This is a genomic window from Agromyces sp. NPDC052230 (assembly GCF_040679595.1).
Classification (GTDB): domain Bacteria; phylum Actinomycetota; class Actinomycetes; order Actinomycetales; family Microbacteriaceae; genus Agromyces.
The window spans coordinates 219,919-274,481 of the sequence record NZ_JBFAVC010000008.1; the positions used below are offsets into that span (position 1 = coordinate 219,919).

A 54,563-nucleotide genomic window follows, 5' to 3' on the forward strand; every position below is an offset into this window, starting at 1 on the left:
CGCGGTGCTCGGGCTGGGAAGCGGCTGGTTCGCCCAGTCGCGATCACGACGCTGACCCGGCTCTGCCGAGACTCCACAAGGGGGCGCTGTCGGCGGCGCGTGGCAGGGTGGTCGCATGGCGATCGAGGTACGAGCGGCGAGCGTGTTCGAGGATGTCGCAGCCATGGTCGGCCCCAAGCGACCCGACGCGAACGTGTGCTGGTGCCTCAGCTACCGGCTGCTCTCCTCCAAGGAGAACACCTCACTCGTCGGTCCGGCGCGCGGCGATCGTGTGCGCGAGCTCGTGCAGGAGGACCCGCCGCCCGGGGTCCTCGCGTACGACGGCGACGAGGTCGTGGGCTGGGCCGGCGTGCACCCCCGCGCCGACACGAGCTTCGCGAAGAACCGGAAGATCCCCCACGTCGACGACCTCGAGGTGTGGTCGGTGTGGTGCATCCGCGTGCGTCCGGGGCACCGCGGCACGGGCATCTCGCACCACCTGCTCGCGGGCGCCGTGGCGTTCGCGCGCGAGCACGGCGCGCCCGCGATCGAGGGCTACCCGCTCGACAACCGCGGCGCCAAGATCGACCTCACCATGGCCTACGTCGGCACGCGAAGCCTGTTCGAACAGGCGGGGTTCACGAAGGCGGCCGACACCGACTCGGTCCTGAACGGGTTCCCGAGGGTGCTGATGCGGCTCGACCTTCGGTGAGCGGACCACCTCTCCTGGTTATCACTCGCCGCTATGGGTGAGGCCCCAATAATCGGCGAACTGGATAGACTCGACCCCGATCCCAATCCCGTTCGAAGGACGACGACGACGTGTCCGACCAGCCATCCCTTTCGCGCCTCGACCTCAACCTCCTCGTCTCGCTCGACGCGCTGCTCACCGAGCGCAGCGTCACACGCGCGGCCGAACGCCTGCGCCTCAGCCAGCCCGCGCTGAGCGCTTCACTCGCCCGGCTCCGCACTCACTTCAACGACCCGATCCTGGCCCGGCGGGGCAACACGTATGAACTGACGCCGCTCGCCTCCCGGCTCTCGGAGCAGGCCCCGGCCGCCCTCGACGCGGTGCGGCGCGTGTTCGAGAGCCAGGCCGAGTGGAACGCAGCGGAATCGTCGCGGGAGTTCGCCGTGTATGGATCCGACTACGCCTTCGCCACGCTCGGCCGCCGGGTCGCGATGCTGGCCGCCGAGCGCGCGCCCGGCATCCGCTTCCGGTTCATGTATCACTCCCCGCAGGTCATCGAGGACGCCATGAACCGGCTCCGCTCGGCGGACGCCCTCATGATCCCGCACGGTTTCCTCAGCGACCTGCCCTACACCGACCTCTGGAAGGACCGGTGGGTGGTCATCGCCTCGGCCGACAACGACCGCATCCAGGGCGAGGTCACGATGGCGGATGTCGCGGAGTCGGGGTGGGTCTTCACGTACCAGTCGCAGACCGCCTTCACCTCGGCGAGCCGGCAGATCCAGCAACTCGGCATCGAGCCGACCATCGCCACGGTCGTCGAGAGCTTCCTCGCGCTGCCGCTGTACGTCGCCGGAACCCAGCAGCTCGGCCTCCTGCAGGCCGGACTCGCCGAGTACGCGAAAGCCGTGGCCGACGTGCGCGTGTACGAGCCCCCGTTCGACGCGACCCCCATCTCGAACGCGCTGTGGTGGCATCCGATGCACCGCCGCGACCCCGAACACGAGTGGATGCGCACCCTGTTCGAGGAGGCGGCGGCAGGTCTCGGCAATGGGGCGAGACGCACCGGCGCCCCGCCCCGTCGCCGGGGCATCATGCCGTCGCGGTGACCTCCTCGGCCGGCGCCATGTTGGACTTCCGGAGCCCGAAACCGAGCAGGATCGCCGCCACCGCGCACGCGATGCCGACGACGCCCACGGCGACCGGCAGGCTGCCCACGGCGACCGTGATCCCACCCATGATGATCGGCGTGAGGAACTGGCCGAAGAAGAAGGCCGCCGTCCACAGCCCGGTGACACGCCCGCGCTCCTCGAACCGAGTGGATGCGACTGCCCACGTGACCATCGACGGCAGCAGTAGGCCCGAGCCGGCCCCGCCGATGATGGCTCCCACCGTGACGCCGGGAACACCGCCGACGAACCAGATGATGAGCATGCCGACCGCCTGCAGGCCGAACGCCACGGGGAGGATCCGGTTCACTCCGACCTTGGCGATCCGCGTGAAGGTGAAGCCGCCGGCCGCGGTCGCCAGCGAGGCGAGCGCCGCGATCCCGCCGATCGTCGGGGTGTCCGTGGGCGCGACACCCGCATCGACGAGGAGGTAGCTGGCCTCGATGATGAGCACGTAGAACGTGAACCCACCGAACAGGCCGACGATGAGCGGCAGCGCGATCCGGCGCCACGGGATGGGCACCTTCGGGGCGCGAGCGTGCGCATCGGTGGGGTCGGCCTTGCTCGGCTCCCACAGCAGGAAGATCATCGGCACGGCGATGATCGCCGCGGCCAGGTAGATCCAGAACGGCGTGCGCCAACCCGCCGCGCCTGCCGCGCCGCCGATCGCGATGAACGCGGTCGCGGCCAGCGTGGTCACGATGGTCTGGTACCCGAGGTACTTCGCCCGCCGCTCGCGCTCGTGCCAGTAGTCGACGATGAGCGTCGTGCAGACCGTCATGATCGCCGCTTCGGTGATGCCGACGCCGACGCGCGTGGCGAGGATCGCCGGGAGCGTGTCGAGGAACGCCGGCGCGATGCCCACGAGGGAGTACGCGAACATCGCGACGATGAGCAGCTTCTTGCGCCCGAGTCGGTCGACGATCTGCCCGGCGAACGGCGCGAAGAGCGCGATCATCAGCGCCGGGATCGCGACGACCATGGGCACGAGGATCTCACCCCCCGGCACGTCGCCGAACTCGGCCGAGAGCTGCGGCAGGATCGGCGTCAGGAGCACCGACCCCAGCACGGGCATGCAGCTGCCCGCGAGCAGCAGGATGGCCTGGAGGACACCGGGCCGGCGGGTGCCGGGCTCGGTCTGGACTGAGGTGTTCGCCATTGAGACTCCTCGGGTGGTGGGTGTGCGGATGGGTGGGGTCACCCTCTGCTGCGGGCGCGCGAGCGCGACCGTGCCGGAGGGATCGGGGGGACGTGAACCGCACGTCCGACGGTGTTGCGGAGCTCGCCGATGCCCTCGACGCGCAGGACGACCTCGTCGCCTTCCGCGAGCGGTGGCGGCGTGAGTGAGCCTCTGCGTCCCCAGAGCTCGGCGAGGCATCCGCCGTTCCCGGCAGTGCCCGAGCCGAGCACGTCACCGGGCACGACGCGCGTATCGCGGGACGCGTAGGCCACGAGGTCGCGGAACGGCCAGCCCATGTTCGAGAGCAGGTCGTAGCCGATGCGCTCGCCGTTGACGAAGGACTCGATCACGACGGGAAGGAACCCGTCGTCGTCGACCAGGCCTTCGAACTCGTCGGCGGTGACGATCCAGGGACCGAGGGTCGTCGCGAAGTCCTTCCCCTTCACCGGACCGAGGCGCACCTTCATCTCGCGGGCCTGGATGTCACGTGCCGACCAGTCGTTGAAGATCGTGTAGCCGAAGATGTGCGCGTCGGCGTCGGCCGGGGCGAGGTCGCGGCCATCCGAACCCGCGACGCCGCCGATGACGACGCCGACCTCGAGCTCGAAGTCGAGGCGCTCGGTCGTGGGCGGCCGTACCACGGCACCGGTCGCGACGATCGAGTGCGGGTTGGTGAAGTAGAAGATCGGCAGCTCGTACCACTCGGGGGCGACGTGGCTGACGCCGTCGACCGAGGCGGTGACGCCCTCGACGTGCTCCTCGAACGCCGCGAAGTCCCGCACGCTCGCGGGCACGAGCGGCGCCAGCAGTTCGACCTCGGCGAGTGGCACGAGCCGAGCGGATGCCGCGGCGTCGCCCTCGAGCTCGGCGGCGAGCGCGGGCACCTCTGCGAGTCCGGCGGCGAGCACGTCGGCGACGGTGAGCCCGCGCGGGAAGGAGACGACGTCGTCACCGATGACGAAGCCCTCGCCGACCGAGCCCTGATGCGTCCACCTGGCGATCCTCATGCCGCGCCTCCTTCGGTGGCGGTGACGCCGACGCGCGCGGTGGCACGTGCGGGCAGCCGCGACCCGAGCAACTCGGCCGCGTTCCCCGAGAGGATGGCGCGCGCCTCGGCCTCGGGAAGCGACGCCTCGAGCACTCGCGCCACGGGATCGTCGACGCCCATGTCGAACGGGAAGTCCGAGCCGAGGAGCACGCGGTCGGCGCCTGCGGCGTCCACGAGCGCTCGCAGCGCGCCCGGCGTGTGCACGAGCGAGTCGAAACGCAGGCGGCGCAGGTACGACGACGGCAGCTCGCGGCATCCGTGGGCCTCGGGCCGCACCTGCCACGCGTGGTCGGAGCGACCGAGGAACGTCGGCAGGTACCCGCCGCCGTGTGCGGCGACGAGCTTCAGATCAGGGTGCCGGTCGAGTATGCCCGAGAAGATGAGGTGCGACAACGCGACGGCGTTCTCGACGGGCTGGCCGACGGTGTTCGAGAGGTAGAAGCGGTCGAGCCGCTCGTCGAGGCTGCAGCCGAACGGGTGCAGGAACACGACGGCGTCGAGCTCCTCCGCGCGCGTCCAGAACGGTTCGAGCCGCTCGTCGGAGAGCTCGACGTCGCCCGCGAATGACGACAACTCGACGCCCGCGAGCCCGTTCGCGACCAGAGCGTCGTCGAGCGCTTCGACCATGAGGTGCGGATGCTGCAGCGGCACGAGTCCGAGGCCGAGCAGGCGGTCGGGCGCGCCCGCGACGTGCTCGGCGATCGCGCGGTTCGCCTCGCGCGCGGCCCACGCGGCGAGCTCCTCGGCGGCCCACGGGTAGTAGTGCGACGGCGACGGCGACACGACCTGCACGTCGACGCCCTGCCGGTCCATCTCGGCGAGGCGTGCATCGAGTGAGATGAGCAGCGGCATCCGCTCGCCGATCATGCGACCGGATGCCGCCATGCTCTCGGTCCCGTTGCGCCGCGCGTCGAGCGCCTGCGCGGCGGCGAAGCCCTCGGGGTCGCGCGCGGCGACCTCGTCCTGCAGTGCGGTGAGCAGGAGGTGCGCGTGCACGTCGACGACCGGCGCGGCGGCGGCATCCGTCGACGGAGACTGGAACTGGGCGTGGCTCATGCGGGCTGGCTCACGAGCGTGGCGATGCGCCGCATCATGCCCGGCACATCGGCGTCCTGCACGTGGTCGATCTGCCACTGGCCGAGCTGCACGGATGCCTCGACGACCTCGGTCGCGCGCGGCAGGCGTCGCGCGTGGAACTCGTCCCACAGCGCCTGGTCGACCGCATCGCGTTCGAGCAACAGCTCCGAGAGCACGAGGGCGTCCTCGGCGGCCTGCGCGGCGCCCTGTGCGATGGTGGGCGGGCAGCTGTGCGCGGCCTCGCCGATGAGCACGGCCCGACCGCGGTTCCACGCGTCGGGCACGATGTGCGTGGTGAACCACGTGTAATTGACGCGCGAGGCGCCGTCGAGCGACTCGCGGATCTCGTTCCAGGGTCCGCCGTAGGCTCGCGAGAGGTCCTTCATCACCTCGACGCCCTCTTCGGGCGAGAGCAGGTGCCGGTCCTGGGCGGGCTCGACGAGGTAGGCGTACATCATCTCCTCGCTGGTCGGGCAGTATCCGGCGATGTAGATGGGACCGCCGTAGTAGAGGTCGGTGTGCGTGACGTCCTTCGGGCGCGGCACGAAGGCGCGCCAGATGCCCATGCCGGTGCGCTGGGGCTCGGTCTCGATGCCGAGTTGTGTGCGGATCGCGGAGTGCAGGCCGTCGGCGCCGATGAGGAGGTCGTACCGGCCGGTGGTGCCGTCGCTGAGCGTGACGTCGACGCCGTCGGCGTCCTGCTCGAAGCTCGCCACGGTCGTGCCGTAGTGGATGCGCGCCCCGAGCTCGGTGGCTCGGTCGGCGAGGATGCGTGCGAGCTCCGGGCGGTACATGCCCGCGGTCGCCGGGTACTCGGGGCCGCCGGTCGGCGCGTCGGGGATCTGGGCGATCACCTTGGCCTCGGGGCCGGGAGTGCGCAGCCCGACGACGTCGAACGTGTAGCCGGCCTCCTTCACCTGCTCCCACACGCCGAGGCGGTCGAACACGCGCAGTGCATTGCCCTGCAGCGTGATGCCCGAGCCGAGGGTGCTGAGGTCGGGCGTGATCTCGAAGACGTCGACGTCGACGCCCCCTTCGGCGAGCAGGATGGCGGCGGCGGTGCCGGCAACGCCGGAGCCGACGACGGCGACGCGGGAGACTGCGGTCATGGGGATCCCTCCTTCGGGATGCGGGTTCGGGTCTATTTCAGGGCGATGGGGTTCACGGGCGAGCCGACGGCGCCCGTGATGCGCAGCGGCGGTGCGGTGAGCAGGAACTCGTAGACCCCGTCGGCGGCGCAGTCGGCGGCGAGTTCCTCGAGGTTCCACATCTCGCCGATGGTCAGGCCCATGTTGGGGATCACGATCTGGTGCAGCGGCTGGAACGCGTCGTCGAACTCGTTCGGCCGCACCTCGAAGCCCCAGGTGTCGGTCGCGATGGCGGCGATCTCGGTGCGGTGCAGCCAGCCGGCCGTCGTGAACGACAGGCCCGCGCTCGGCCCGCCCGCGTAGCCGTTCCAGCCCTCGCGGAGCGCCCGGGAGTAGCGGCCGGTGCGCACGAGCACGAGGTCACCGCGTCCGACGGCGCTCGTCGCGCCCTGCGCTTCGATACAGGCCTCGAGCTCGGCGGTCGTGATCGCGTAGCCATCGGGCAGTTCGCCGGGTTGCGCGTCCGGAGCCTGTCGAAGGGTGCCCTCCGGGTTGAGGAAGCGCCCAAGGTCGAGCAGCACCCCGCGACCGACGATGGCGGATGCTGCGTGCTCGATGCCCGTGACGAGGTCGCCCTCGCTCGTGACCACCTCAGCCGCGCGCCGGCCGTTCCAGGCGATGCCCCGGTCGAAGATGTGGCCGAGGCCGTCCCACTGCGTCGAGCACTGCAACGGCATGGTGATCATGTCGTCGGCACCGGTGATGCCGTGCGGGAAGCCCTGCACGCCGGATGCGGCATCCGTGCCCGTGCCGAGCATGGTGTGAATGGGGTTGGTGCGACGGCGCCAGCCGAGCTGCGGGCCATCCATGTCGAACGCCTGCGAGAGCGAGAAGCTCGCCCCGCGGCGCACAAGGGTCGCGGCATGCGCGCGCTCGGCGTCGCCGATGAAGTTCAGTGTGCCGAGTCGATCGTCGTCGCCCCAGCGGCCCCAGTTGCGGTACGCCTCGGCGGCCTCGGCGATGTGGCGCTCGGGGTCGGTGCGGTCGAGGGCCGTGGGGTCCTCGGTCGGGGTGGTGCGGGCGGTGGTCATCGGATGCCTGCCTTCGCTTCGGCGACGGCCCGCACGGTCTGCGCGCCGAGCCCCTCGATCGCGCCGACCATCACGTCGCCGTCGCTGAGCATCCGTCCGTGCACGATGCCGTTGCCCGCAGGGCTGCCCGTGAGCAGCAGGTCGCCGGGCAGCAGCGGCATGTTCTCGGAGGCGCCGGCGATGAGCGCGGGCAGGTCGAAGAGCAGGTCGGAGGTCGAGGCATCCTGCATCGTCTCGCCGTTCAGCGCGAGCTCCAGATGCAGGTCGCCCGGGTTCGCGACGAACGGCGCCGGCACGAGGAACGGGCCGGTCGGCAGGAAGCCCGGCGCGTTCTTGCCGCGGTACCAGTCGGTGCCGATCTCCTTCATGTCCTCGCGGAACACGAGGTCGCGCGTCGTGATGTCGTTCACGATCGTGTATCCGGCCACGTGTTCCATGGCGTGCTCACGGTCGACCCGGAACGCCTCCCGGCCGATCACCACCGCGAGCTCGAGCTCCCAGTCGTGCTGCTCGCTGTAGCTCGGCAGCACGAGGTCGACGTCATCGCCGACGACCGCGGTCGGCAGTCCGATGAAGAAGTACGGGGTGCCCTCGCGTGCGCGGCGATCCATCATGTCGGCGGCCCACTGACGCAGCTCCTCGATGGGGCGCGGGTCGTTCTTCGCACGTCCGGCCGCGACGAGGTCGATGACGTGGGTGCGGTAGTTCGCTCCGGTCTGCAGCACCTGGCGAGGCGTGACCGGTGCGGTCAGGGTGACGTCGGCGAGCGGATGCCACGGGGCATCCGTCTGCTCGGCCGCCGCGCGCAGCCGCTGCCACGACGCGGGCGCCTCGGCGAGGAACGCGTTGAGGTCGGGGGCGCCGAGCTCATCCGATCCGATCTCGCGCACCCGGTCACCGGCGACGAGACCGAGCCGCGGCTCGGTGATGTCGCTCGTGCGGAAGCGCACGAGAGCGAAGGGGGCGGTCAGGCCGTCGGACGACGAGGTCACGGGGTCGATCTCCAATCACGCGCGCAGCGGTGCGCGGCGTGGCACCAGTCAACCGCGACCCGAAGTATCAGTGAAGGCCGTATTGATGATGGACGCCATCAATCTCGTCGATGCGCCGCGCCCATGGCGCGTGCCACCGGCAGCCCGCCGCCGTGCCCGGTGAGTCCGCCGTCGACGGCGATCTCGGCACCCGTCACGAATGAGGCATCCGGCGACAGCAGTTGCAGGATGACGGCCGCGACCTCCTCGGCGCGACCGGCGCGACCGAGCGGGGTCGCGTCGAGGTTCACCTCGCGGAACTCGTCGGGCGCGCTGGCCGTCATCGGCGTCTCGATGAAGCCGGGGCTGACGAGGTTGACCCGGATGCCGCGGGGCCCGAGTTCCATTGCCGCGGTCTTCGTGATGCCTCGAAGTGCCCACTTGCTCGCGCCGTATGCGATGCCGTAGTGCGCCATGACCCCGGCAGCCGAACCGACGTTCACGATCGACCTCCCCCCCGCTCTGGCGAGCGCCCCGACCGTCGCCGCGCCGATTCCCGATGCCGCGCCGGTGACGACGTACGTACGGCCCTCATGCGAACCCATCGGCGAACCCCCTTTCCTTGCGAAGCCCGAGCTTCCATCGTGTCGTCTTGGACGGCCGTGTTGCGTCGCATCACTGATGGCGATGGCTCCCGTTGGCATACTGGACGCAACGGCACCAGATCCGAGGGAGGACACCGTGGCCGATCTCAACGCCCTCGCCCGCACCCACCTCGCTGCTGCGCTCGCAGATGAGCATGGCCGGAGCGCGGAGCTGATCCTCCGCGACGGCCCCATGCGCCAGACCATCATCGCCCTGCGGTCGGGCGTCGAGCTCGCCGAGCACAACTCGCCCGCTGCGGCGAGCCTGCAGGTGCTCATGGGCCGGGTGCGCGTGACCGGGCAGGAGCCCACCGACGTCGCCGCGGGGCGGCTCGACGCGCTCACCCATGCTCGTCACGCGGTGCTCGCTCTCGAGGACTCGGTCTTCCTCCTCACGACCGTCACCGGCATCGACAGCACCGGCGGGCCCGAGCGCGCACGCTGACGTGCGGGCACTCCTGCTCGGTTTCCATCAGCTAGAGCGATGCGCGGCATCAACAGATTCGGGTTCCCTGATACCCGAGCAACGCGGACAGTGGAAACGTGCCGCCCCGCGGCATCCGAACCAGCGGTCGTCATCACCGCACCCCGACTGAAGGATCGACGATGATCAAACTCCTCTCCCAACTCTCGTACCTCGAGCTCGCGACGCCCGACGTCGAGGCCTCCGTCCGCTTCTACGAGGAGCAGGTCGGGCTTCGGGTGCAATCGCGCGCGAACGGCAAGGTCTACCTGCGCTCGTGGGGCGACTACTACAACTACTCGCTCGTGATCGCCGAGGGCGACGAGCCGGCACTCAACGTCATGGCCTGGCGCACCACGAGCGCCGAGGCGCTCGACGAAGCGGCCAAGCGCATTGAGGACGCCGGCGTCACCGGCGAGTGGATCGACGAGGGCCACGGTCACGGTCGCTCGTACCGGTTCACCGGCCCCTACGGCCACACCATGGAGCTCTTCTGGGAGGTCGAGAAGTACCGCGCACCCGACGAACTCGCGTCGGTGTTCCCCGACCGCCCCGAGAAGCGCAGCAAGCACGCGGTCGGCCCGCGTCAGCTCGACCACGTCACGGTCGCAGCATCCGACGTGCGCGGCTTCGCGAAGTGGTACAGCGACGTGCTCGGCTTCCGGATCATGGCGTACACGGTGCTCGACGAGGCGCCCGTCACGGTGTTCTCGGTGCTCACCACGAACGAGAAGTCGCACGACCTCGGCGTCGTGCTCGACAGCTCGAGCCGCCCGGGCCGGGTCAACCACTACGCGTTCTGGGTCGACTCGCGCGAGGAGCTGCTGCAGGGCGCCGACGTGCTCATGGAGAACGGCACCCACATCGAGTACGGACCGTCGATCCACGGCATCGGCGAGCAGAGCTTCCTCTACTTCCGCGAGCCGAGCGGCATGCGCGTCGAGGTGAACACCGGGGGCTACCGCAACTACGTGCCCGACTGGGAGCCGTACGACTGGAAGCCGTCACAGGGCTCGAACAACCTCTACCGCAACGGCTCGATGCCGATGTCGATGACCGAGTCGTTCCCGCCCGACCCCGGCAAGCCCACGGCCACCGAGGAGGGCATCGTGCCGGGCACCGAGGAGGCCCTCATCAACCCCTACGCGGTGCACGGACGCGGCTGACCGACCTCTCACCGGAGCGCGGCGAGCATCGTCTCGAGATGCATTGGATCGGGACGGAGCTCGCCGCGCTCGATGCGGTGCGCGAGCTCGGTCACGACCTGGTTGACCGGCGTCGCGATGCCGACCTCGGCGCCGCGAGCGACGACGTGCCCGTTGAGGTCGTCGACCTCGCTGTGACGACCCTTACCCCAGTCCTGCAACACGGTCGTCGTGGCGCCCGGCACCACGAAGCCCGCGAAGAGCTTGTCGGTCATGATGTCGACGACCTCGTCGGGATTCGCGACCTCCTCAGGGGTGAGCCCGAAGATCGGGAGCACCGGATGCCCCAGCGCGACGCCCACGGCGAGCGCCTCGTTCCCCGCGGCGATCATCACGTCGCGGTAGCCCGGCGTGTGCAGCGCGTCGAGCATCGGCAGGCCGAGGATGGCGCTCGTGACGAGCAGCGTGCAGTTGCTCACGAGCTTCATCCACTTCGCCGCTTCGATGTCGTCGACGACCGCGACGGTGCCCGAGTGCCGGAGCAGCGACGCGATCTCCTCCTCGCGGCCCGCGGGCCCGCCGGGCAGCGCGCCGACGGCGTACCACGACCGTGAGACGCCCGTGTGGCGGTGCACGACGCCGGGCTCCTCCATCGTCGCCGAGCACTCGATGACCGAACCCATGGTGCGGTGCTGGCCCACGACCTGCTCCACGATCCCCGCCGTCATGCCGTTCTGGACACCGGCCATGAGCCCGTCGGCGGCGAGGTACGGCTCGATGAGCTGAGCCGCCCACCGGGAGTCGTACGCCTTCATGAGCATGAGGACGACGTCGAACTCATGCTTCAGCTCGGCGACCTCGCACAGGTGCAGCGTGCGCGGGCGCACGTGCAGCTCGCCGTCGGGCGAGAGGATGCGGACGCCGTCGGCGCGCATCTTCTCGACGTGCGCCGGCCACTGCTCGATGAGCACGACATCGAGCCCCGCTGCGGTGAGATCGGCTCCGACGGATGCCCCGTTCGCTCCGGCACCGAGCACCGCGATCCGCTGGTCGGCCATACCCGCCACCTCTCCTCTGTCAGCACCCATGACAGTACAGCACGGATGTACACAAAACGTGGCCAAGCCTGATATTTTGGGCGAAGCGCAACTCGCTGTAAATCAGTACTGGACACGCGTCGACGAAGAGAGCAGGAGCCATGATCCTCCACATCGCAACATTCCGCTGGAAGGACGACGTCACGGAGGCGGATGTCACGGAGCTCACGGCTTCGCTCATGCGCATGGCCGCCGACATCCCCGAACTCCGCTCCTACGCGGCCGGGCCGAACCTGCACCTGCGTCCGGGCGGTGCCGACTACGGGGTCGCCGCCATCGTCGACGACGGTGCAGGACTCGACGCCTACCTCGACCACCCCGCGCACAAGGCGGTGTACGACCAGGCCCTCGGCCGCATGATCGCCGAGCGCTCGGCCGTGCAGTTGCCCCTCTCGGAGGGATCGTTCGAGTGAGCGACATGCGAGCCGCCGTGCTGCACGCGGTGGGCGATCTCCGCACCGACGAGAAGACGGTGCCCGAACCCGGGCCGGGCGAGGTGCTCATCCGCGTCGGCGTCTGCGGGGTCTGCGGAAGCGACGCCACCGAGTTCGGCCGGGGCCTCGTCCTGGCGCAGCCCCCCGTCACGCTCGGCCACGAGTTCGCCGGGGTCGTCGAAGCCGTCGGCCCCGGCGTCAGCTCGCCGCCCGTCGGCGCGACGGTCGTGTGCGGGGCAGGTGTCTCGTGCGGCGAGTGCAAGCCGTGCCGCCAGGGCCGCACGAACCTCTGCCGCAGCTACTCGACGATCGGCTTCCACCACGACGGCGGGCTCGCGGGCTACGTGACCGCCCCCGCGAACATCGTGCTCGACGTGTCGGACTCCGGGCTGCCGATGGACACCCTCGGCCTCACCCAGCCCATGGCGATCGCGGTGCACGCCGTGCGTCGCAGCGGCCTCAAGGCCGGCCAGGACGCGGTCATCGTCGGCGTCGGCGGCATCGGCGCGTTCATCACCTTCGCGGCGGCCGCCACCGGCGCCCGCGTGCTCGTGGTCGACCGCGAGGAGGAACGCCTCGAACTCGGGCAGGGCCTCGGCGCGGCATCCGCTCTGCTCGCCGGCTCCACCCCGCTGCGCGAGAAGCTCGCCGCGCTCGGAATGGACGCCGACGTGTTCTTCGAGGTCAGCGGGTCGGCGCCGGGCCTCGCGTCGGTACTCGAGGCGGCCGAGCAGGGCTCGACGATCGTGCCCGTGGGCATCCAGCGCGGGGAACCTGGGCTGCCCCTCGGCAGGTGGACGCTCAACGAGTACGTGATCGTCGGCACCGTGGCCCACGTCTTCAAGGACGACTTCCCCGAGGCGGTGCGCCTGCTCGGCACGAGGCCCGACTGGTCGGACCTCGCACGTGAGGTGATTCCGCTCGACCGCGTCGCCGATGACGCGCTGCAACCGCTCATCGACGGCACGGCGCCGCAGATCAAGACGCTCGTCGACCCGTGGATCTCCGAGCCGCGACCTGCGGTGCACGCCCGGTAGCGCGCGCCGCGCCGCCAACGCCGCCGCGTCAGGCCGCCGCGCCGCCGCGTCAGGCGCGGAAGTCGTCCATGGCGCGCAGCGCGTCGACGGCCGAGCTGATGGGTGCCCCGCCGGACGACGGCGTGCGCGCGTCCGCCGTGCCCGCGGCGCCCGACGCAGCCGGTGCGGACGCGGCATCCGGTGCCCCTTGGTATGGCTGACGCCGCCCGACGACGAACCACACGCCCTTGGCGGGCGCGGTGCCGCGATTCGTGTAGAGGTGCGGTCGCGTGGAGTCGAACTGCAGCGAGTCGCCGGGTCGAAGCACGTGCTCCTCGAACTCGAGTTGCAGCGTGAGCTCCCCCTCGAGGAGGTACGCGTACTCGAAGCCCGCGTGCCGCATGAGCTTGCCCTCGATCGAGCTGGAGGCGCCGGGATCGTAGGTCACGAGCACGCCGTCGGCCGGACCGCCGGCGCCCACGGCGAGGCGCTCCCAGCGCACGCCGTTCTCCATCTCGATGACGGGATTGTCGGCAGCGCGCTGCACGTCGGGAAGCGGTGGGCCGCTGTGGCCGAACATGGGCGGCGGCGGCATGGCGGGCGTCGCGGCCGGCGTGGTGATGCCGAGCAGTTCGTCGAGCGACACGCCGAGATGGCTCGCCAATGCGTAGAGCGTCGACACCGACGGCTGGGTCTTGCCGATCTCGACCTGCGAGATCAGGCTCGCCGACACGCCGAGCTCCTGCGCGACACTCCGGAGGCTCAGGCCCCGTTTCGTCCTGGCCTGCCGTAGTCGTTCGCCAAGGCTTTCCGGCATGTTGCTCCCTCGTGGATTCCGTCGGGCCTCACCGGTGTCGCCGGCCTGGCCGTTGCTGCCGCAATTGTAGGGGCGAACAGGCGGCCGGGCCGGTCATCTCGACGCGAGCGGCGCTGCCCGATCTGGTGGTGGTGGCGCGGCATCCGCTCAGGTGATCGCCCACCCTCGGTCGACGTAGAGGTCCACCGCCGAGACGCCGCGGTTCCTGAGGAGGAACTGCGTCGCGTCGACGACGTCGGCCATGGTGGCCAGCTTGCCGCCCGGGGTGCGGCTCTCGTACTGCTCGAGCACGCCTTCGGGCTTGCTCGCCCAGAACGGGCTGTCGCCGACGATGCCGGGGTGCAGGGCGTTCACACGGATCGGGGCCAGCTCGAGCGCGAGCGTGTTGACCAGGCCCGTGACGCCGCCGTTGATCGTCGACACCGTCGTGGATCCCGGGTATGGCAGGTCCTTCGCCCGGCCGCCGAAGAGCACGATGCCCGTGTCGACCGTCGGCTCGAGCCGGTCGAGCAGCGCGTGCACGGTCTCGGTGTACCCGACGAGTTTGAGGGTCACCAGCCTGATCGCGCGTTCGACGCTGTAGTCGCGTACCGTGTTCTGGTCGCGTTCGATCGCGCAGAGCACGAGCCCGTGCACCTGGCCGATCGACCTGAGCTGGCCGGCGATGGACTGCGGCTCCGAGATGTCGAGGGCGACACCGGATGCCTCGGGGCCGAGCGATGCCGCGATCTCATCGGTGCGCGCCTGGTCGCGTCCGGTGATCACCACCCGGTCGCCGCGCGCGATGCAGTCCTTCGCCAGCTCCAACCCGATGCCCGAGGTTCCGCCGACGACGACGATCGTCCGTTCGCTCACTGTGTCTCCTTCAGCCCGTTCTTGGTGTGTTCCGGTTCGCCTGGAGCAGGGCGGCGAATGCGCCGTCTGCACCGGTCGACGCACCACCACCGCCACGCGGCGGGGGCCGGGTGTGCGAAGCCGAAGCCAAGTGGTACTGGACAACGGTGTACAGCAGTGCTTAACCTGAGTCAAGTCGACCCCTTCGGCAAAGTCAAGCCGACGAGCTGCGGCGGGTGGTGCGCCCCGTGCCCCCAAGCGATGCATCGCCCGCCGCCCCCCGATCGCGGCGGTCGGTGCGACCGGGCAGAATGCCGGCATGACGAGATTCGCGATCGACGCCCCGACGGTGGTGCGGCTGGCACGCGACGAGATGTCGATCTCCGACGAACACCGACTCGTGGGACCGAGCATGCTGCGTTCGCATGCGATGTCGCTGCTGTACCGGGATGTGCGGCGGGGCGAACTCGAGGAAGCCGATGCGCTCCGCATCCTCGACCGACTCACGACGATGCGCATCCGGCTGCTCGGCGACCGTGTCTCGCGCGCGGTGGCATGGAAGCTCGCGATGCAGCTCGGCTGGGACGACCCCGCCCCGGCCGAGTACCTCGCCGTCGCGAAACTCCAGGCGGACACGTTCGTGACCCTCGACCCCGAACTCGAGCGGGCGGCGCGCGGCGTCGTGCCGGTGTCGCCGATCGACGAGCTGTATCGCCGCTGACCTCAGACCTCGATGAGATGCACGTGCCGCCGGTCGGCGACGGCGAGCGCCGCGATCAACTTCGCATCGAACGTCGCGAGGGTCGCGCCGGCGATCTTCGCCAGTTGGACGAGGTGGAAGTCCGTGACCTGCCGGGGGCCGACGAGTGCAGCCAGATCGATCGACGGGTCGAGAAGGCGCGTCTCATCGCGGAGGAACCGATGTCCGCGCCACTTGCACAGACGCCGCAAGAGCGCGATCACCTCCTGCGGGGTGAGGTCTGCGCCGACGACGACCGGATTCGAGATGAGCCGAATGAATGCCGTTTCGGTGATCGGCGTGGTCGCCCAGTCGGACACCCCGGCGAACCACCGATGTGCGGCCGCGTGATGCACGTGCTGCGGGCTGACGAGCGCGACCAGCACGTTCACGTCGAGCAACTGGACGTCCGGCCGCTCGGTCATGCGTCGTCGCGATACTCGGCGACGAGCTCATCGGTGATGACATGGTCGGCGGGGCCAAGCGGCAACAGCGGGAATCCGTCTGGCGCCGCGCCACGTGACTCATTCCCGCCCATGCCGCCTGCCAGACCGCGCAGCGCGAGCTCGGAGACGGCCGTTCCGAGCGAGATGCCACGTTGCTCGGCCATTGCACGCGCGGCACGCAGCAGCCGGTCGTCGAGTTCGAGAGTGGTGCGCATGCACGAATTCTATCGCATCACCGCATCACTGCATCACTGCGCCGCCCTGCGTGAAGAACTCCACCGCCGCCTGCCGGAACACCTTCGACCCCGGCGCATTGAAGTGGTGGCGATCGGGCAACTCGACGAACGAGCCGTTCGGCGTGGCATCCGCCAACGCCCGCGACTGCGGCAGGATCGCGTCGTCGCTGCCCGTGGCGAACAGGATGGGCTGCAGCGGCGGGTGCGACGGATCGGGGTCGGCGTCGCCCAGCCGCATGCCCTCGGCGAGCGCGACGATGGCGAGGAGGTCGTTGCCCGGCACGCGGCTGGCGAGCGTCACGTAGTTCTGCGTCACCTTGTCCTCGACGGGCGTGCCGTGCTCGGCATAGGCCCGGGCCTGCTCGATCTGCAGTCGGGCGAGCGGGCGCCCGTCGGGGATGCCACCGAGCACCGCACGGTCGACGCGATCGGAGGCCTGCACCGCGACCTGCCAGCCCACGCGGGCACCGAGCGAATAGCCGACGTAGTGCACGGTGTCGATGAGGTAGGTGTCGAGCACGGTGCAGAGGTCGCCGACCAGCGCGTCCATGCCGTATTCGGATGCCTCGTACGGCTTGTCGCTCGCACCGTGTCCGAGCTGGTCGACGCCGAGCACCCGGAACCCCGCGCGCGTGAGGTCGCGCACCCAGCCCGTGTTCACCCAGTTGTCGCGGCAGCTCGACGCGAACCCGTGCACGCACAGCACCGTGGGCGCGTCCACTTCACCCCAGAGATAGGTGGCGATGCGGCGGCCCTCGGCCGACATCACGTACACGGGTGACGGCATCTCGGTCAGGGCTGGCAGCGCGGCATCCATGCCCGCCATTCTGCCGCAGGGCTCAGGCGCCGGGTCCCTCGGGCTCGTCGATCGGCGTGGGTTGCTGCCGATGCTGCCTGGCGTACTCCCGCAGGATCGCATCGGTGCCGGCGCCGCCGCGCGTGAGGAATCGACCGCGCAGCACGTCGGCGTAGTCGTCGATCGCCTCCTCGAGCATCTGGCCGCTGTTGCGCACGGTGCGATCGGGCGAGCTGCGGGCGAGCCGCGCCAGGTGCAGGCCGTACGGCAGCTGGGCCGCGAGCGACGCCTCGGGCACGTCCTCGGTGAAGTAGTGCGACTCGGCGTTCTGCCACAGGTCGACCCGCGCCTGCGCGAGGTCGGCGGTGATCGAGTCGAGCAGCCCGCTCGAGGTGGCGGACTCCATGTTGAGCAGGTGCCCGGCCGTGTCGGCCCGCTGGATGAGCGCGATACGAAGCGCGAGCGCGCGGCGTCGGCCGAGGCCCGGGTAGAGCTCGAGGAACCACGCCACCGCGGCCGTCAGCAGGGCGAAGCCGATGATCCCCTGAAACGGCGCGAACACCCGCAGCCATGGATCGACCGGATACGTGTCACCGAGCCCGAGGGTCGACATGCTGACGACGGAGAAGTAGAACGCCTCGACCGCCGCGGGATACGCATCGGGGCGGATCCCGGTGTTGTAGGCGAACCCGTCGGGAACGTGGGGCAGGTAGACCAGCGTCCATCCGGCGATCTGCAGTGCCGCCCACGTCGCGACCACGGCCACCGCGGCGATCGGGCCGGCCAGGGTGCGCCCGCGTCGGCCGAGGTTCGACGAGAGCTGCCACGTCGCGCCGGCGACGAGGTGCGTCATGCGCCCCCGGCCGGTCGGGTGCAGCACGGTGTGGAAGACCTCGTTGAGCCCGAGCAGGATCAGGGCGATGCCCGCGACCGTCCAGACCCAACTCACGTCACTGGCCCCTCCGGATGTCTCATCCGCGCCTCAGCCCTGGAAGTCCTCGGGGTCCACGTCCTCGAGGAACTTCTTGAACTCGTCGAGCGCCTCCTCGTCTTCGGTGTGCGGCTCGACCATCTCGGCGGGGATCCCGGCCTCGTCGAGCACCTCGTCGGCCACGAACAGCGGCGCCTCGGTGCGCACGGCGAGCGCGACCGAGTCGGACGGCCGCGCGTCGAGCACGAGCGAACCCGTCGGTGTCGTGAGGGAGATCTCGCCGTAGAACGTCCCCTCGTCGATTCGTGTGACCTCGATCTGATCGACGGTGGCACCCACGGTGTCGAGCAGGGTCTTCATGAGGTCGTGGGTCAGCGGCCGCGGAGCATGCTCGCCCTGGATGGCGATGAGGATCGACGTGGCCTCTTGCCCGCCGATCCAGATCGGCAGCACGCGTCCCTCGCTGGGCGCCTCGCCGAGGGGTTTCAGCAGGATGATGTGCTGCCCTGAGGCATCCAGCGCAACGCCGAGCACGCGGACCTGAACCATGCTGACTCCCGTCGAACGATCGGGTGAGACACAGCCATCGTATGTCGAGCACGGCGTCAAGCCATGGTGTCCGGTCGACAGCGCGGGGTAGAACAGGCGCATGAGCACTCCGACCCGGCCGCGCGCCGTGCTGTTCGACATCGACGGCACCCTCGTCGACTCCAACTACCTGCACGTCGAGGCGTGGCAGCACGCCTTCGCCGAACTCGGCGTCGAGACCGACGCGTGGCGCGTGCACCGCGCCATCGGCCAGGACTCCGAACGTCTGGTCACCGCGGTGGCAGGCGTTCGCGATTCCGCGTGGATCGAGCGGGCGAAGCGGCTGCACAGCGGGTACTACCGTGATCTCGCGCCGCGCCTGCGTACGTTCGAGGCGACGCGGGATCTCCTGGCCGCCGTGGCCGGCCGCGGCATCCGCGTCGTGCTCGCGACGTCGGCACCCGACGACGAACTCGCCGTGCTGCTTCGCACGCTCGATGCCGAGGCTTCCATTGATGCGACCACCTCCGCCGACGACGTCGGCCCCGCCAAGCCCGAGCCCGACATCATCGAGGTCGCGTTGCAGCGCGCGGGGGCTGACGCGGCCGACGCCGTGCTCGTCGGCGACTCGACGTGGGACATGATCGCGTCGGGCCGTGCCGGGGTGCGCGCCTACGGGCTGCGTTCGGGCGGCATCTCCGACGCGGAGTTGACGGACGCCGGTGCACTCGCGATCTTCGACGACCCGGGCGATCTCCTCGCTCACCTCGACGCTGTGATCGGCGATTGAGCGGCCTCGGCGGCGGCCTCGGCCTCGCCCCTAGTCCGAGTCCGCCGCGAGCCGCCGCAGCAGCCGCGCGAGCGTCGCCTGCTCCTCGTGCGAGAGGCCGCGGAGCGCCTCGGCCTCGCGCTCCGCGAGCCGCCGCATGGCGTCATCGACGTGGGTCGCTCCGTCGGCCGTGAGCCGCACGAGCACGCTGCGTCCGTCGCGCGGGTTGGGTCGCCGCTCGACGAGTCCGCGACGCGAGAGGTTGTCGAGCCGATTCGTCATCGCCCCACTGCCGATCATCGTGGCCTCGATGAGCTGGGCGGGGCTCAGCTCGTGCGGCGCCTCCTCACGGCGGAGCGCAGCGAGCACGTCGAACTCCCACGCGGCCAAACCGGCTCCGCTGAAGGCACTGGCGCGCAGCCGGCCGAGGCGGTTCGACACGCGCCGGAGGCGCGACATCACGTCGAGCGGGGTCAGGTCGACGTCGGGAAGACGACGAGACCACGCGTCGATGAGCAGGTCGACCTCGTCATCGCGCTCACTCACTCGCGCTCACTCACATTGGGAGGCATATCTCGACGGTACCCCGGCGAAGCGCAGGAATGACGACGACGACGGATGCCACGTGGCATCCGTCGCCGTCGCTGCGTGGTCGCTCAGACCGTGGCGGCTTCCGTGGTGCTGAGGATCGGGCGGAAGAACGCGACAAGCTCCTCGGTCGCGTTCAGCGGCAGGATGTTCGCGACGTACCCGTCGGGGCGCACCACGACGACGGCACCGGCGCGGTCGATGCCGCGCTGGTCGAAGATGTCCTCTCCCCGCGCGGGGTCGGCTGCGTAGACCTTCTCGTAGTCGGTCAGCTGGAACGGGCCGACGAGGGGCTTGAAGACCTCGGGCACGGCACCGAGGTCGACCTCCGAGTGGTTCTGCTGGTAGATCACCTTCACGTCGAACCACGCGTCGCGGTCGAGGCCCTCGGGCGTCGCGGTCACCGGCGATCCGGGCGCGGTGGCGAGCCACTCGGCCAGGTCGGTGGTGGCGGATGCCTCACCCGCGCGGGCCTGGTCGGCGAACACGTAGATGCGCCAACGCCCATCGGCCGTCGCGTGGTGGCCGAGGTGGATCGGGTTCGCGTCGCCGACCCGCACCACCTCGGCGGACTTGAAGCGCTTGCCGATCGGGAACCCCGACGCGAGGTCCTGGTGGGCGTCTTCGCCGACGATCATCGACGGCGCGTACTGGGTCATGAAGCCGGCGGGGAACTCGGCGGTGTTCACGTAGAAGTCCTCGAGTTCCGAGGGGTTCGCGAACTCCTCGGGCTTCTTGGCCATGAGCGTCGACCACTCCTTGTCGAAGTCGATGAGGTTCTTCGCGACCACCTGGCGCTCCGCCGAATACGTCGCGAGCAGGCTCTCGGGGCTGCGACCTTCGAGCACGTGGCCGAGCTTCCAGCCCAGGTTCCAGCCGTCCTGCATGGACACGTTCATGCCCTGCCCGGCCTTCGCGCTGTGCGTGTGGCACGCGTCACCGGCGATGAACACCCGCGGCGTGGCCGAGCCGACGGAGTCGCCGGTCAGATCGTCGAACCGGTCGGTGAGGCGATGCCCCACCTCGTACACGCTGTGCCAGGCGACGTTCTTCACCTCGAGGGTGTACGGGTGGATGATCGCGTTCGCCCGCCGGATGATCTCCTCGATCGGGGTCTCGCGCACCGCGCCGTAGTCGTCCTCGGGCACGACGCCGAGGTCGACGTACATGCGGAACAGGAACCCGCCCTCACGTGGGATCAGCAGGATGTTGCCCGCCTCCGACTGGATCGAGCACTTCGTACGGATGTCGGGGAAGTCGGTCTCGGCGAGCACGTCCATCACGCCCCAGGCGTGGTTGGCCTTGTCGCCCACCATGTGGCATCCGATCGCCTCGCGCACGCGACTGCGCGCACCATCGGCGCCCATCACGTACTTCGCGCGCACGGTACGGTGCTCGCCCTCGTGCTCCCCCGCGGTGCGGTGCAGGGTCACGGCGACCGGGTACTCGCCCTCGTCGGCGATCTCGAGGCCCACGAACTCGTAGCCGTAGTCGGGCGTCATGCGGGTGGGCGAGTTCGCCGCGACCTCGGCGAAGTAGTCGAGCACGCGCGCCTGGTTCACGATGAGGTGGGGGAACTCGCTGACGCCGGCGGGGTCGTCCTGCGTCACAGCGGAACGCACGATCTTCGACGGGTCGGCGGGGTCGGGCTTCCAGAACGCCATCTCGGTGATGCGGTACGCCTCGGCGATGATGCGCTCGGCGAATCCGAACGCCTGGAACGTCTCGACGCTGCGCGCCTGGATGCCGTCGGCCTGGCCGATCACGAGCCGCCCGGGGCGACGCTCGACGATGCGGGTCGTGATGTTCGGGAACTGCGACAACTGCGCCGCGGCGATCATGCCCGCAGGGCCCGTGCCGACGATCAGCACATCGACCTCGTCGGGAAGCTCTTCGGGACGGTTGAGCCCGACACCCGCGGCGGGCTTGAGCCGCGGCTCCTCGGAAACATAACCGTGGTGGTGGAACTGCACGGGGACTCCTCACTTCGCTGTGTGTTGGGCGCTCTGCGCTGTCCTTGCTACGGCAGCTGTTCTATTATCGAACTCGGAATTCACATATCGCGCATTTGATAGTAAACGGATGCCGCGCGCCCGGCAAGTCGGGCCGAATCGCCGTTGCTCAGGGCTCCGTCCCGATCCCTTCTGATCGAGAAGTCGCGAATGCACGGCGCCACCCTGCATCCGCGACCTTTCGATCTCGATACCCGGCGCCCTACGGGGTCCACCACGGCCGCAGCGGGAGGTCGCCGACGCCGCCCCCTTCGTCGGGCTTGAACGCCAGGACCTGATGCAACTGGATGCCGCCGGTCTCGAACGCGAGGCGCGATCCGGCCATGTACAGGCCCCAGACCTTCGCGGTCGGAAGCCCCACCTCGGCGACCGCCTCGTCCCAGTGCTCGACGAGGTTCGCGCACCAGTCCCGCAGGGTCATCGCGTAGTGCGGTCGCAGGTTCTCCTCGTGCAGTACCTCGAGGCCGGCGTTCTGGGCCTCGGTGATGATGCGACCCGACCCTGTCAACTCTCCGTCGGGGAAGACGTACCGGTCGATGAATCCACGGGTCGATGCTCGCGACCGGTTGTCGGGACGGGTGATGCAGTGGTTGAGCAGCAGGCCGCCTGGGCGCAGTCGGGAACCCAGGAAGCGGAAGTACGACGGGTAGTTGCGCACGCCGATGTGCTCGAGCAGCCCGATCGACGACACGGCGTCGAAGCCGGTCTCCCGGATGTCGCGGTAGTCGCCGTGGCGCACCTCGGCCAGCTCGCCGAGGCCCTCCTCGGCGATGGCTCCCTGCGCCCACGACGACTGCTCGCGCGACAGCGTCACGCCGGTGGCGCGGATGCCGCGGCGAGCGGCGTAGCGCACCATGCCGCCCCAGCCGCATCCGACATCGAGCAGCCGGTCGCCGGGCTCCAGCCGCAGCTTCTCGAACACGAGCCGGTACTTGTTCTCCTGCGCCTCGTCGAGCGACGCGTCGGTTCGCGGATAGCACGCACAGGTGTAGGTCATCGACGGCCCGAGCACCCACTCGTAGAAGGTGTTCGACACGTCGTAGTGATGGTGGATCGCCTCGGCGTCTCGGGACTTGCTGTGGCGGAGCCCCTCGGCGACGCGACGCCACCGCGGCGGCGCCTCCTGGGGTGGCGGCGCGATCGGCCGGAGGTGTTCGACCCCGATCGACCGCACGATCCGGGCCATGTCGCGCGGTGGTGGCATCCGGAACACCAGTTCGTCGGCGAGCGCCCTGAGGATCTCGTAGGGGTCGCCGGGGTGCACGCCGTGGATCTCGAGGTCGCCCGCGATGTAGGCGCGCGCCAGCCCGAGATCACCGCTCGCGGTCGCGAGGTAGGTGGTTCCCCGCGCGGTCTTCAACTCGATCCCGAACGGGGCGTCGGGCGGCCCCGACGAACTCCCGTCGTAGGCCGTGAACCGCAGCGGCAGCCGGCTGCCGGCCAGCATCTCGAGGATCTCGGCGAGGGTGAGCTTGCCCTCGTGCTCCGGCGCCTTCGCCGGCGTCGCCGCACCCGTCGGTCGTTCCTTGAACGTCGTCATCGTCGTTGCACCGCCTTCGCATAGAGGTCGAGGAGCCGTGAATCGGGGTCGTACTTCGCCTTGGCCGCACCGTAGGCGTCGCCGCCGTAGAGCCGGTCGAACTCGTCGGGCGAGTAGTAGGAGTCGGAGTAGAGCGACTTGTGTCCGTCGAGCTCGCCGACCTTGCGCTCGATCCGCCGGTTCGTCTCCCCCTCGGTCGAGCCGACCGGCACGGTCGACCAGAAGCCGACGTTGACGTACGTCTGCTTCGGGCGAAGCGGGTACAGCGGCCAGCCGGCGCTGTCGCCGATTCCGTCGCGCAACCGCAGCGGGCACAGCCAGATCGGCTCGATCGGCACGTTCGCCAGGAACCAGTCGAGGAACTCGACGCTTCGCTCGATCGGCACCTCGACGTCCTGGATCACGCGTTCGCGCGGCGGGCGGCGCTTGAGCTTCTCGAGGCGATCGCCGAGGTCGAATCGCCGCTCGAGCTTCATGAGCTTCGAGTAGAAGCTGCTTCGCCGCAGGCGCCGCGGCCAGAGCCGTCGGATGAGCGGATGCTGCGCGCCGAACGCCTCCGAGCACCAGAACCAGTCGGTGTCCCAGCGCCACAGGTAGTCGTGGATGGTGAGCCGGTCGTGCCTCGCGCCGTCATCGTGCTGGATGGAACGATAGAAGATCTGCTGGCGCGTGTAGTCGCTGACGGGTCCGGATGCCGCGGTCTGCCTGCCGACGCACAGGTAGCTCTCGTCGGCGCTGAAGACGACCCCGTCGAGGTAGTCGACGCGCTCGCCGTCGAGGCGGCCGGTCTCGATGATGTCGTCCATGGCCTCGACGAGGTCGGCGAGGGCATGGAACCGCAGGTGCGTGAGCGCGACGAATGGCTCGACGGGTTCCAGCTCGATGCGGAGGCGCACAGCGTAGCCGAGCGTGCCATAGGAGTTCGGGAACGCGCGGAACAGGTCGTCGTGCTCGCTCGGCGAGGCGGTGACGATCTCGCCGGCGCCGGTGAGGATGTCCATCTCCAGCACCGACTCGTGCGGCAGCCCGTTGCGGAACGACGTCGACTCGATGCCGAGTCCGGTCACGGCGCCGCCGAGCGTGATGGTCTTCAGCTGTGGCACCACCAGCGGCGCCAACCCGTGTGGCAGCGTCGCGGCGACGAGGTCTTCGTACGTGCACATGCCGGCGACGTCGGCGGTGCGGGCCGCGGGGTCCACCGCGATGACGTGCGTCAGCCCCGACGTGTCGAGGCCCGCTCCGTCGGCCTTCGTACGCGACCGGAAGAGGTTCGAGGTCGGCTTGGCGAGCCGAACCGTCGCCGCCGGCGGAACCGCCCGGTAGCTCTCGAGAAGGCGCTCCACGCCTGCGGCGTGAGCGGTCCGTGCGTCAGTCGCGGAAACGGACACGTCTCCACGGTAGTCCGCGGGGTGCGATGCGACCACCCGCCTGCGTTCCGGCGGTCGACGGCTTCGTCGGTGGCGGCTGGCAGACTCGTGCCATGACGACGACGATCGGCACGCCCGGCGGCACCCCCGAGCGGCCGGCCATCTTCTTCTCGGGCCCCGAGGAGTTCCGTTCCTGGCTCGAAGCCAATCACGACACCGAGACCGAGCTGTGGATGGGCCTCTACAAGAGGCACGTGCCCGACCGAGCACTGACCTGGGAGCAGGCGGTGCCCGAGGCGCTGTGCTTCGGATGGATCGACTCGGTGTCGCAGCGCATCGACGACGACGCGCGCCGCCAACGTTGGAGCCCGCGCAAGCCCTCGAGCATCTGGTCGAGCGTGAACATCGCCCTCGTCGAACGCCTCACCGCCGAAGGGCGCATGCATCCGGCCGGCATCGCCGCGTTCGAGCGTCGACGCGAAGACCGGTCGCGCGTGTACTCGCACGAGAACCCCGACAGCGAGTTGCCGCCCGAAGCGGTGGCGCGGTTGGCAGCGGATGCCGCGGCGTCCGCCTTCTGGGAGGCCGCCACGCCCACCTACCGCCGGCAGGCCAGCCACTGGGTGGTCTCCGCGAAGCAGGAGGCCACGCGCGAGAAGCGGCTCGTGCAACTCATCGACGACAGCGCGGCCGGCCGCGTGGTGCCGTTCCAGCGCTACGGGGAGACCCCGAAGTGGGTGGAGCGGGCCGCCGAGGCGGCGCGGGCCGCCTCGGCGGTCGAGTAGCGAAGCGTATCGAGACCTCGGTGGTCGAGTAGCGCCCTATTCGACCACCCGCTCCACCCCGAGCGCCTCGAGCCGCGCCGGGTCCGCGAGCACGTCGAGCCCGACGATCCGGTCGTCGCTGATCTCGAATGCCATGATCGACACGACGCGACCGCCCATCACCGCGGCGACGCCCGGTCGGCCGTCGATGAGGATCGGCGTCGAGTGCGCCGCGAGCCGGCCGGAGAGCACTGCCTGCTCGGCGATGGTTCGTGCACCCTCGAGGCGCTGGGTCGACGTGCCGAAGTCGGCGCGCAGTACCGCGCCGTCGTCGAGCAGCGAGAGGAGCGCACCGAGGTCGCCGTCCTTGGCGGCGGCGAGCCAGGCGTCCACGATCCGCCGGCCGCGTTCCCGGTCGGGTTGCACCGGCTCCTCGGCGCCACGCACGCGCGGCGTGCCCGGGACGCGAGCTGCCGAGCAGCTTCGGGTGAGCGGTCGAGCACCGCGGCGATCTCCTCGAACGGCTGGCCGAAGACGTCGTGCAGCACGAGCGCGATCCGCTCGGCTGGGCTGAGCGTCTCGAGCAGCACGAGCAACGCGACGCTCACCCGGTCGCTCCGCGCGACGAGGTCGGCGGGATCGGCGTCCTCGGCGACCGGTTCGTCCCGCCACGGCTCGACCTGCCACGAGTGCTCGCGGGTGCGGCGCGGGGCGCGCAGCAGGTCGAGGCTGACCCGTGACACCACGGTCGTCAGCCACGCCGCGAGGTTGTCGATGCCCGCGGCATCCGCTCGCTCGAGGCGAAGCCAGGTCTCCTGCACGGCGTCATCGGCGTCGGCGGCCGAGCCGAGCAGTTGCGTGGCGATGGCCCGCAGCCGGGGTCGTTCGGTCTCGAATCGCCGAGCCAGGATTCGTCGATCGGTCATGTCACATCTCCTCGCGTTCGTTCGTCGGGATGTCGACGAGGCAAGGGCCTCGAACGTGACACGAGAGGAACTCCATCATGACCGCACCCCTGCTCGTGACCGGCGGAACCGGCAACATCGGCAGTCGCGTCGTGCCCCTGCTGCTCGACGCCGGCCGCGACCTTCGCCTCCTCACCCGGCATCCGCGAGCGGCCGAGCCCGGCATCCAGCATGTCGCAGGCGACACGGTCGCCGGCCACGGACTCGCCGCGGCGCTCGACGGTGTCGAGGTCGTGCTCCACCTGGCGGGCGGGGCGAAGGGTGATGACGTCGCCGCCCGAAACCTGGTGGCCGCGGCACGCAACGCCGGCGTGCGGCATCTCGTGCTGATCTCCGTGATCGGTGCCGACCGTATGCCCATCGGCTACTTCCGGGCGAAGGCCGAGGCCGAACGCCTGATCGCCGGCTCGGGCATCCCGTGGTCCGTGCTCCGGGCGGCGCAGCTCCATGACTTCGTGCTCCCGGTGGCCCGCGGCATGGCGCGGATGCCGCTGCTGCCGGTGCCCGGCGGGCTCCGCTTCGAGCCGGTGCACGGCGACGAGGTCGCAGCGAGACTCGCCGAGCTCGCGCTGGGCGCGCCGGCCGGACTCGTCAGCGACCTGGCCGGGCCCGAGGTGCTCGACGTCACGCAACTCGTGTCGACGTTCCTCGAGGTCTCGGGCGGCAGGCGTCGGCCGCGGCTGCCGGTCCGCCTGCCCGGAGCGGTCGGCCGCGCCTATCGCGCCGGCGAGAACCTCGCGGGTGCCCGGGTGCAGCGCGGCACGCGCACCTGGCGGGAATACCTGCAGCAGCGCGAGATGCCGGCCGACCCCCGGTGACGGGGCCGACGGCTGCGCTGCGAGCGGCATCCGTCGCCTCCCGGTCACATGGGCAGAGCTGCCGGAGGGTAGAGCGCGCCGTTGAAGGTGACCCGCAGGCAATAGACCGATCGGCCGGCGGTGATGAAGAGCAGATTGCGCTTCGGCCCGCCGAACGCGAGGTTGGCCACGGACTCCGGCAGGAGCAACTTGCCGATGAGGTCGCCGTCGGGGGCGAAGCAGTGCACTCCGTCCCATGCGGCCGCCCAGATCCGGCCCTCGGTATCGACCCGCAGCCCGTCGAACCGGCCGTGGTCGCAGGTGGCGTGGATCTCCCCACCCTCGAGCGTTCCATCCGCCAGCACGTCGAATGCCCTGATGTGGCTCGGTTCCTGCCGCGTGTCGGCGATGTAGAGCCGCTGTTCGTCGGGCGAGAAGGCCAGTCCGTTCGGGCGGACGAAGTCGTCGGCGACGACGGTCAGGTCACCCGTCGACGGATCGAGCCGGAAGACGTACTGGCCGTCCTGCTCCTGCTCGGCGGCGTTGCCCTCGTAGTCTCCGGCGATGCCGTAGGGCGGATCCGTGAACCAGATCGTCCCGTCGTGACGGACGACGACGTCGTTGGGACTGTTGAGCGGCCGGCCGTTGAAGGCGTCGGCGAGCACGGTGATGGACCCGTCGTGCTCGGTGCGGGTCACTCGGCGGGTGCCCTGCTCGCACGTGATGAGTCGGCCCTGGCGGTCGATGGTGTTGCCGTTGCCGTAGCCGGAGTCCTCACGGAAGACCCCGACCGCGCCGCTCGTCTCGTCCCAGCGCAGCAGGCGCGAGTTCGGGATGTCGCTCCAGACGAGGTAGCGTCCGGCCGGGAACCACACGGGGCCCTCGCTCTTGCGTGCTCCGGTGTGGATGCGTTCGACGACGAAGTCGCCATCGAGCCCATCAAATCGCTCATCCAGGCGCACGAACTGCGCCTCGATGACGGGCACGTCGCGGTCGATCGGCATGCGGACCTGTCCAATCTCGGGTGGTCCGGCCGAACCACCCGTGGGTTTCGTCGTGGGGTGCGAACCGACGGCCCGCGCCGCCTCACTTTCCCCACCCGGGTCGGGTGTTGCTTCGGCACGATGAGGATACCGCGGGGAGACCGATGGATGCCGCCCGTTTCCTCAGACCCGCGCGCCCTGCGCGATGAGGTCGGCCGCTCGCTCGCCGATCACGATCGCGGCGGCGTTCGTGTGGCCGTGGATGATCGCGGGCATCACCGAGGCATCCGCGATCCGCAGCCCCTCGACACCACGCACGCGGAGCTCCTCGTCGACGACCGAACCGGTGTCGGACCCCATGCGAGCGGTGCCCACCGGGTGGTAGAGGGTGTGCGAGTACTCGTCGATGGCGAGGGCGTCGCGTTCGGCACGCGACATCCGGTCGGAATCCACCGGTCGGATGAATCGGCGGCTCGACACCCGGCCGATCGCCTCGCTGGCGACGAGATCTTCGCATACGCCGAGGCCGAACATCAGTGCTGCGCGGTCCTTGCCGTCGGGGTCGGAGAGGTACCGGGGGTCGATGCGCGGCTTGTCGAACGGATCCGCGCTGGCGAGGCTCACCGTGCCGCTGCTCTCGGGCCGCAGGAGGATCGTGCCGATCGTCAGTCCGTGCGCGGTGTGCGGGGTGAGCCCCTGGTCGATGAACGCGACCGGGGCGAAGATGAGCTCGACATCGGGGAGGTCGAGACCCGGGTCGCTCTTCACGAACCCGTAGGCCTCGGCGACGTTCGAGGTGAGCATCCCCTTCCTCGAGACCAGGTACTTCGCCAGCTGGCCGGCCCGCTCGGCGGCGAACAGGGTGTCGTCGTGTGCCTCGACGATGAGCCCGACGACGAGGTGGTCCTTGAGGTTCTTGCCGACCTCGGGTGACTCGGCGACGACGGGGATTCCGTGCGCCTGCAGCTCGTCACGGTCGCCGATGCCCGACAGCATCAGCAGTTGCGGGGTGTTCACGCTGCCGCCCGAGAGGATCACCTCGCGGTCGGCGCGAGCGGTTGCCGTGACCCCGTCGCGCACGTACTCGACCCCCACCGCGCGTGTGCCCTCGAAGAGCACCCGGGTGACATGCGAGTCCGTCTGGATGATGAGGTTACGGCGTCGGCGGGCCGGCTTCAGGTACCCGTCGGCCGCGCTGAATCGCACGCCGCGGTGCTGGTTGACCATGGTGCGGCTGACCCCGTCGTGCACCGGACCGTTGGCCACCATCTCGTGCAGCCCGATCTCGCGGGCGGCCTCGAGGAAGGCGGCCGTCGACGCCCGCGGCGAGCGCTGCGACTCGATGTGGATGGCACCTGCATGGCCGGTTTCGTCGCCGGATGTCCCCTCCACCCGCTCCACCCGCTCCACCCGCTCCACCCGCTCCACCCGCTCCACCCGCTCCACCTTGCGGAAGTACGGGAGCAGCGCCTTCCACGACCACGATTCGCCGGCGAGCTCGGCCCACTCGTCGTAGTCCTCGGGGAAGCCGCGGATCCACATCATCGCGTTGATCGACGACGACCCACCGAGCACCTTGCCGCGCGGCCAGTAGATGCTCCGGTTGTTCAGCTGGGGCTGGGGCTCGGTGTCGTAGCTCCAGTCCATCGGCGAGCGGAACAGCTTCGAGAACGCGGCCGGGATGCGGATCTCGAGCCGGTCGTCCGCCGGCCCCGCCTCGAGCAGGAGCACGCGGTGCGCGGGGTTCTCCGAGAGACGGCTCGCCACGGCGCATCCGGCCGACCCTGCCCCGACGACGATGAAGTCGACGCTCGCTGCATCCATCGCATGCTCTCTTCGTCGGGGGCTGGGAGACGTCTCAATGTAGCGCTCGACGGACGCAGGTCGCAGCCACGCCGACGGATGCACGGCTCGAGATTGCTCGACACCCACGACCGCGAGGAGCACAGTGAGAATGCGGCATCCGATCATCTCGGCATCCGAGTCCGACGAGGGAGTCCCCATGGCGTACACGATCACGGCATCCGTCGCCGACGACCCAGCCGACTACGCGCGGTTCGGACTGGACCCGACCACGATCGCCCGGTGGGAGGACGGCGCCCGGACCGACAACCGGCGGGGCACCTACGAGTGGTGGTACTTCGACGCTCACCTCGACGACGGGGCGAAGGTCGTCGTGGTGTTCCAGAACAAGGACGTCGTGAATCCCAACCAGCCCCTGTCGCCGCTGCTGCGACTCAGCCTCGATCTGCCCGACGGCCGGTCGTTCGAGAAGATGGTGAACCTACCGGCCGCGTCCTGGTCGTCAGCGACCGACAAGGCCGACCTGCGGATCGCCGGCAACCGATTCGAAGGCGATCTGCACACCTACCGCATCACCGCGACGGCCGATGAGGTGTCGATCGACGTGACGCTCACCGGGCAGATCCGGCCATGGCGGCCGGCAACGGGGCACCTGCTCTTCGGTGCGAACCGCGAACTGGAGTTCGCATGGCTGCCCGCCGTGCCGCAGGGCGCGGTCGCGGGCAGCTACACCGTCGACGGGGTGACGACGACGGTGACCGGAGTCGGGTATCACGACCACAACTGGGGCAACGTGGGCCTGCTGAAGATCATCCACAACTGGTACTGGGCGCGCGGCCAGGCCGGTCCATACAGCGTCATCGCGTCCTACATCACGTCGGTGGAGAAATACGGCCATCAGGCGATTCCGGTCTTCATGCTCGCGCGCGATGGTGAGATCGTGGCGGATGACGCGTCGCTGGTGCGGTTCGAGACCGAGGGCGTGTACACCGACGACGTCACCGGCAAGCCCGTGGCCTCGGTCGTCCGCTACTCCTACGCGCACGGCGACGAGGAGGTCGTGGTCTCGTTCACCCGGGAACGCAACCTCGCCCGCGCGCTCATGGTCGACGGGTTGCCGCGCACGAAACGCCTCCTCGCGAAGCTCGCACGATTCGACGGCGCGTACCTGCGCTTCGCCGGGCAGATGACCATCACACTGTTCCGGTCGGGCGAGCGGGTCGAAGAGTACACCGATGACGCCATCTGGGAGTTGATGTACTTCGGTCACGCTCGGGTGCCTGAGTCATCCTGACCCGGACGTTCGCTGCTGAGCGATCGAAGCTCGTATCGGCGAACGCGCACGAACTTCGTCGCGGCGCAGGTCGAGAGCAACGGCTCGGAACGGGCCTCGTCGAGCTCGACGGTGATGACGCCGTCCGTGGCTTGCAGGCGTACTCGCCAGCCGGCGCCGTCAGCTTCCTCGGCGATCGGGGCGAACGACTCGATGCGGTCATCGCCGAACGCCTCGCGTGCGTAGTGCTGGGCGGCCTGCGCCGGGTGCGACAGGGAGCTGCGCCCGCGGTATCGCTCGGGCACGATGCGCCCGTCTTCGAAGGCGTCCGCGATCCGCACCGGGTCGCCGTCATCGGCGTACCCGTAGTAGAGGCCGTGCGGGAAGACGACCATCGTTCCCGCGAACCGGTCGCCGCCGAGGTGCGAGCATTCCCACGTCTCCTCGGGGCGTGCCTCGGCGAGCGCCGTGACCACGCGGCGTCCGCGCACCGCGCAGCACTGGTCGTGACGGGCATGGGTGCAGACGCAGTAGAGCGGTCGCGACGACCGGATGCCGGTGGACCCATCGAGCGGCACCTTCAGGAGCGCCGCGGCATCCGTCGCCTCACCCCACACCACGGCCTCGCGACTGGGGCGCGAATCGACGATCGCCCATCGCTGCGTCGTCGGGGTGATTCGGCGGCCGGTGCGCCGAATGGCGAGGGCACGCATGCCGACACCCTCGATCCGTCGTACCAGGGCCCGCCCGAGCTCGCGATCGAACGGCTCGTCGAGCAGGGCGTTGTGTCCCCAGCTCGCCGCGACCTCGATGAGGAACCAGCGCAGCCCACGCGGACCGGTGCCCACGAGCGAATCGTTTCGCTCCCGGGCACGGTCGCTGCACGGCGCCCAGTGCTCGACGGGGAGGGTCACCCGGATGCCACCACGAACCCCTCACGCACGAGTCGGCGCACGACGACGATGGCGCTCTCGACGTCGAGCTCGGGCAGCTCCCCCGGCGTGACGACGTCTCCCGTGGCGAGTCGTCGTACGGCGGGCTCGGCCTCGGCCGGCAGCGACAGCGTCTTGGTCCGCGCCACGATGCGGACCCGGTCGTCGACGGTCGTGATGCGGACCGGAAGCGACCGACGCCACCGCACCGGGGTCTCCGGGGCGAGGCCCGCGAGCGCCTCGAGGGTCGCGAGCGGAGCGACCGGCTCGGCGCGGGTGTCGGCGTCGAAACGGGCGCTGAGCCCGGCCGTGGGCATCGAGGCATCCGACCGCTGCAGCATCTCGATGAGGGCCTGCACCGTCTCCTCGACGATCGGCTCGAGCGACTCGGAGTCGCGCAGGTCGATGCCGAGCGGCAGTGACGCCCGGAGCGCGGGGATGTCGCCGACCTGATGGAGCAGTGCGTCGACGACATCGGCACGCGTATACGCAGACATGCCCACGGTCAGGTGCACGGAGGTCGCGCCGAGCGCAGTCGCCGAATGGATCCATCCGCGCGGAAGATACAGCGCATCGCCCGGTCGCAGCACGGCGTCGATCACCGGATCGTGCGTCGCCGCGCGGGCGACAGCGGCCCGATGCTGGTCCCATGGTTGGGTGCGTAGCGGGTCGACGTGCACGGGCGCGTGAATGTGCCAGCGCTTCTCGCCTGAGATCTGGAGCACGAAGACGTCGTGCGTGTCGTAGTGCGGTTCGAACCCCTGCGACGAGGGTGGGGTCACGTACGCGTTCACCTGCGCCGGGTGCCCGAGGTCGTCGATCAGCGCACGAGTGAACTCGATGATCGGTGGCCACAGCCGGTGCAGCCCCTGCAGCACGATGGTCGCGCCACCGGCGAACTCCGTCATCACCTTGTCGGCCGAGACCTGATCCGCGATCTCCGCTCCGAAACCGCCTGAGCCGGTGTAGGCGGATGCCGCCAGCACGGTTCCCTCGTGCGCCATCCGGATGAATGGGGTGCGCACGCCGCGACGGGTGATGAGCTCGTCGACCGCCGCGGCCGAGAACAGGTCCTCGAAGTCGGCGTCGAGGTCGCCCGCGGTGGAGAGGAGCGGCTCACGGCCCCAGTGCCGCTCGGCGAACTCCTCGGCCGACACTCGGATGCACCGCGAGAGCGCGGGCCGAGTGACCGACCCGCGCTCCGCTGGGGTCATTCCGCGGAACCGTCGGCGCCGCCGTCGTGGCCAGCGGGGTTGGCGCCGCCATCGGCAGGGCCCTCCCCCTCGGCCGCGGAACCATCGGCGCCGCCGTCATGGCCGCCCGGGTTGGCGCCGCCGTCGGCCGTGCCCTCGCCGCCGGCGGCGGACCCGTCGGCGCCACCGTCGTGGCCGGCCGGGTTGGCACCGCCGTCGGCTTCGCCTTCGCCCTCGGCGCCGGGCTCGAGGGTGATGTCGTCGTCATTGATCGTCATGCGATGTCCTCTCGTTGGGTCTGGGCTCAGGGTATCGAGTGGCCTCGGCGGATGAAACGGCTTGACGGGACACATCTCAGGACGGCGAGGTGGGTTGCACCCGCTCGAAGAGGTGCTCGTACCGCAGCACCAGCCCGTCGTCGTCGACCTCGAGGTCTGCCTCGAAGCCGGATGCCACGCCGAGGTCGACGTACCGAACCCGGTTCGGCCGCAACCGCTCGTATCGCTGCCGCGATCGCTGCACGGTCATCGTCGCCGCATCTACGTGGCACGTGTCGAGCGTGAGGCTATCGCCCGGGGTCGTGGGCGTCCGCCGGATCGGGAACGTGTTGCAGAAGGGCGTGACCGAGAGGTCGGGTTCCTCCGCGCCGTCGAGATTGGGCCGGGGTTCGCCGTCGACGAGCCATCCGCTGCGCCATCCGTCGCCCGAGCGTTCGACGACGAGCCGCCGATGGTCGGCTGCGCCCCAGCGCTCGACCTCGAGCGATCGAGCCCGCCAGTCGCGTGTCAGTCGCCACCGATGGTCGAGCCGGAACCCGCCGTCTTCGAGACATACCACCGTCGACTCGGCGACGATCTCGTCGGGCGAGACCGTCACCACCAGCCGTTCGAGGCCGGGCACGTCGTTGCGGCGCCAGAACAGGATCACAACGAGGCCATGAACCCGTTCGCGACCCTCGCGACCTTGTCGACGTAGTCGTTGTCGTGGTTGTACGAGTACACCGCCGCCCGCCACTCCTCCGGGGTGGTGATCGGGCCCGACGAGCAGAGGTAGCGTGCCGTGGCCAGCGCGGCGTCGTCGATCTGGTTCGGGTCCGTGACCTCGTCACCGTTCGCGTCGCTCGCCCACTTCGCCCACGTCGACGGGATGAACTGCATCGGCCCGACGGCCCGGTCCCACGTGGTGTCGCCGTCGAAGAGTCCGCCGTCGGTGTCGGCGATCTTCGCGACGCCGTTGCCGTCGAGTGCGCGCCCGATGATCGTCGGCGACGAGTACCCGGCCGAATCCAGCACCGAGTCGCCGTGATTCCCGTGATCCGACTCGATCGAGCCGATCGCAGCGATGGTCGTCCAGTCGAGACCGCATTCAGGCTGCTCCTCGGCGATCGACACGTGCGCGAGCGCATAGGCCGACAGGGCGCGCTCGGGGATGCCGGTCGCAGCGGCGGTTCGCGACATCCACTCGGATTGGATCTGCGGCACCATCAGCTCTGCCAAGCCAGACAGCGCCGGGTCGGACAGCGCCGCGTCGTCTCCGCCCGTGGCCGACTGTCCATCCGGCCGCTCGACGTCTGCGGGCTGCAGGACCACCGGCGGCAGGGCCGCTCGTTGCCCCTTCACGGGCGGGGCCTCGAATCCGCCGGGGTTGGTCGCGAGGCCCACCACGTTCACGGCGAAGACCGCACCGACCGCCAACGCGACCACGCCTGCAACCAGGCCCGTGTAGCTCAGTGCGTGTCGTGCGGCCTGCCACGCGGCGGCGCGCCCGCTGGCCCTCGCTGGGCGCTGCTCAACGTCGTCATCGGGGTTGAAGTCATCGTCCCAGGACATCGGTGAGCTGCTCCGTTCGGGCGTTCGTACGAGGGGTGCCCGCGGGTCGATCGTCGCCGTCTCCAGAGAGGGTGGCTCGCCGATCCCGTCCTTTCAGGGTACGCGCGCCACGGCGAACCGCAACGGGAAATCGGCGTACCCGGAGCGCTGCGGCCGCGGCACCGAGAGCGGGACCGCGACCGCAGTGCTCAGGCGGATCAGGGTGCGATCACCGTGAACTTGTTGTAGTTCGTCTTGCTCCCGTCGGGTCGGTAGTTCTTCTCGATGTTGCCGGCCGAGTCCACCGAGAACCAGTTGAGCGTCGTGCCGACCGGGACCGTGATGACCTCTCCGCCCTCACGGATGCCGGCGCTGGCGTACAGCGTGGACTCGTAGGTGGGCTTGGACCCGTCGAGCGTGTAGAACACGGCGGCCGCCTCCGACGTGGCGAAGGTCAGGTCGACCATGCCCGGCTCGCCGCTCGCCGAGACGGCCACGGTGCTCTCGGGACGCACCTTGTCCTTGCCGAAGTCGTGTGCGACGCGCATGAGCTCGATGAGGCCGTTGGCGTACTCCTGCGACTCCGCGTGCGCCGAGGCGCCGCTGGGGTTGGAGTTCGAGAACGGCGGCTGGAACTGCGTACCGACCTCGAAGTTCCACGCGTAGATCCCGTGCTTGTACCAGAGCATGTCGCCGGAGTTGCCGGCGGCCGAGTACAGCACGTCCGAGATCGGGCCGGTGCGCGCCGGCGTCACCGACATGCCCCGGTACCGCTTGATCTCCGTGAGGATGCGTGATGAGGCGCCCCAGAAGTAGGACTCCTCCTCCAGCGTCGGGCGCGGCGCCGAGATGCGACCGTCGGAGATGTACGCGCCGGGCGACCACATGAAGTAGTTACCCGAGCTGTGCAGGTTCATCGCGAACTTGATGTTGTCGTTCTGCGACGCGATCCAGTCGATGTTGGCGTTCTCCGGCTCGCTCAGCTCGGACGGACCGGCGTAGGTGCCGCTCGTGCACGAGGTCGACGCGCCGTCGTACCCATCGAACAGGCTGTACGTGTCGTAGTTGCGGTTGTTGTCGACGCCCCAGGCGTTGCGTGCCAGGTAGTCCGCATTGCCGGTGCGGGAGCAGTGGTTGGTCATGTTCTTGCGCTGCGACGCGAAGTCGTAGAACGAGTAGTGACCGCCATCCGGGTTCACCGACGGCACGATCCAGATGTCGAGGTTGTTCACGAGCTGCTTCGTCCTGCCGTCGAGCTCGTAATTGCGCAGCAGGCGCTCCGCGGCCTCGATGGTGACGAGCGGCGGCACCCATTCGCGTGCGTGCTCCTGGGCGTACGCAAGCACGCCCATCTTCGAGCCGTCGCGCACCTTGCCGATCCGGATCGCATAGACCGACTGCGGGTCGCGCGACACGGTCGACGGCGCGTTGAGCCCGTCACTGAGCGCGGTGGCCGCGACCGGGGCGACGACCCCGGCGCCCGCGTTTCCGCGGTAGGTGTAGGCGGTGACGAGAGCGGATGCCGCGGGCGACGCGTTGATCGCTGCGACCACCTGGGCGGCGGTGCTGGTCACGGCGCCGGCGCTGTTCGTGGCGAGCGAGACGGTGATGTCGTCGCCGGCGACCGTGACGTCGAGCGGGGAGTCCGCCGCACCGGGGTCGGCCATCGCGACGCGGAGGTCGTTGCCGCCCTCGTGTCCCCAGGCCGTCGAGTCGATGGCGACACGGCTGGCGTTGCCGGTGCCGAGCACGGCCTGCGCGAGGCGCCGGTAACCGTTGGTCTCGTTCGGCAGCTCGACGATCTCGGCGATCTCCGGGTACTCCGCCGCGAGCGCCTGGATGCGGTCGTACAGCTCCGTCGGCGTGAGGTACGACGTGATGAAGTCGGACTGGTAGTCGGGGCTCACCTCGGGCTCACCCTCGATGGGCAGCCAGTCGTTGACCTTCGCCGTCGCCACGTCACCGGTCGGGCTGGTGATGCTGATGGTGTCGGGGCGCGTCGGCACGACCGCTGCGCCGCGGTGGTACAGGTACACGCCCGCGTCCACGAAGCGCGAGATGTTCTGCGTGCCGCCCGAGCCGAGCTCGGTGCCGGGCCCGCTGTCGCGCTGCACGGTGAGCTGTGCCGAGCTGGTCTGCCCGCCGGCCCATTTGGCCTCGACGGAGAGGTAACCCACGCCGAACGAGGTGTAGTAGTCGGCGCGGATGATCTTGACGTCCGAGACCGCGGCGCTCTCGGCGGCCGCGGCGAACTCCTCGTTCTCCTCGACGGCCGCGGCGATGGTCGCGTCGCGTTCGGCGAGCACCGACTCGGTGTCGTCCTCGTCGTGCACGGTCTTGCCGACGGTGAACCCGCGCGCTCGGAGCGCCTCGGCTTCGCCGTCGCTGATGACCGCGTGTGCGGTGATCGTGCCGTCGGGGTTCACGTGCACGCCGTGATCGAGGTCGACCCCTGTGCCGACCAGGCGATCGAGCTCGGTCTGGTCGGGCAGCACCACCTCGACGACGCCGACCTCCTCGTGGGCGTCGTGCATCAACTCGGGCGGGGTCTCCGAACCGGCCGCAGCCCCGATCGGCATCAGGCTCGTCAGTACCAGCCCGCCGACCGCGGCGACCGTCGCCAGCCCCCCGAGTGTTCTCCGTCTCATCGTTGACATCAGGCGTTCCTCCCCATCGCTTCTGGCGCTGTCGTGCAGCTCGATGCCGGGAATCACGCGACGGATGACGCGACAGCGCAACTTCCGACGGCGCCGTCGTCGCCCAGGTTGCGGGCCGCGACGGTGCGTGGGTTATGTCTATTGGATGGCGACTTCTTCCGTCAAGAGCGACAAAAGTCCGAGACGTACGGAAAAACTCGCCTCGCATGCACCGTTGGTCGATCTGCGACCCCACTCGTTCGACGCTCAAGTGAAGAACTTGGACCAGAACAGAGGAGAACATCATGGGCAAGGTCATCTTCGACATCAGCATGTCGCTCGACGGGTTCATCGCCGCCGACGGCATGACCGCCGACGAAGGCATGGGGGCCGGTGGCGAAGTGCTGCACGATTGGGCGTTCGCCGGCGACGATCGCGACCGAGCGTTGCTCGAACGAGCCGGCACGACGCTCGGCGCGGTCATCGCAGGGCGCCGCACCTACGACAACTCGATCCGGTGGTGGGGAGCGGATGGCCCGACCGGCCCCGCCCGTGTTCCGCTGTTCGTCGTCAGCCATGGCCGCCCCGAGAACGTGCCTCCCGACAGCGTCTACACGTTCGTCGGCGACATCCGCTCTGCGCTCGAACGGGCACGTTCCACAGCCGGCGACGGCGACGTCGGCATCATGGGCGGCGCCGACATCGCGAGGCAGTACCTCCGGGCCGGGCTCGTCGACGAGGTCTCGATCCACCTCGCGCCGGTGCTCTTCGGCAGCGGCACGCCGCTCTTCGGCGATGGCGAGTGGTTCGGCGCCCACGTGAAGCTCGAGCGCACTGATTTCTTGGCGACGGATGCCGCAACGCACCTTCGGTTCCGCGTCGTGACGTGACGGTGGGCACCGGCCGTCAGATCAGCGAGGCCGCCGCGTGTCGCAGCAACGGATCGCCATCGCGCGCCCATCGAGCGACGATGCGACGAGCGCGCGACGCCTCGGCACCCTCTAGCCGTTCGATCAGCGGGCGCACCACATCGATGGCGAGCGGGGTGACGAGCTCGGGCACGCGCGCATCGCGGAGCAACTGCTCGAGGCGCGTGAGGTCGGATGCGAGCAGCTCGGCAACGTTCCCCTGCAGCAGGACGATCGCGGCGAGCCGCCGCTCGAAGATCGGCACCGACCACAGCTCCGACGCGAGCGCCGTGATCTCGTCGTGCGTCATGTCCGGGTGCCGCCGGCCGGCGTCGCGAACCGTGCCGCGAACCGCGCCGACCGACGCGCCGTAGAAACGCAGGCCACCGCCGACCCGCTCGGCATCCGCGGCAGCCCGCTCCTCGGAACCCTCGGCCTGGAGCCTGCGATCGATGAAGGCGGCGGCAGCGGAGGTCACCGTTCGATTCTGCGGCAACGAGCCCGGCACCTCGGCCGATCCTCGGCCGACACGTTCGGTCAGCGCCGCGGCGTCCACCCGGGCGGGAGCGGGCCGTCGATGGTGGCCCGCTCCTCGTCGGCCTCCGCAGACCATCCCTGCGCGGCATCCGTCGAATCGAACCCGCCGCGCGCCACCCGGAACCCGACATCCTCGTGGTGCATGCGCGGCGCTCCACCGCGTCGTGTCGACGCGCGCACGCTCCACGCGTCATCCGCGAATCCGCCGCCGCGGAACACCCGATAGTCGTCGTAGCGCGCTGGATCGAGCAGGTCCCAGCACCACTCCCACACGTTGCCGAGCATGTCGAAGAGCCCGTTGAGATTCGGATGCTTCCCGCCGACCGGCTGCGGCGCCGTCACGCCGTCGGCGCTCGTCCAGGCGATCTCCTGAAGCGGACCGTAGTGCGGGCCGGTCGACCCGGCGCGGCAGGCGAACTCCCATTCCGCCTCGGTCGGCAGCCGGTACCCGTCGGCGTCGACGTGCCACGTGACGTCCTCACCGTCGAACGTGTACGCCGGGTCGAGCCCCTCCCACTCGGAGGCGGCGTTGCAGAACCGGATGCATCGCAGCCAGCTCACGTCGGTCGCGGGGCGTCGCGGGTGCGACGCCGCCTCCCCCAGCAGTTCGCCGAGTTGGGCCTGCGTCACCGGGTACACCCCGATCTCGAACGGCTCGAGCTCGACATTCCAGCGCACCTTTCGGCGCGCGTCGTGCAGCCTCACGGTGCCGCCGCTGATGCGAGCCAGCTCGATGTCGGTCATCGAGGCAGTTCAGCGCGGGCGGCCGCTCGGGTCGACGCTCGCTCGTGGTAGGTCAGGTCGAACGTCTCGACCAGCGTCCCCGGCTCGGACCCTTGAGGGCCGCTCCCGAGGATCGAGATGAGCAGCTGCCCGGCGCGCAGGCCGGCCTCACGGGGACGCAGGTCGAGGGCGCTGATCGGCGGCTGCACAATCGGCAGCGTCGCGCTGTCGACGTAGGAGACCACCTGAATGTCGCCCGGCACCGCACGGCCGAGTTCGCGCAGCGTCGAGAGGATGCCCACGCCCAGACCCTCGGGCACGCAGACGATCGCGTCCACGTCGGACCTCGTCGCCATGAGTCGGTCGACGATCCGATGCAGCTCGGTCGCGACGGGAACCCCCGTCAGAGAGAGGAATGAGAGCCCTACTCCCGTTTGCGCCGCCCAGGCGGACGCAGCGTCATTCACCGCACTGACCCACGTCTGGTCGACGTCGGGGCTCAGCACGACGACCGACGTTGCGCCGCCGGCGCGGAGCCGCTCGAGGAGCAGCGTGGTCGCTGCCACGTGGTCGGCGACGACCGACGCGGTGGGCTGTGGCACACCCGGTGGGACGAGTTCAGAGGTGACCACTGGCTTGCCGCCCTCGAGTATCGCCCGAGCCAGTTCATCGTGTCCGTCGACGTCGGCCATGACGAACCCGTCGACGTGCAGGCTTCGTGCCTTGCCCGGGGGGAAGTCGCCGGGAATCAGCGATACCGTGAGCTCCTGGTCGTTGGTCGCCTCCACCACGCCGAAGGCGAAGTTCATGTAGTACTCCATGAACCGCAGGCCCTGCGGCAGCCACAGGCCGATCGAGCCGGCACGCGCCCGGCGAAGATTCCTCGCCCCGCTGTTGGTGGAGTAGCTGAGGCTCGCCGCCGCCGCGACCACACGCGCGCGCGTTTCGGCCGACATCCGACCACCGCCCGTCAGGGCGCGCGAAGCGGTGCCCCGCGAGACGCCGCTGAGATCGGCGACGTCCTGCAGTGTGGGTGGGCGTGTGGCGGCCATCGGATGCACCCCCTCCTCGAGCGATCCTATGTGATCGCCGAAGCGGCGTGGACAAGATTGACCAATCGATTGCGCAATTGGCGAACATGATGCAGACTCAGCTCAGTCACCCCGTAGCGGCCCTTCCGGTGCACGGGTCAGCATTCAACGAAGGAGTTGCTCGTGACCCTGGATTCGACCCTGCTCGACGACGCACCCAAACCGGGAGCACTCAAGACCGCCGCACTCGGAACCTGGGGCGTCGTCTTCCTGGTGGTGTCGGCTGCCGCACCGCTCAGCGTGCTCGCCGGCATCGGTCCGCTCGCCGTGCTCATCGGCGGCGTCTCCGCACCGCTGGTGTACGCCATCGCCGGCGTGGTCCTCGCGGTGTTCTCGATCGGCTTCCTCTTCACCGCCCGCAACCTGAAGCCGATGGGTGGCTTCTACACGTACATCGCCGTCGGACTCGGGAGGGTGGTCGGCCTCGGTGCCGGGTTCCTCGCCTGGGCCTCGTACAACCTGCTGCAGATCGGCCTCTGGGGGCTGTTCGGCGTGATGGCGGAGGGCATGCTGGCCGAGGTCTTCGGCATTCAGCTGCCGTGGTTCGTCCTCGCCCTGATCGGCGCGGCGCTCGTGTTCGCCCTCGCGGCTGCCGGCGTGGACGTCGGGGCCCGCGTGCTCGGCGTACTGCTCGTGCTCGAGACGGCACTCCTCGTGGTGCTGGCGACGTCGATCCTGAGCCAGCGCGGTGGAGACCTGGGGTTCGCCACGTTCGCACCCGAGAACATCTTCACGCCGAGCATGTTCGCGATCCTCGGCTTCGGGTTCGCCGCGTTCATGGGGTTCGAGTCGACGGTGCTCTACCGCAACGAGACGCGCAACCCGGCCCGTTCCATCCCGCGGGCGACCTACATCGCAGTGGCGTTCCTCGCACTCTTCTACACGGGCACGCTGTGGCTGGTGATCCAGGCCTTCGGCGATGCGAACGTGCAGGGCGTGATCGCCGAGGACCCCGCTGCGTTCTTCTTCATCGCCATGGGTCAGTACGTCGGCGACTGGGGCGTGGCCGTCATGTTCATCCTGATCGTGTCGAGCATCTTCGCGGGGCAGCTCGCGTTCCACAACGCCATCAATCGCTACAGCTTCGCGCTCTCGCGCGACGGCATCCTTCCCGCCTTCTTCAACCGGACGAACCGAGCCGGCGCACCCTGGCTGGCCGGGCTGCTGCAGACCGTGGTCGCCATCGCCGTCATCCTCGCATTCGGGATCGCGGGCCTCGACCCGCTGACCCAGCTCGTGATCCTCGTGAACTCGCCCGGCGTCTACGGCATCATCACCCTGCAGCTCCTCGCATCGATCGCCGTGCTGATCTTCATCCTCAAGAACCGGGGCCTCGAGCGGAAGTGGTACGTCCTTCCCGCGGCCATCTTCTCGATCGTGGCGATGACGGTGCTGCTCGCCATCCTCGTGTCCACGATCGAGTACCTGACCGCCGCAGGGCCTGCCGTCAATGCGGTCATCCTCGCGGTGGTACCGCTGGTGCTCGTCGCCGGAGCGATGTACGCGATGGTGCTCCGCACGAACAGCCCCGAGCGCTTCGCCCGGATCGGCGGCGAAGGAATCGACCAGCCGTGAGCACGAACATCATCGCCGACACCGTGCTCCTCGGCGGCAAGGTGATCACCATGGGCGACGATCAGATCGCACCGGAGGCCGCCGAGGGTCTCGCCATCGCCGACGGGCGCATCGCCGCCATCGGCGACCGGCAGGAGCTGCATCCGTTCATCGGCGATGGCACGAGGGTGATCGATCTGCCGGGCGCAGCGATCCTCCCGGGTTTCGTCGACAGCCACATCCATCCCGTCTTCGGGCTGGCGCTCACGCGGGGCGCCGACCTCACCGGCTGCCGCACGCTCGCCGAGGTGGAGCATCGGCTCCGCACCGAGCTCGCGTCCCTAGGCGACCGAGACTGGCTCCTCGGTTGGGGCCTCGATCCGAATGCGTTCGAGGGTCGCGAGGTGACGAATCGCATCCTCGACGAGGTGGCCCCCGACCGTCCGGCGTTCATCCGGTTGTTCGACGCGCACGCCGCGCTGGCCTCTTCGACGGCGCTCGAGATCGCCGGATGTCGCGGCGACGAGTCGTTCACCGACGGCTCGCGGGTCGTCACCGACGCGAACGGCAACCCGACCGGCTACCTGCTCGAGTTGCAGGCGATGGCGCTCGTCGAGCCGTCGGTGCCGCAGCTCACCCTCGACCAGCGGGTCGACAGGCTCTACGAGGTTCTCACGCAGATGGCCCGCGCCGGCTTCACCGCTGGGCAGGTCCAGGACCTGGCGCCCGACACGATCGAACTCCTCCGGGCCATCGAGCAGACGAGCGAACTGCCCATCCGGCTTCGGATGTCGCCGTGGTTCGAGCCCGGCACGGCGATCGAGGAGGTCGACCGGCTCGCGGAGCTCCAGGGGCTGCACGGGCGCCGGTGGGTCGTCGAGGGCGTGAAGCTGATGATCGACGGCACGATCGACAACGGCACGGCGTGGCTCCACGAACCTGACTGCCTCGGGGAGTCCACGAAGTCGCTCTGGCTCGACCCCGGCCAGTACCGCGAAGCGCTCAGCGAACTCGACCGACGCGGCATCCCGACCACCACGCACGCCATCGGCGACGCCGGCATCGACTTCGTGGTGCGGGCCATCACCGACCTGCCACAGCGCAAGGCGACCCACCGTGTCGAGCACATCGAGACGATGACGGATGCCGCGCTGCAGCTGTTCGCGTCGTCGGGCATCATGGCCAGCATGCAGCCGACGCACTGCACGCTGTTCACGAGGGCGGACGGCACCGACCACTGGTCGAAGCGCCTCGGCGAGGAGCGTGCCGCACGCGGGTTCCGCACCGGCGACCTCGCCAGAGCCGGCGTTCCCCTTGCGCTGGGCTCGGACTGGCCGATCGCACCGAGCGACGCGGTCGGGATCCTCGCCGACGCGCAATTGCGACGGCCTCATGACGACCCGGACGCCGCGCCAGTGCATCCCGACCAGGCGCTCAGCCCGTCGGATGCGCTTCGCGGATTCACCAGGCATCCGTACACGACGATCGGACAGCGCGGCGGCATCCTCGAGGTCGGTGCATCCGCGGATGTCACCGTGCTCGATCGCGATCCACTCACCACCGACCCCGAGCACCTCGCCCGCGCGGAGGTGCTGCTCACGCTCGTCGACGGCAGGATGGTGGCCGAACCTATCCGATCCACGATCACCACCGCACCGGAGCTCACGTGACGCACGCACCGCCTGTCCCGACCCTCTCACCCGCCTTCGACGTCGTCGTGCAGCTCGGCCCGATGGCCGACCATGGGCTCACCCGCGCCGGCCACCGGCGAGTGATCCCCATCGTCGGCGGTCGGATCTCGGGCGCATTCGATGCCGAGATCCTGCCCGGCGGGGCGGACTGGCAGTTGGTACGCGCCGACGGTGCGATCGAGATCGATGGCCGGTACACCGCGCGCACGCACGACGGCGAGCTCCTGTACCTCCAAGTGACCGGCGTTCGTACCGGCTCTCCCGATGTGCTCGCCGCGCTCCTGCGGGGCGACGACGTCGCTCCCGACCGGTACTACTTCCGCACGGTCGTCACCATCGAGACCGCTTCAACGAGACTCGCGCACCTCGAGCACTCGGTCTTCGTGGCGTCGTGCGTGCGCGACGCCGATGCGGTGCGCTACGCCGCGTACCGGGTGACCTGACACGCCGACGCGATGACGCCGGGGAGTTCAGTGCCTGGCGGTGAAGCGCCCACGACGGTGGCGCGCCGTCTCGATCTCGTCGACGATCGCAAGCGCGAGGTCGGCCGCGGCGATCGTCGACTTCCCCTCCTCATCCTTGAGCAGCACGTCGCCGCCGAGGACGTACGTCCCCTTCGGGGTGGTGCCGAGCCACGATCCGAAGTCCTGGGGCGGGCTCACGAAGAACCAGTCGAGCGATTCGGGACTCGCCTTGAGCAGCTCGAACGCCGTGAGCCCCGTCTCGATCTCGGGCTTCACCTCGGCCGGCAGCTGCTCGCGCGTGAGCTCCCACAGGGTGGGTCCGCCCTCTTCTGCCTGCAGCGACGAGGCGCCGCCGATGTAGCCGAGCCGCGTGGAGCTGTCGGCGAGCCGCGCGATCAGATCCTCGACGACGCCCTCCACCTTCCCGGCCATATCGCCGCGCGGAGACAGGGCGACGACGACGGCATCTCGCCCATCGATGACCTCGTCGAGCACGCTCGCGTCGAGCACCGAACCGGTGACGTACTCCACGCCAGGAACGGGCGCCGCGGGCTCCGTGCGGCTGACTGCGGTGACCTCGTGACCGCGCTTGCGCGCCTCAGCCACGAGGGCCGAGCCTGCATAGCCGTTGCCGCCCAGAACCGTGATGCGTGCCATGTCGAACCTGCTCCTTCAGTCTCGTTCAGTAACCGAGTCAACGTACGACAGCCGAGTCGCGTGCGGAAGTACGCACTTCAAGGTGAGGAGGTACGCACGTCGAGGTAAGGAGGGAGCGCCGGGCCACCGGCCGACGCCGCTACGCGGGAGCGACGACCTGTATCCCGTACGCCCGCACCGCATCCGCCTGCCGGTCGTCGTACGTCACGAACCCGTTCAGTTCGTCCCCGAGCTCGAGCGCGGCGGCGATATGCAGTGCATCTAGCGAGCGCAGTTCGACCGGGTCGAGTCGTGCCGCCGCTTCGAAGGTCGAGGTGGCGAGCGTGAGCACGGTCGTCGCCTCGAGCACCTGTGTGGCCGCGACGGCCTGCTCGGGCGCCCAGCGGCGAACCGCGCGCAACAGCTCGGTTCGTGCGAGATCGGATGTCACGGGCTCCTGGTCGCGAGAGGCGAGCCAGTCGGCGAGCGCTGCCGACTCGGATTCCTCGATGACGAGCTTCACGAGGGCCGAGGTGTCGAGGTAGTGAGCCATGGATGTCAGTACCGCTCGTCGTCTCGGGCTCGCCGCAGCTCTGAACTGATGTCGACCTTGGCGGGTCGGCGCGACGGGAGGTCACCGATGTCCCGTCGCGGTGCGCGAGCACGGCCCGACGTGACGAGTGCCGACAGTCGCCCGCCGCCCAGCGGGACGAGTCTGGCAACGGGCCGGCCTCGGTCGGTGATCGTCACCGACTCACCGGCAGCAGCCGCCGCGACCACCTCGGACGCGTTCTGTTTCAGCGCCCTGATTCCGACCTCACCCATGTTCTACAATGTAGCACTTTGCGCGGTCGGCGCGTCGCCCCAGCCAGAGTCGGCAATCAGATCATCGCCGTCGCGGTCACGATGAGCACGAAGGCTCCGACGATGATCGCGACGCGCCCGTAATGCAGCCGGTCCCAACGCGCATGCTGCTCGCGCCAGTCCTCGGGATGATTCTCGGCCGTCCAGGTCACGGAGCGGTTGTTGATCGGCACCAGCACGGCGACCGACAAGATCACGCTGATGGCCAACAACACGGCAGCGATCAGCGCGCTGGCCGAAGCCGGGGCACCCCAGGTGACCACCGCAAGCGCCACGATGAGGATCAGGGAGCCGACGTACCAGAACGGCATGACGCGCCCCAGCATTCGTCCACCGTCGGCTCGTGCGGCGAGTGCTGCCCCGGCCGGCAACCGCAACATGATCGGGCTGAGCACGAAGGCCACCGCGAACTCGACGCCGACCATGAGGCCGAGCACGGAGGCGGTGGTGATGGCAAGAAGGGATTCCACGCAGAACTCCAAAATCTAGCATTGCTAGTATTTCTAGCGCTGCTAAGCTACGCCTTGAAGACACCGACCGCAAGAGGAGATCGATGGCTGCGCAGTCGAATCGCCAACAGCGAACGGAGGAGCGACGCCGACGCATCCTCGCCGCCGCTCGCGAGCGCGCCGACGCCGACGGCTGGGGCGCCGTGACGACCCGACATCTCGCCGACGCGATCGGATACACGCAGCCGGTGCTGTACGGTCACTTCCCCGGAGGCAAGTCCGAGATCATGCTGGCGGTTGCACTCGAGGGTTTCGTGGACCTGACGCGGCAGTGCCGGGAGGCTCTGGGCCGCAAACGTGGGCGGCGCGCCGTCGAGGCCGTCGCCGCCGCCTACCTGCGTTTCAGCCGGGAGCACCCGGCTGTGTACGAAGTGATGTTCCAACTGCCGATCGACGCACGATTCGCCAGCGACGACACCCGTGCTGAGCTGCGCGCGGGGTTCGATGTGCTCGCTGACGCCATCGGAGACGACGGCGACGGAACGGCCACCGAAGTGTTCTGGGGCGCACTGCACGGCGTCAGTCTGCTCGAACGTGCCGGCCGCATGCGCCCGGCACAGCGTTCCCACCGCATCACCGAACTCGGCGCCCGCTTCGCGACGAATGCTCCCGCCGAGTCGCGTTCCTGAACTGACTCACTCCGACTCGTCAGGCGCTCCCGGCGGCGAGCCGCATGGTCTCCCCCGCCCTCGCGGCGAACGCCGTGGCGGTGGCGGCGATCGTTCGCTGCATCACCTCGACCGCGGCGGTCGCCGCGACATCCGCAGGTCTTGCCAGGCTGATCGTCCGCTCGAGCGTGGGACGCTCGATCCGCACCGACCGCAGGCCTGGCCGATCGATGAGCACCATCGCGGGCACGATCGCGACGCCGAGCCCGCGTTCCACGAACCGCAGCACCGCGTCCATCTCCGCCCCCTCGAGCACGACATCCGGCGTGAGGTCGGTGGCGCGGAAGGCGGCGTCGGTCGCGCTGCGCAGGTCGTACGTCGAGCTGAAGACGATCTGCGGCAGGCCCGCGACATCCGCGAGCTCGATCGTGTCGCGGTTCGTGACCGGGGGTGCGGCGGCGGATGACACGACCACGAGCTCCTCGACGAGCAGCGGCGTCACCGTGAATCGCTCGGCGGTCGAGGCATCCGACGTCGTGATCAGTGCGAGGTCGAGTTCGCCGCCGGCGAGTTCGTCAAGTAGTCGGCGCGAGCCGTGTTCCGAGAGGTGGAGTTCGATGGCCGGATGCTCCGCGTGGAACGCGCTGAGCACCTCGGCGACGAGGCTGATGCAGAGCGTCGGCGTTGCGCCGAGCCGCACCCGGCCGCGCTCGAGGCCCGCGAGTTCGGCGAGTTCGCGACGCACGGACTCGGCGTCGGCGAGCATGCGGCGCGCGAGCGGCAGCAGCGATTCGCCCGCGGCGGTGAGCGTGCTGCCGCCGCGGGCCCGGTGGAACAGCTCGGCGCCGAGGTCCTGCTCGAGCGCGGCGATCTGGCGGCTCAGCGAGGGCTGAGCGAGGTACAGCTCTTCGGCGGCACGGGTGAAGTTTCCGAATCGAGCGACCTCGACGAAGCTGCGCAGCTGTTCGAGGTTCATGTCGATAGTCTACGCGCATCGTTATTACACTGAAGATGCATTGGACTCATCGACGACCCGAACCTACCGTGGATTGCATGAGTGCTTCAGGCAGTACCGCTTCAGAACGTCAGATCTCCACGACCGTGCTCGTGATCGGCACCGGTGGATCAGGCCTGCGCGCCGCCATCGAACTCGCCGAGGCGGGCGTCGACGTGCTCGCCCTGGGCAAGCGTCCGAAGTCCGACGCGCACACCTCGCTCGCCGCCGGCGGCATCAACGCCGCCCTCTCGACGATGGATCCCGACGACAGCTGGCAGCAGCACGCGGCCGACACTCTCAAGGAGAGTTACCTGCTCGCGAACCCGCACACGGTCGAGATCGTGACGAAGAATGCGGCCCGCGGCATCCAGGACCTCGAGCGTTACGGCATGCCGTTCGCGCGCGAGGAGGACGGCCGCATCTCGCAGCGCTTCTTCGGCGCCCACACCTACCGCCGCACGGCATTCGCGGGCGACTACACCGGGCTCGAGATCCAGCGCACGCTCGTGAACCGGGCTGCGCAGCTCGGCGTGCCGATCCTCGACACGGTCTACGTCACGCGCATCCTCGTGAACGACGACGGCGCGGTCTTCGGCGCCTACGGCTTCGATCTCGAGGATGGCACGCGCTACCTCATCCACGCCGACGCGGTCATCCTCGCCGCCGGCGGGCATAACCGCATCTGGCGGCGCACCTCGTCGCGGCGCGACGAGAACACGGGCGACTCGTGGCGCCTCGCGGTCGAGGCGGGCGGCCGGGTGCGCGACCCCGAGCTCGTGCAGTTCCATCCGTCGGGCATCATCGAGCCCGAGAACGCGGCCGGCACCCTCATCAGCGAGGCGGCCCGCGGCGAGGGCGGCATTCTGACCAACGGCCTCGGCGAGCGCTTCATGGCGAAGTACGACCCCGAGCGCATGGAACTGTCGACGCGCGACCGCGTCGCGCTCGCGGCGTACACCGAGATCAAGGAGGGCCGCGGCACCCCCAATGGCGGTGTCTGGCTGGATGTCTCGCACCTGCCCCGCGAGACGATCATGCAGCGCCTCCCCCGCGTCTACCAGACCATGCTCGAGCTGCAGATGCTCGACATCACGAAGCAGCCGATCGAGATCGCGCCAACCGCGCACTACTCGATGGGCGGCGTCTGGGTGCGACCCGATGACCACGGCACGGATGTGCCAGGCCTCTACGCGATCGGCGAGGCATCCAGTGGCCTGCACGGCGCCAACCGCCTCGGCGGCAACTCGCTCATCGAGCTGCTCGTCTTCGGACGCATCGTGGGCCAGGCCGCTGCGTCGTACTCGGCCTCGCTGTCGGCGCAGCAGCGGTCGGCGGCCGCGGTACAGACGGCGCGCGCCGAGATCGATGCGCTCCTTTCGGCGGATGGCTCGGAGAACGTGCGAGCCCTGCAGCGCGACATCCGCAACACCATGACCGAGCACGCCGGAGTCGTGCGCGACGAGGCCGGCCTTCTCGCCGGGCTCGCCGAGCTCGAGGCGATCGAGGCGCGCATGGCCGATATCGGGGTGCATCCCGACATCGCCGGTTACCAGGATCTGGCGCACGCCTTCGACCTGAAGTCGGCAACTCTTGCCGCCCGCGCGACCCTCGAGGCCGCGCTTGAACGGCGTGAGACCCGCGGATGCCACAACCGCAGCGATTTCCCCGAGACGGATGCCTCGCTGCAGGTGAACCTCGTGTGGTCACCTTCGACGGGGGTTACCCGCGAGGAGATCCCACCGATCCCCGGCGAGATCGCGGCGCTCATGCGCGAGGTGTCGGTGGTCGGCAAGCTCGTCGAGTAGCTGTACCGACGGTGGTCGTCGGCCTGGGCTGTCGCCGTGGCGCAAGCGTTGGACGAGGGCCCGTTCTACCACGGCACGAAGGCCGAGGAGATCCCGCCGATCCCCGACGAGATCGCAGCACTCATGCGCGAGGTCTCGGTGGCGGCAAGCTCGTCGAGCAGCCCGCGCCCTGCCGTGACAGACGGGGTTGCGGGCGAGAGGATGGGGCCATGTCGATTCCTCTCGATGAGCTCGCGGCCAAGGCGTACCTGTTCGGCTTCCCCCTCGTGTTCAACCTCGATCAGGTGGAACGGTACGTGACCACAGGGGTCGGCAAGAACGCGGCGGCGCCGTGGAACCGGTTCAGCCATGCCCGCGCGCTGGCCGGTCCGGATGACACGTTCGTCACGATCAACAACGACACCGTGTATTCGATGGCACAGCTCGACCTCGGTGCCGGACCGGTGCGGTTGGAGGTTCCCGACACGGCGGGCCGCTATTACGTGCTGCAGTTCGTCTCGGCGTGGACCGACAATTTCGCCTACATCGGACATCGGGCCACTGGTACGGGCGCCGCGACATACCTGCTCGTCCCGCCGGGCTGGAACGGTGAGTCGCGCGACGGCGAAACCGTCGTCCGCGTGCCCACTCGCATCGCGTCGATCGTCGGCCGGTGGGCGGTCTCCGGAGATGAGGACCTGCCGGCGGTGCACGCGTTGCAGGACGCGACGACCCTCACCCCGACCGGTTCGGCCACGCCCGAGGGCCTTTCCGCGAGCGTCACCGGGCTCAGTGAAGCGCAGCAGTTCTTCGACAGGTTCCGGGTGTGGAGCCAGGCGTTTCCGCCTGCGCCGCGAGACGCTGACACGCTTGCCGGATTCGAGCCGCTCGGCCTGACGACGATCGACGCCGCACCGTACGGCATCGACGCGGAACTCGATGCCGCCCTGGAGGCCGGATACGCGAAGGGCAAGGCGCTGCTCCACGACGTCGTCGCGTCGGGTGGCGGCAACGCGATCGTGAACGGCTGGAACCTCGCGTACCACTCGTTCGACTACAACCTCGACTACTTCGAGGTGGGTTCACTGGACGAGCCCGCATTCAAGATCGCAGATCCCGAGCGACGAATCCTGCAACGCGCGGGTGCAGCCCTGGGTGGACTGTGGGGGAACCAGGCGTTCGAGGCCGCGTACATCGCGACCTACGTCGACGATCGGGGCGACCGGCTCACCGGCGAACGCACGTACACCCTCACGTTGAACCCCCCGCCGCCGGTCGATGCATTCTGGTCGCTCACGATGTACGACGTGCCCGACTACTACCTCGTCGCCAACCCGATCGGGCGATACTCCATCGGAGACCGCACTCCCGGCATCCGGTACGAGGACGACGGGTCGCTGGTCATCACCATCTCCCATACGGAGCCCGACGAAGAGAAGGCTCGCGCCAACTGGCTACCGGCACCGGCCGGCGAGTTCAGGCCGGTGCTGCGGATGTACGAGCCCACGCCCGCGATCCTCGATCAGACCTACCTGGTTTCCGCCATCACACGGGTCTAGCGGGCGATCCCCGTGGCCGCGTACGCGGCAGTGGACGCACCGTCCTCAGCGCCCGCCTCGTCGACGTCGCCGTCGACCTGCCGACGAGCCCGACGGGCGGCGAGCGATGACGTGACCCGGTCGATCACGATTCCGATCGTCAGGGCGATGGCGATGCCGAGCAGCGCCGCGAGCAACGGATTGCCAGACAGCCAGCGTCCCGCGAACAGGCCGATGCCCACGGAGTACACGGCCCAGCTGAGCCCGGCAAGCACGGAGAGCCCGAAGAAACGCCGGGGAGCGAGGCCGCTCGCCCCGGCGGTGACATTGACGGCGACACGACCGACGGGGATGTAGCGGGCGGTAAGGATCAGCACGGTGGCTCGTCGATGGAGCCCCTCGCGTGCCCACCCGATCGCGCGCTGAGCGGATTCGCGCCGCATCCACCGCCACCGATCGAGGCCCACCCTGCGCCCGATCGCGAACGCGATGTTGTCGCCCAGGATCGCCCCGGCGGCCGCGGCGATGATCGCCCCGACGAGCATCGGCCACTCCCCGGTCGCAGCCCCAGCGGCAGCCGCGGCGATGACGATCGTTTCGCTCGGCACGGGCGGGAAGAACCCGTCGATGACGCACACAAGGAAGATGGCCACGTAGACCCATGGGGACTGCACGAGCGAGAGGACGACGTCGGTGAGAAACTCCATGAGCTCGACGCTATGGACGAGGCGTGCACCGGAGCATCCCTCCACAGTCCCGTCCAATGCAGTACTGCGGTATGACGTCGCGGCTGGAGCATGGGTGACGTGGGTGCATCCCGCTTCTGAATACGATGAACGGATGCCGCTGTTCGACCACCTCGGGTTCTCCGTCGAAGATCTGCCTCGCTCGATCGCCCAGTTCGATCCGGTGATGCAGGCGCTCGGCTGCACACGCCAAGATGCGGACGGGTCGGTCTCCTGGGGCAAGGGCGAAGAGGAGCTGATCCTCTTCCCGGCGCGCGAACCGGGCAGCGGACCGCACCGCCACGGCCGGGTCGGTTTCCAGCACCTCGCCTTCCCCGTCGATTCGCGTGCCCAGGTCGATCGCCTGCATGCGATCGCGCTCGAGGCAGGTTGGACGGCCGTTCGCGAGCCCAAGCTGTACCCGCGCTTCAACGACCGCTACTACGCGTCCCACCTCGAGGACGACAACGGCATCCGTATCGAGTTCATGTACAACCCGCCGCGAGAAGCCGCCACTGACTGACCTGATTGTCGAAAGCGCTGGCCTCACAGCGGCGCCCGAGACCTCCCTGCGCGGTGGCGCGTCACTCAGACCGCTCTTCGCCCGGCTGATTCCCCTGCCCCCCGGCGTACTTGCGGTGCGCAGCCTGCCGCGAAATGCCGAGCACCATACCGATCGCGGTCCACGAGTCGCCGTGGTCGTGCGCATCACGGATCGCTGCGCGCAACGCCTGCTCGGCCTGCCCAAGCTCATCGCGTGCTTTCGCCACAGCGCGGAGATGCGCCGCATCTTTCCATTCAATCCGCTCGGGATCGAGGGAGTCGAGCCATTCCTCGACCTCGTGCGCGGGTGTCGTCACATCGTCATCATATGGTTGACGGCCACGGTGACTCGGATACCTCCAGGCGCATCCGGTCCAGAATTGCACTGCGCGCGCTTCGGCCTCAGGTCGGCCCCTTGCGCGGCTGCCCGACCTTCGCTCGAATCAGGGCGACCAGCACCTCCGGTCGTACGCCTGACCTGTTCACGATCGGACTCCGGTGCGCCGTGCCCGCGAGCTCATGCAGCACGAACTGGGCGTCGCCTCGCGCGCCCGACCGTTCAGGCTCGTCGATCCTCCACCCACCGAGGTCGTCTGCTTCATACAGGTATGCGATTTGCAGAAGATTGTGAACGTCCACGAGGTCTTTCGGAGCGTTGCGCGAGCGTACCGTCAGCGCTTTCAGGACCAGCGCGTGTTCGACGGTCGGCACCTTGACGGTGAACCGCAAGCGGCTGTCATCTGTGAGTGTCACGTCAACGTCGAGGACGATCGGATCAGCTGCCAAGATCAGGCGGAGGCCAGGCACCGCGTCGAATCCACGCCCTCCGAGCTCGACGTGACGGAACCGGGTCTCGCTTGGAACGAGGACGTCGATCGCACGACCGTCGTCGCGCTCGTAGCGATTACCGCTACTCGGCTCGTATCCAGCGCGAGTGAATGCGAAGTGGAGCGCACCGGACGCGGCAACTTGCGCGGAGACCGCGGCGTCAGCGTCCGCAGTCCTGCGGATGATCGCGGCGGCCGTCGGGAATGCGGTGACCAGAAGGCCGACCATCTGCCCGCCCACGATTCGCGCGTCGTCGAGGTGCGTTGTCGCTGTCGCCACGTCGTTGAGCGCCCGATACGCGGCATCGTCGGCTCGCGACGTCGACACGGTGATGGCGTGACGACGGATCACTGGGCACTCCAATTGCGCGTCAGCTGTTGCAGTACGCGCTCCACGGCGTCATCGGCGTCGGCGCCGCCGGTGCGCAGAACATCGTGCGCCACGATCAACGGGTCGGCGATCCGCGCGCGCTGCCCGCCGGCATACGCGTTCGCCGTCCGCCACAACGTGGGATCAACTGGCACCCGCAGTTCGAGTGTCGACCGTTCGGCTGTCGCCTGAGCGAAGCCCGCGTCGGCCAGGTCGAGCCCAGCGGCAGCGTAGACGATCGCTTTCGTCGGAACACGCCACGGCGCGATCCGATCGGCACCGACGTCACCCGAGAGCATCGCGTTCTCCTCGAGGCCCGCATTCAGGGCCGTGTCCGCCTGTAC

Annotated in this window: 60 protein-coding genes and 1 pseudogene (2 of these 61 only partly in view); 20 read left to right on the plus strand and 41 right to left on the minus strand. The window is 69.4% G+C overall.

Features of this window, described 5'->3' with window-relative positions:
* From AB0K73_RS17830 to AB0K73_RS17840, 3 genes are all read left to right on the plus strand, one after another.
* Positions 1-55 carry the final stretch of a multidrug effflux MFS transporter gene (locus AB0K73_RS17830; RefSeq protein ID WP_360516207.1) on the plus strand. 1,106 nt of this gene lie to the left of the window's left edge, so the window shows 55 of its 1,161 coding nt (coding positions 1,107-1,161); its start codon lies beyond the left edge, outside the window; it ends in the stop codon at positions 53-55.
* A 60-nt stretch (positions 56-115) separates the two neighbouring features.
* A complete protein-coding gene (locus tag AB0K73_RS17835) occupies positions 116-691 on the plus strand; it encodes a GNAT family N-acetyltransferase (RefSeq protein WP_360516210.1) in 576 nt (191 codons plus the stop codon).
* A 110-nt stretch (positions 692-801) separates the two neighbouring features.
* A complete protein-coding gene (locus AB0K73_RS17840) occupies positions 802-1,779 on the plus strand; it encodes a LysR family transcriptional regulator (RefSeq protein ID WP_360516213.1) in 978 nt (325 codons plus the stop codon).
* On the opposite strand, the gene AB0K73_RS17845 is transcribed toward AB0K73_RS17840, so the two are convergent.
* The 7 genes from AB0K73_RS17845 to AB0K73_RS17875 all read right to left on the minus strand — a co-directional run bounded on the left by AB0K73_RS17845 (position 1,763) and on the right by AB0K73_RS17875 (position 8,899).
* Positions 1,763-2,998 (minus strand): MFS transporter, encoded by a 1,236-nt coding sequence (locus AB0K73_RS17845; RefSeq protein WP_360516216.1) that lies wholly within the window; start codon positions 2,996-2,998, stop codon positions 1,763-1,765. The two genes, AB0K73_RS17840 and AB0K73_RS17845, sit on opposite strands and share 17 nt — an antisense overlap.
* A 38-nt stretch (positions 2,999-3,036) precedes the next feature.
* Positions 3,037-4,026, minus strand: a complete 990-nt coding sequence (locus AB0K73_RS17850) for a fumarylacetoacetate hydrolase family protein (protein ID WP_360516219.1) — start codon at positions 4,024-4,026, stop codon at positions 3,037-3,039.
* The gene (locus AB0K73_RS17855) at positions 4,023-5,123 is read right to left on the minus strand and encodes an amidohydrolase family protein (protein WP_360516222.1); all 1,101 of its coding nucleotides are present in this window, start codon (positions 5,121-5,123) and stop codon (positions 4,023-4,025) included. The genes AB0K73_RS17850 and AB0K73_RS17855 overlap by 4 nt, the downstream gene beginning before the upstream one ends.
* A complete protein-coding gene (locus tag AB0K73_RS17860; RefSeq protein WP_360516225.1) occupies positions 5,120-6,253 on the minus strand; it encodes an FAD-dependent oxidoreductase in 1,134 nt (377 codons plus the stop codon). The genes AB0K73_RS17855 and AB0K73_RS17860 overlap by 4 nt, the downstream gene beginning before the upstream one ends.
* A gap of 32 nt (positions 6,254-6,285) precedes the next feature.
* The gene (locus AB0K73_RS17865; RefSeq protein WP_360516228.1) at positions 6,286-7,323 is read right to left on the minus strand and encodes a cyclase family protein; all 1,038 of its coding nucleotides are present in this window, start codon (positions 7,321-7,323) and stop codon (positions 6,286-6,288) included.
* A complete protein-coding gene (locus tag AB0K73_RS17870; protein WP_360516231.1) occupies positions 7,320-8,315 on the minus strand; it encodes a fumarylacetoacetate hydrolase family protein in 996 nt (331 codons plus the stop codon). Before AB0K73_RS17870 ends, AB0K73_RS17865 begins: the two co-directional genes overlap by 4 nt.
* Before the next feature lie 98 nt (positions 8,316-8,413).
* On the minus strand, positions 8,414-8,899 hold the full coding sequence (locus AB0K73_RS17875; RefSeq protein WP_360516234.1) for an SDR family oxidoreductase: 486 nt from the start codon (positions 8,897-8,899) through the stop codon (positions 8,414-8,416).
* A 136-nt stretch (positions 8,900-9,035) separates the two neighbouring features.
* Between AB0K73_RS17875 and AB0K73_RS17880 the strand changes: the two genes are divergently transcribed.
* Together AB0K73_RS17880 and AB0K73_RS17885 are read left to right on the plus strand one after the other, a co-directional pair.
* The gene (locus tag AB0K73_RS17880; protein ID WP_360516237.1) at positions 9,036-9,383 is read left to right on the plus strand and encodes a cupin; all 348 of its coding nucleotides are present in this window, start codon (positions 9,036-9,038) and stop codon (positions 9,381-9,383) included.
* Positions 9,384-9,544: 161 nt separating this feature from the next.
* Complete coding sequence (locus tag AB0K73_RS17885; protein ID WP_360516240.1) at positions 9,545-10,567, plus strand: VOC family protein; 1,023 nt, start codon at positions 9,545-9,547, stop codon at positions 10,565-10,567.
* Between the two features lie 8 nt (positions 10,568-10,575).
* Here the strand turns inward: AB0K73_RS17885 and AB0K73_RS17890 are convergent, their stop codons facing one another.
* The gene (locus AB0K73_RS17890; RefSeq protein WP_360516243.1) at positions 10,576-11,604 is read right to left on the minus strand and encodes a 2-dehydropantoate 2-reductase; all 1,029 of its coding nucleotides are present in this window, start codon (positions 11,602-11,604) and stop codon (positions 10,576-10,578) included.
* Between the two features lie 140 nt (positions 11,605-11,744).
* Here AB0K73_RS17890 and AB0K73_RS17895 point away from each other — a divergent pair, with 140 nt between their 5' ends.
* Both AB0K73_RS17895 and AB0K73_RS17900 read left to right on the plus strand, forming a co-directional pair.
* Positions 11,745-12,056: a Dabb family protein gene (locus AB0K73_RS17895; protein ID WP_360516246.1), complete on the plus strand. Its 312-nt coding sequence runs from the start codon at positions 11,745-11,747 to the stop codon at positions 12,054-12,056.
* A 5-nt stretch (positions 12,057-12,061) separates the two neighbouring features.
* Entirely contained in the window at positions 12,062-13,114 is a 1,053-nt protein-coding gene (locus AB0K73_RS17900; protein ID WP_360516423.1) for an alcohol dehydrogenase catalytic domain-containing protein, read from the plus strand.
* 49 nt (positions 13,115-13,163) lie between these two features.
* Here AB0K73_RS17900 and AB0K73_RS17905 read toward each other — a convergent pair whose 3' ends face one another.
* A complete protein-coding gene (locus AB0K73_RS17905; RefSeq protein ID WP_360516249.1) occupies positions 13,164-13,910 on the minus strand; it encodes a helix-turn-helix domain-containing protein in 747 nt (248 codons plus the stop codon).
* 147 nt (positions 13,911-14,057) lie between these two features.
* Positions 14,058-14,765, minus strand: coding sequence for an SDR family oxidoreductase (locus AB0K73_RS17910; protein WP_360516252.1), 708 nt, complete (start codon positions 14,763-14,765; stop codon positions 14,058-14,060).
* 298 nt (positions 14,766-15,063) lie between these two features.
* On the opposite strand from AB0K73_RS17910, the gene AB0K73_RS17915 reads away from it, so the two are divergent.
* Positions 15,064-15,465, plus strand: coding sequence for a hypothetical protein (locus AB0K73_RS17915; RefSeq protein ID WP_360516255.1), 402 nt, complete (start codon positions 15,064-15,066; stop codon positions 15,463-15,465).
* Between the two features lie 2 nt (positions 15,466-15,467).
* Here the strand turns inward: AB0K73_RS17915 and AB0K73_RS17920 are convergent, their stop codons facing one another.
* Genes AB0K73_RS17920 through AB0K73_RS17940 form a run of 5 tightly spaced genes read right to left on the minus strand, consistent with a single transcriptional unit; the run spans position 15,468 to position 18,441 of the window.
* The gene (locus AB0K73_RS17920) at positions 15,468-15,908 is read right to left on the minus strand and encodes a TA system VapC family ribonuclease toxin (protein ID WP_360516258.1); all 441 of its coding nucleotides are present in this window, start codon (positions 15,906-15,908) and stop codon (positions 15,468-15,470) included.
* Positions 15,905-16,144 (minus strand): hypothetical protein, encoded by a 240-nt coding sequence (locus tag AB0K73_RS17925; protein WP_360516261.1) that lies wholly within the window; start codon positions 16,142-16,144, stop codon positions 15,905-15,907. The genes AB0K73_RS17920 and AB0K73_RS17925 overlap by 4 nt, the downstream gene beginning before the upstream one ends.
* A gap of 25 nt (positions 16,145-16,169) precedes the next feature.
* Entirely contained in the window at positions 16,170-16,982 is an 813-nt protein-coding gene (locus AB0K73_RS17930; protein ID WP_360516265.1) for an alpha/beta fold hydrolase, read from the minus strand.
* Between the two features lie 22 nt (positions 16,983-17,004).
* Complete coding sequence (locus AB0K73_RS17935) at positions 17,005-17,910, minus strand: potassium channel family protein (RefSeq protein ID WP_360516268.1); 906 nt, start codon at positions 17,908-17,910, stop codon at positions 17,005-17,007.
* A gap of 33 nt (positions 17,911-17,943) precedes the next feature.
* The gene (locus AB0K73_RS17940; RefSeq protein WP_360516271.1) at positions 17,944-18,441 is read right to left on the minus strand and encodes a bifunctional nuclease family protein; all 498 of its coding nucleotides are present in this window, start codon (positions 18,439-18,441) and stop codon (positions 17,944-17,946) included.
* A 100-nt stretch (positions 18,442-18,541) separates the two neighbouring features.
* On the opposite strand from AB0K73_RS17940, the gene AB0K73_RS17945 reads away from it, so the two are divergent.
* On the plus strand, positions 18,542-19,210 hold the full coding sequence (locus tag AB0K73_RS17945; RefSeq protein WP_360516274.1) for an HAD family hydrolase: 669 nt from the start codon (positions 18,542-18,544) through the stop codon (positions 19,208-19,210).
* A gap of 30 nt (positions 19,211-19,240) precedes the next feature.
* Here the strand turns inward: AB0K73_RS17945 and AB0K73_RS17950 are convergent, their stop codons facing one another.
* The 4 genes from AB0K73_RS17950 to AB0K73_RS17965 all read right to left on the minus strand — a co-directional run bounded on the left by AB0K73_RS17950 (position 19,241) and on the right by AB0K73_RS17965 (position 24,717).
* Positions 19,241-19,735: a MarR family transcriptional regulator gene (locus AB0K73_RS17950; protein WP_360516277.1), complete on the minus strand. Its 495-nt coding sequence runs from the start codon at positions 19,733-19,735 to the stop codon at positions 19,241-19,243.
* A 110-nt stretch (positions 19,736-19,845) separates the two neighbouring features.
* Positions 19,846-21,750, minus strand: coding sequence for an FAD-binding monooxygenase (locus AB0K73_RS17955; RefSeq protein ID WP_360516280.1), 1,905 nt, complete (start codon positions 21,748-21,750; stop codon positions 19,846-19,848).
* Positions 21,751-21,991: 241 nt separating this feature from the next.
* On the minus strand, positions 21,992-23,329 hold the full coding sequence (locus tag AB0K73_RS17960; RefSeq protein ID WP_360516283.1) for a class I SAM-dependent methyltransferase: 1,338 nt from the start codon (positions 23,327-23,329) through the stop codon (positions 21,992-21,994).
* Positions 23,326-24,717: an FAD-binding oxidoreductase gene (locus AB0K73_RS17965; protein WP_360516286.1), complete on the minus strand. Its 1,392-nt coding sequence runs from the start codon at positions 24,715-24,717 to the stop codon at positions 23,326-23,328. Before AB0K73_RS17965 ends, AB0K73_RS17960 begins: the two co-directional genes overlap by 4 nt.
* Before the next feature lie 92 nt (positions 24,718-24,809).
* On the opposite strand from AB0K73_RS17965, the gene AB0K73_RS17970 reads away from it, so the two are divergent.
* Entirely contained in the window at positions 24,810-25,481 is a 672-nt protein-coding gene (locus AB0K73_RS17970; RefSeq protein WP_360516289.1) for a YdeI/OmpD-associated family protein, read from the plus strand.
* A 36-nt stretch (positions 25,482-25,517) separates the two neighbouring features.
* On the opposite strand, the gene AB0K73_RS17975 is transcribed toward AB0K73_RS17970, so the two are convergent.
* The gene (locus AB0K73_RS17975) at positions 25,518-25,886 is read right to left on the minus strand and encodes a hypothetical protein (protein ID WP_364775647.1); all 369 of its coding nucleotides are present in this window, start codon (positions 25,884-25,886) and stop codon (positions 25,518-25,520) included.
* 77 nt (positions 25,887-25,963) lie between these two features.
* Positions 25,964-26,386 (minus strand): annotated as a pseudogene (locus AB0K73_RS17980) (sigma-70 family RNA polymerase sigma factor); the annotation flags it as partial.
* A gap of 77 nt (positions 26,387-26,463) precedes the next feature.
* Between AB0K73_RS17980 and AB0K73_RS17985 the strand changes: the two are divergent.
* Positions 26,464-27,243, plus strand: coding sequence for an NAD(P)H-binding protein (locus tag AB0K73_RS17985; RefSeq protein WP_360516295.1), 780 nt, complete (start codon positions 26,464-26,466; stop codon positions 27,241-27,243).
* A gap of 44 nt (positions 27,244-27,287) precedes the next feature.
* Here AB0K73_RS17985 and AB0K73_RS17990 read toward each other — a convergent pair whose 3' ends face one another.
* Together AB0K73_RS17990 and AB0K73_RS17995 are read right to left on the minus strand one after the other, a co-directional pair.
* Complete coding sequence (locus tag AB0K73_RS17990) at positions 27,288-28,226, minus strand: SMP-30/gluconolactonase/LRE family protein (RefSeq protein WP_360516298.1); 939 nt, start codon at positions 28,224-28,226, stop codon at positions 27,288-27,290.
* 162 nt (positions 28,227-28,388) lie between these two features.
* On the minus strand, positions 28,389-30,029 hold the full coding sequence (locus AB0K73_RS17995; RefSeq protein ID WP_360516301.1) for a GMC family oxidoreductase N-terminal domain-containing protein: 1,641 nt from the start codon (positions 30,027-30,029) through the stop codon (positions 28,389-28,391).
* Positions 30,030-30,159: 130 nt separating this feature from the next.
* Between AB0K73_RS17995 and AB0K73_RS18000 the strand changes: the two genes are divergently transcribed.
* Positions 30,160-31,302: a lipocalin-like domain-containing protein gene (locus AB0K73_RS18000; RefSeq protein ID WP_360516305.1), complete on the plus strand. Its 1,143-nt coding sequence runs from the start codon at positions 30,160-30,162 to the stop codon at positions 31,300-31,302.
* Here the strand turns inward: AB0K73_RS18000 and AB0K73_RS18005 are convergent.
* From AB0K73_RS18005 to AB0K73_RS18030, 6 genes are all read right to left on the minus strand, one after another.
* A complete protein-coding gene (locus AB0K73_RS18005; RefSeq protein ID WP_360516309.1) occupies positions 31,275-32,129 on the minus strand; it encodes a sucrase ferredoxin in 855 nt (284 codons plus the stop codon). The genes AB0K73_RS18000 and AB0K73_RS18005 overlap by 28 nt on opposite strands.
* A 62-nt stretch (positions 32,130-32,191) precedes the next feature.
* Positions 32,192-33,427, minus strand: coding sequence for a cupin domain-containing protein (locus AB0K73_RS18010; protein ID WP_360516312.1), 1,236 nt, complete (start codon positions 33,425-33,427; stop codon positions 32,192-32,194).
* The gene (locus tag AB0K73_RS18015; protein ID WP_360516315.1) at positions 33,424-33,684 is read right to left on the minus strand and encodes a BatC protein; all 261 of its coding nucleotides are present in this window, start codon (positions 33,682-33,684) and stop codon (positions 33,424-33,426) included. The genes AB0K73_RS18010 and AB0K73_RS18015 overlap by 4 nt, the downstream gene beginning before the upstream one ends.
* Positions 33,685-33,760: 76 nt before the next feature.
* Entirely contained in the window at positions 33,761-34,333 is a 573-nt protein-coding gene (locus AB0K73_RS18020) for a putative glycolipid-binding domain-containing protein (RefSeq protein ID WP_360516318.1), read from the minus strand.
* On the minus strand, positions 34,330-35,235 hold the full coding sequence (locus tag AB0K73_RS18025) for a lytic transglycosylase domain-containing protein (RefSeq protein ID WP_360516321.1): 906 nt from the start codon (positions 35,233-35,235) through the stop codon (positions 34,330-34,332). The genes AB0K73_RS18020 and AB0K73_RS18025 overlap by 4 nt, the downstream gene beginning before the upstream one ends.
* Positions 35,236-35,432: 197 nt before the next feature.
* Positions 35,433-37,871, minus strand: a complete 2,439-nt coding sequence (locus AB0K73_RS18030; protein ID WP_360516324.1) for a M14 family metallopeptidase — start codon at positions 37,869-37,871, stop codon at positions 35,433-35,435.
* 284 nt (positions 37,872-38,155) lie between these two features.
* Here AB0K73_RS18030 and AB0K73_RS18035 point away from each other — a divergent pair, with 284 nt between their 5' ends.
* Positions 38,156-38,740, plus strand: a complete 585-nt coding sequence (locus tag AB0K73_RS18035) for a dihydrofolate reductase family protein (RefSeq protein ID WP_360516327.1) — start codon at positions 38,156-38,158, stop codon at positions 38,738-38,740.
* Positions 38,741-38,756: 16 nt separating this feature from the next.
* Here AB0K73_RS18035 and AB0K73_RS18040 read toward each other — a convergent pair whose 3' ends face one another.
* From AB0K73_RS18040 to AB0K73_RS18050, 3 genes are read right to left on the minus strand one after another with little or no spacing between them, the layout of a single operon-like run.
* Positions 38,757-39,236: a DNA alkylation repair protein gene (locus tag AB0K73_RS18040; RefSeq protein ID WP_360516330.1), complete on the minus strand. Its 480-nt coding sequence runs from the start codon at positions 39,234-39,236 to the stop codon at positions 38,757-38,759.
* Between the two features lie 59 nt (positions 39,237-39,295).
* Entirely contained in the window at positions 39,296-40,039 is a 744-nt protein-coding gene (locus tag AB0K73_RS18045; protein ID WP_360516333.1) for a formylglycine-generating enzyme family protein, read from the minus strand.
* Positions 40,036-41,070 carry a LacI family DNA-binding transcriptional regulator gene (locus AB0K73_RS18050; protein WP_360516336.1) on the minus strand — a complete coding sequence of 345 codons (1,035 nt, stop codon included), beginning with the start codon at positions 41,068-41,070 and terminating at the stop codon, positions 40,036-40,038. The genes AB0K73_RS18045 and AB0K73_RS18050 overlap by 4 nt, the downstream gene beginning before the upstream one ends.
* A gap of 162 nt (positions 41,071-41,232) precedes the next feature.
* Here AB0K73_RS18050 and AB0K73_RS18055 point away from each other — a divergent pair, with 162 nt between their 5' ends.
* Genes AB0K73_RS18055 through AB0K73_RS18065 form a run of 3 tightly spaced genes read left to right on the plus strand, consistent with a single transcriptional unit; the run spans position 41,233 to position 44,797 of the window.
* The gene (locus tag AB0K73_RS18055) at positions 41,233-42,684 is read left to right on the plus strand and encodes an APC family permease (protein ID WP_360516339.1); all 1,452 of its coding nucleotides are present in this window, start codon (positions 41,233-41,235) and stop codon (positions 42,682-42,684) included.
* On the plus strand, positions 42,681-44,333 hold the full coding sequence (locus AB0K73_RS18060; protein WP_360516342.1) for an amidohydrolase: 1,653 nt from the start codon (positions 42,681-42,683) through the stop codon (positions 44,331-44,333). The genes AB0K73_RS18055 and AB0K73_RS18060 overlap by 4 nt, the downstream gene beginning before the upstream one ends.
* Entirely contained in the window at positions 44,330-44,797 is a 468-nt protein-coding gene (locus AB0K73_RS18065) for a DUF3237 domain-containing protein (protein WP_360516345.1), read from the plus strand. Before AB0K73_RS18060 ends, AB0K73_RS18065 begins: the two co-directional genes overlap by 4 nt.
* A 27-nt stretch (positions 44,798-44,824) precedes the next feature.
* On the opposite strand, the gene AB0K73_RS18070 is transcribed toward AB0K73_RS18065, so the two are convergent.
* From AB0K73_RS18070 to AB0K73_RS18085, 4 genes are all read right to left on the minus strand, one after another.
* Positions 44,825-45,475 (minus strand): NAD(P)H-binding protein, encoded by a 651-nt coding sequence (locus AB0K73_RS18070; RefSeq protein WP_360516348.1) that lies wholly within the window; start codon positions 45,473-45,475, stop codon positions 44,825-44,827.
* A gap of 139 nt (positions 45,476-45,614) precedes the next feature.
* A complete protein-coding gene (locus AB0K73_RS18075; protein WP_360516351.1) occupies positions 45,615-46,007 on the minus strand; it encodes a type II toxin-antitoxin system VapC family toxin in 393 nt (130 codons plus the stop codon).
* Between the two features lie 5 nt (positions 46,008-46,012).
* The gene (locus AB0K73_RS18080) at positions 46,013-46,279 is read right to left on the minus strand and encodes a type II toxin-antitoxin system prevent-host-death family antitoxin (protein WP_360516354.1); all 267 of its coding nucleotides are present in this window, start codon (positions 46,277-46,279) and stop codon (positions 46,013-46,015) included.
* A gap of 56 nt (positions 46,280-46,335) precedes the next feature.
* Positions 46,336-46,788, minus strand: a complete 453-nt coding sequence (locus AB0K73_RS18085; RefSeq protein ID WP_360516357.1) for a DUF1772 domain-containing protein — start codon at positions 46,786-46,788, stop codon at positions 46,336-46,338.
* Positions 46,789-46,871: 83 nt separating this feature from the next.
* On the opposite strand from AB0K73_RS18085, the gene AB0K73_RS18090 reads away from it, so the two are divergent.
* Complete coding sequence (locus tag AB0K73_RS18090) at positions 46,872-47,456, plus strand: WHG domain-containing protein (RefSeq protein ID WP_360516360.1); 585 nt, start codon at positions 46,872-46,874, stop codon at positions 47,454-47,456.
* Between the two features lie 19 nt (positions 47,457-47,475).
* Here AB0K73_RS18090 and AB0K73_RS18095 read toward each other — a convergent pair whose 3' ends face one another.
* Positions 47,476-48,411, minus strand: coding sequence for a LysR substrate-binding domain-containing protein (locus AB0K73_RS18095; RefSeq protein ID WP_360516363.1), 936 nt, complete (start codon positions 48,409-48,411; stop codon positions 47,476-47,478).
* Positions 48,412-48,488: 77 nt separating this feature from the next.
* On the opposite strand from AB0K73_RS18095, the gene AB0K73_RS18100 reads away from it, so the two are divergent.
* The gene (locus tag AB0K73_RS18100; protein ID WP_360516366.1) at positions 48,489-50,237 is read left to right on the plus strand and encodes an FAD-dependent oxidoreductase; all 1,749 of its coding nucleotides are present in this window, start codon (positions 48,489-48,491) and stop codon (positions 50,235-50,237) included.
* Positions 50,238-50,446: 209 nt separating this feature from the next.
* Entirely contained in the window at positions 50,447-51,775 is a 1,329-nt protein-coding gene (locus tag AB0K73_RS18105; RefSeq protein WP_360516369.1) for a DUF1254 domain-containing protein, read from the plus strand.
* Here the strand turns inward: AB0K73_RS18105 and AB0K73_RS18110 are convergent.
* Positions 51,772-52,461 carry a VTT domain-containing protein gene (locus tag AB0K73_RS18110; protein ID WP_360516372.1) on the minus strand — a complete coding sequence of 230 codons (690 nt, stop codon included), beginning with the start codon at positions 52,459-52,461 and terminating at the stop codon, positions 51,772-51,774. The genes AB0K73_RS18105 and AB0K73_RS18110 overlap by 4 nt on opposite strands.
* A gap of 133 nt (positions 52,462-52,594) precedes the next feature.
* Here AB0K73_RS18110 and AB0K73_RS18115 point away from each other — a divergent pair, with 133 nt between their 5' ends.
* On the plus strand, positions 52,595-53,002 hold the full coding sequence (locus tag AB0K73_RS18115) for a VOC family protein (protein ID WP_360516375.1): 408 nt from the start codon (positions 52,595-52,597) through the stop codon (positions 53,000-53,002).
* 61 nt (positions 53,003-53,063) lie between these two features.
* On the opposite strand, the gene AB0K73_RS18120 is transcribed toward AB0K73_RS18115, so the two are convergent.
* The 3 genes from AB0K73_RS18120 to AB0K73_RS18130 form a co-directional block, all read right to left on the minus strand.
* Complete coding sequence (locus AB0K73_RS18120) at positions 53,064-53,339, minus strand: hypothetical protein (RefSeq protein WP_360516378.1); 276 nt, start codon at positions 53,337-53,339, stop codon at positions 53,064-53,066.
* 85 nt (positions 53,340-53,424) lie between these two features.
* A complete protein-coding gene (locus tag AB0K73_RS18125) occupies positions 53,425-54,201 on the minus strand; it encodes a hypothetical protein (protein ID WP_360516381.1) in 777 nt (258 codons plus the stop codon).
* Positions 54,198-54,563, minus strand: the final stretch of a protein-coding gene (locus tag AB0K73_RS18130) for a winged helix-turn-helix domain-containing protein (RefSeq protein ID WP_364775645.1). 615 nt of this gene lie beyond the right edge of the window; only the last 366 of its 981 coding nucleotides appear in the window; the start codon falls outside the window, past its right edge; the stop codon is at positions 54,198-54,200. Before AB0K73_RS18130 ends, AB0K73_RS18125 begins: the two co-directional genes overlap by 4 nt.

What these genes read in the sequence shown, in the direction of transcription:
- AB0K73_RS17835 (WP_360516210.1), top strand. Translation starts at nt 116, where the DNA reads ATGGCGATCGAGGTACGAGCGGCGAGCGTGTTCGAGGATGTCGCAGCC.
- AB0K73_RS17845 (WP_360516216.1), bottom strand. Translation starts at nt 2,998, where the DNA reads ATGGCGAACACCTCAGTCCAGACCGAGCCCGGCACCCGCCGGCCCGGT.
- AB0K73_RS17850 (WP_360516219.1), bottom strand. Translation starts at nt 4,026, where the DNA reads ATGAGGATCGCCAGGTGGACGCATCAGGGCTCGGTCGGCGAGGGCTTC.
- AB0K73_RS17855 (WP_360516222.1), bottom strand. Translation starts at nt 5,123, where the DNA reads ATGAGCCACGCCCAGTTCCAGTCTCCGTCGACGGATGCCGCCGCCGCG.
- AB0K73_RS17860 (WP_360516225.1), bottom strand. Translation starts at nt 6,253, where the DNA reads ATGACCGCAGTCTCCCGCGTCGCCGTCGTCGGCTCCGGCGTTGCCGGC.
- AB0K73_RS17865 (WP_360516228.1), bottom strand. Translation starts at nt 7,323, where the DNA reads ATGACCACCGCCCGCACCACCCCGACCGAGGACCCCACGGCCCTCGAC.
- AB0K73_RS17875 (WP_360516234.1), bottom strand. Translation starts at nt 8,899, where the DNA reads ATGGGTTCGCATGAGGGCCGTACGTACGTCGTCACCGGCGCGGCATCG.
- AB0K73_RS17885 (WP_360516240.1), top strand. Translation starts at nt 9,545, where the DNA reads ATGATCAAACTCCTCTCCCAACTCTCGTACCTCGAGCTCGCGACGCCC.
- AB0K73_RS17890 (WP_360516243.1), bottom strand. Translation starts at nt 11,604, where the DNA reads ATGGCCGACCAGCGGATCGCGGTGCTCGGTGCCGGAGCGAACGGGGCA.
- AB0K73_RS17895 (WP_360516246.1), top strand. Translation starts at nt 11,745, where the DNA reads ATGATCCTCCACATCGCAACATTCCGCTGGAAGGACGACGTCACGGAG.
- AB0K73_RS17900 (WP_360516423.1), top strand. Translation starts at nt 12,062, where the DNA reads ATGCGAGCCGCCGTGCTGCACGCGGTGGGCGATCTCCGCACCGACGAG.
- AB0K73_RS17905 (WP_360516249.1), bottom strand. Translation starts at nt 13,910, where the DNA reads ATGCCGGAAAGCCTTGGCGAACGACTACGGCAGGCCAGGACGAAACGG.
- AB0K73_RS17915 (WP_360516255.1), top strand. Translation starts at nt 15,064, where the DNA reads ATGACGAGATTCGCGATCGACGCCCCGACGGTGGTGCGGCTGGCACGC.
- AB0K73_RS17920 (WP_360516258.1), bottom strand. Translation starts at nt 15,908, where the DNA reads ATGACCGAGCGGCCGGACGTCCAGTTGCTCGACGTGAACGTGCTGGTC.
- AB0K73_RS17925 (WP_360516261.1), bottom strand. Translation starts at nt 16,144, where the DNA reads ATGCGCACCACTCTCGAACTCGACGACCGGCTGCTGCGTGCCGCGCGT.
- AB0K73_RS17930 (WP_360516265.1), bottom strand. Translation starts at nt 16,982, where the DNA reads ATGGATGCCGCGCTGCCAGCCCTGACCGAGATGCCGTCACCCGTGTAC.
- AB0K73_RS17940 (WP_360516271.1), bottom strand. Translation starts at nt 18,441, where the DNA reads ATGGTTCAGGTCCGCGTGCTCGGCGTTGCGCTGGATGCCTCAGGGCAG.
- AB0K73_RS17945 (WP_360516274.1), top strand. Translation starts at nt 18,542, where the DNA reads ATGAGCACTCCGACCCGGCCGCGCGCCGTGCTGTTCGACATCGACGGC.
- AB0K73_RS17960 (WP_360516283.1), bottom strand. Translation starts at nt 23,329, where the DNA reads ATGACGACGTTCAAGGAACGACCGACGGGTGCGGCGACGCCGGCGAAG.
- AB0K73_RS17970 (WP_360516289.1), top strand. Translation starts at nt 24,810, where the DNA reads ATGACGACGACGATCGGCACGCCCGGCGGCACCCCCGAGCGGCCGGCC.
- AB0K73_RS17985 (WP_360516295.1), top strand. Translation starts at nt 26,464, where the DNA reads ATGACCGCACCCCTGCTCGTGACCGGCGGAACCGGCAACATCGGCAGT.
- AB0K73_RS17990 (WP_360516298.1), bottom strand. Translation starts at nt 28,226, where the DNA reads ATGCCGATCGACCGCGACGTGCCCGTCATCGAGGCGCAGTTCGTGCGC.
- AB0K73_RS17995 (WP_360516301.1), bottom strand. Translation starts at nt 30,029, where the DNA reads ATGGATGCAGCGAGCGTCGACTTCATCGTCGTCGGGGCAGGGTCGGCC.
- AB0K73_RS18000 (WP_360516305.1), top strand. Translation starts at nt 30,160, where the DNA reads ATGCGGCATCCGATCATCTCGGCATCCGAGTCCGACGAGGGAGTCCCC.
- AB0K73_RS18010 (WP_360516312.1), bottom strand. Translation starts at nt 33,427, where the DNA reads ATGACCCCAGCGGAGCGCGGGTCGGTCACTCGGCCCGCGCTCTCGCGG.
- AB0K73_RS18015 (WP_360516315.1), bottom strand. Translation starts at nt 33,684, where the DNA reads ATGACGATCAATGACGACGACATCACCCTCGAGCCCGGCGCCGAGGGC.
- AB0K73_RS18025 (WP_360516321.1), bottom strand. Translation starts at nt 35,235, where the DNA reads ATGTCCTGGGACGATGACTTCAACCCCGATGACGACGTTGAGCAGCGC.
- AB0K73_RS18030 (WP_360516324.1), bottom strand. Translation starts at nt 37,871, where the DNA reads ATGTCAACGATGAGACGGAGAACACTCGGGGGGCTGGCGACGGTCGCC.
- AB0K73_RS18035 (WP_360516327.1), top strand. Translation starts at nt 38,156, where the DNA reads ATGGGCAAGGTCATCTTCGACATCAGCATGTCGCTCGACGGGTTCATC.
- AB0K73_RS18045 (WP_360516333.1), bottom strand. Translation starts at nt 40,039, where the DNA reads ATGACCGACATCGAGCTGGCTCGCATCAGCGGCGGCACCGTGAGGCTG.
- AB0K73_RS18050 (WP_360516336.1), bottom strand. Translation starts at nt 41,070, where the DNA reads ATGGCCGCCACACGCCCACCCACACTGCAGGACGTCGCCGATCTCAGC.
- AB0K73_RS18070 (WP_360516348.1), bottom strand. Translation starts at nt 45,475, where the DNA reads ATGGCACGCATCACGGTTCTGGGCGGCAACGGCTATGCAGGCTCGGCC.
- AB0K73_RS18075 (WP_360516351.1), bottom strand. Translation starts at nt 46,007, where the DNA reads ATGGCTCACTACCTCGACACCTCGGCCCTCGTGAAGCTCGTCATCGAG.
- AB0K73_RS18080 (WP_360516354.1), bottom strand. Translation starts at nt 46,279, where the DNA reads ATGGGTGAGGTCGGAATCAGGGCGCTGAAACAGAACGCGTCCGAGGTG.
- AB0K73_RS18090 (WP_360516360.1), top strand. Translation starts at nt 46,872, where the DNA reads ATGGCTGCGCAGTCGAATCGCCAACAGCGAACGGAGGAGCGACGCCGA.
- AB0K73_RS18095 (WP_360516363.1), bottom strand. Translation starts at nt 48,411, where the DNA reads ATGAACCTCGAACAGCTGCGCAGCTTCGTCGAGGTCGCTCGATTCGGA.
- AB0K73_RS18100 (WP_360516366.1), top strand. Translation starts at nt 48,489, where the DNA reads ATGAGTGCTTCAGGCAGTACCGCTTCAGAACGTCAGATCTCCACGACC.
- AB0K73_RS18105 (WP_360516369.1), top strand. Translation starts at nt 50,447, where the DNA reads ATGTCGATTCCTCTCGATGAGCTCGCGGCCAAGGCGTACCTGTTCGGC.
- AB0K73_RS18110 (WP_360516372.1), bottom strand. Translation starts at nt 52,461, where the DNA reads ATGGAGTTTCTCACCGACGTCGTCCTCTCGCTCGTGCAGTCCCCATGG.
- AB0K73_RS18115 (WP_360516375.1), top strand. Translation starts at nt 52,595, where the DNA reads ATGCCGCTGTTCGACCACCTCGGGTTCTCCGTCGAAGATCTGCCTCGC.